This is a genomic window from Nocardioides imazamoxiresistens (assembly GCF_032378595.1).
Taxonomy (GTDB): Bacteria; Actinomycetota; Actinomycetes; order Propionibacteriales; family Nocardioidaceae; genus Nocardioides; species Nocardioides imazamoxiresistens.
Window position 1 is genome coordinate 371,255 of the sequence record NZ_JAVYII010000004.1, and the last position, 54,342, is coordinate 425,596.

The following is a 54,342-nucleotide window of genomic DNA, read 5'->3' on the forward strand; positions in this document are numbered from 1 at the left end:
CCGAGAGCCGCGCGTGCGCCCAGGGCGGCGTGACGACGGCGCTGAACTACATGCGCACCGGTCAGTACTACCTGAACCGCGGCGGGTCCTACCGCGACTTCTTCCCGCGGGTGCTCGAGGCCTCGCAGGGCCGCTCGTTCGTCGACTACGGCTTCCACCTGGCCCCGATGAGCAAGGAGCACCTCGGCGAGCTGTCCGACCTCGTCACCGACCACGGGGTGACGTCCTTCAAGATCTTCATGTTCTACGGCAGCCACGGCCTGCACGGCCGGTCGAGCAGCCAGAGCGACTTCCTGATGATCCCGGAGGACGAGCGCTACGACCTGGCGCACTTCGAGTTCGTCATGCGTGCGGTCCAGAAGGCGCGGGCGGACCACCCCGAGCTCGCGGACGAGATCTCCCTCTCGCTGCACTGCGAGACCGCCGAGATCATGACGGCGTACACGAAGCTCGTCGAGGAGCAGGGCGAGCTGACCGGGCTCGCGGCCTACAGCGCCTCCCGGCCGCAGCACTCGGAGGGCCTGGCCGTCACCATCGCGTCCTACCTGGCCCACGAGACGGACCTGCCGACGATCAACCTGCTGCACCTGTCGTCCGCGAAGGCCATGGACGCGGCGCTGCGCATGGCCGCGACGTTCCCGGAGGTCGACTTCCGGCGCGAGGTCACCGTGGGGCACCTGCTCGCCGACATCGACACGGCGTCGGGCCTCGGCGCGAAGGTCAACCCCCCGATCCGGCCGCGCGAGGACGTCGAGGCCCTGTGGCGCCACGTGCTGGCCGGCGAGGTCAGCTGGGTCGTCAGCGACCACGCGTGCTGCCGCGAGGAGCTGAAGTTCGGCGAGCCGGCCGACGACGTGTTCGTCGCCAAGTCCGGCTTCGGCGGCGCCGAGTACCTCCTGGCGGGCATGGTCAGCGAGGGCGGAGCACGCGGCCTGCCGATGGGCGAGGTCGCCCGGCTCACCGCCTGGAACCCGGCGGAGCGCTTCGGGCTGCGCACCAAGGGCGCCGTGGCCGTCGGTTTCGACGCGGACCTCGTGCTGGTCGACCCCGACCACACCTGGACGGTGAGGGCGAGCGAGAGCGAGTCGACCCAGGAGTACACGCCCTTCGAGGGGATGGAGCTCACGGCCCAGGTCACCGACACCTTCCTGCGCGGCGCTCGCGTGCTCGCGGACGGCAAGGTCGTCGGCGAGCCGACCGGTCGGTACCTGCGCCGGCCGACCGGCCGGTGACGGGCGCGACCAGGCCCGCCCGGTCGCTGCTCTACGTGCCCGGCGACCGGGAGGGCTGGGCCGAGAAGGCCGCACGGTCGGGGGCCGACGCGTTGATCCTCGACCTCGAGGACGCGGTGGCGCCTCCGCGCAAGGACGAGGCCCGGCGACTGGTCGGCGCGCTGACCGGCGCGCCCCCGGGGTCAGTGGCTCACCAGCTGTGGGTGCGGATCGACGCGGCGGAGCCGGAGGACGACCTGGACGCCGTCGTGGGTCCGGGCCTGCACACGGTGGTCGTGCCCAAGGCCGAGCCCGACCTGGTCGACCGGGTGGCGCGGCGGCTCGACGAGCTCGAGGCGCGCCGCTCGCTGCGTCCGGGGAGCGTGGGGGTCGTGGCCCTGCTGGAGTCGGCCCGGGGGATCGCGACGGTGGACCAGGTCGCGGCGCACCCGCGCGTGCGCCGGCTCGCGATCGGCGAGGCCGACCTCGCTGCGGAGCTCGGCATGGTGCCCGGACCCGACCGGGAGGAGATGGCGCCCCTGCGCAACCGGGTCGTCCTCGCCTCCGCGCTCGCCGGCATCGAGCGCCCCATCGGTCCCGTGCACACGGTGCTGGACGATCCGGACGGTCTGCGCCGCTCCTGCCAGGTGCAGTTCCGGCAGGGCTTCCGGGGCCGGACGGCGGTGCATCCGCGCCAGGTCGCGGTCATCGCCGCGGAGTTCGCGCCCACGGCGGAGGAGGTCGAGCGCGCCCGCGCCCTGCTCGCGGAGTTCGAGGCATCGAGGGCCGACGGCAAGGCGGCGTACGCCGGTGCCTCCGGCTCGCTGGTCGACCCGGCGACGGTGCGCCGGGCCAGGGAGATCGTGGCCGAGGCGGCCGAGGGACAGGAGGAGTCGTGATCGTCAACCGCACCGGCGGGGACATCGAGCTGATCCACCAGGTCGAGCACGGCCGCATCGCCGGCGAGCTCGCGGAACGCTGGGGCGGCGGGGTCTTCGCCGCGCCGTCGCCGGTCCCGGCGGTGGCCCTGGCCGCCGCCAAGCACGACGAGGGGTGGCGGTCCTTCGACGGCGCGCTCCTGTTCGACGAGCTCGAGCGGCGCCCGCTGCACTTCCTCGACATCGACATCGACCGCCACATCCCGCTCTACGCAGCGGGGGTGGAGAAGGTGTCGATGCTCGACGCCTACGCGGGCCTGCTCGTCGGGATGCACTGGTCGGGGATCTACCGCGGCCGCTGGCAGCGTCCGCGAGCCGGCTCCCGACTGGAACGCACCCCGGAGGACCGAGCGCGTCAGGCCGCGGTCGTGCGCGCGGAGGAGGAGCGCTGGATCGGCGTGCGCGAGGAGGTGTGGACGGAGCAGGAGCCCCGGGCGCTGTTCGAGACGCGGCTGTGGCACCACTTCGAGCTGCTGCAGGTGTGGGACCTCCTGTCGTTGTTCCTCTGCGTCGTCCCGGACGAGCCGGCGCCGCGCGAGCCCGTCGTCCCGTGGGGACCCCAGCTGACCGGCGTGGACCACCGCTCGGAGTCGGTGCGGCTCCCCGCCGTGGGGCTGGGGCCGGGGGGCGAGCGTCGTCAGCTCGTCGCGCGGGTCGACGCTCCCGGCGTGGTCGTCGTCGACCCGTTCCCGTTCCTCGCGTCCTTCGACGTCCACGTCGAGGCCCAGGTACTCCCGGACCGCGGGTGGACCCGGGGCGAGGCGGTCGCCCACCTCGCTCGTCAGCCGATGCGCACCAAGACCTGGCGGGTGGCGCCGGTGCCGCGGTGAGCGGCGGCCGCCCACCCGGGCGTACCCGGAAGAAAACGCGGACGGAGCGCCAGAAAACGCGGACCCCGAGGCCGGTGGATCGCTCGTTCGTCCGCGTTTTCTCTCGGGCCCGGGTCGGGCGTGCTCGCCCCCGCAGACGCCGGCCGGACGCTGACGGCGCTCGCCCGGGGCCGGGGACGCGGCCACCCCCTCACGGACACGCCGTCTCCCGCTGCTGCACGTCGCTGCCACCGATCCGGCCGAGCGGGGTGCCGGGCGCGGCGGTCTCCGGGGCGATGAAGCAGCTGTAGTCGCTGCGGTTGAAGCCCTCGAGGTGCAGGTGCGGGCCGGTCCAGCAGCTGCTGTCGTAGGCGATGTCGCCGCCGACGACGCCGAGCACGGTGTCGGTGGAGACCGTGTCGCCCTCGGCAACGGTGACGTCCTCGAGGTGCAGGTACGCCACCCGGCCGATCTCGCCGGACGCGTCGCCGACCGAGACCTGGACGCCCTGCCCGCCTCCGCCGTTCGTGCAGGCCGGGGCGACCTTGGCGACGGTGAGGGTCAGGCCGTCGGGGCCGCTGAGGCGGGGGCGCACGGGCGTACCGGCCGCGAGGCCGTAGTCCGCCGACCAGTCGCCGGGGTAGCCGGTCTCCGCGTCGCGGAAGTTGTTCGCCGTATGGTGGCCCACGGGGTGGCTGGTGAGGGTCGCGTCGTAGTCGGCCTCGATGGTCACCGGCGGTCCGCCGGCGTGGGCCGCCGGGGCCAGCAGGGCGCTCGAGGCGGTGGTGGCGGCGGTCGTGGCGAGGGCCGCGACGGCCAGGGCTGCAGGTCGGATGCGCACGTTCCATCTCCCGAGAGTCGACGTTCGTTCCAGTCCTCCACGCTACGGAGACGACCCGCCCTGTCAAGGTTCTTGTTTGGAGTTGTTCCAGAAAACAGGTAATGTCCTGCCTCGTGAGCACCGACTTCCAGCAGCAGCTGCGGGGGGCCGGACTGCGTGTCACCCGGCCCCGGCTGGCGGTGCTGGACGCGGTCCGCGACCACCCCCACGCCGACACCGACACCATCCTCGGCGCCGTGCGGCGCCACCTGCCCGACGTCTCCGCGCAGGCGGTCTACGACTCGCTCAACGTGCTGACCACCTCGCGGCTGGTGCGCCGGATCAAGCCCAACGGCTCGGTCGCGCGCTACGAGACCCGCACGGGCGACAACCACCACCACGTCGTATGCCGCTCCTGCGGCGTCATCGCCGACGTCGACTGCGCCGTCGGCGAGGCGCCCTGCCTCACCGCCTCCGACGACCACGGCTTCGTCATCGACGAGGCGGAGGTCATCTACTGGGGCCGCTGCGCCGCCTGCGCGGTCGCCCCGGCGGTCTGAGACCGACGGGCGTACGCCCCCACGACAGCTTCCCGAATCTCCCCGATCCGCCCATCACCGGAAGGAACCTGATGTCCACCGAGCCCACTCCCGGCAACGAGCACGGACAGATCACGACCGACGAGCCGGTCCCGGCGCCGGGCGAGGCGTCCGGCTGCCCGGTCGCGCACGGCAGCGCGCTGCCGCACCCCACCCAGGGTGAGCCGAACCGCGTGTGGTGGCCCAACCGCCTCAACGTCGACATCCTCGCGAAGCACGCCCCGGCGAAGAACCCGCTGGGCGACGACTTCGACTACGCGGCCGCGTTCGCCTCGCTCGACCTGGCGGCCGTGAAGCAGGACATCGCGCACGTCCTCACCGACTCGCAGCCGTGGTGGCCCGCCGACTTCGGCAACTACGGCCCGTTCATGATCCGGATGGCGTGGCACAGCGCGGGCACCTACCGCGTCTTCGACGGCCGCGGCGGCGCCGGCGCCGGCATGCAGCGCTTCGCGCCGCTCAACAGCTGGCCCGACAACGTCAACCTCGACAAGGCCCGCCGCCTGCTGTGGCCGGTCAAGAAGAAGTACGGCCAGAAGATCTCCTGGGCCGACCTGATGATCCTCACCGGCAACGTCGCGCTCGAGGAGATGGGCTTCACGACCTTCGGCTTCGCCGGCGGCCGCGCCGACGTGTGGGAGCCGGACGACGACGTCTACTGGGGCTCGGAGACCGAGTGGCTCGGCACCGACCAGCGCTACTCGGGCGACCGCCAGCTCGAGAAGCCGCTCGGCGCCACCACGATGGGCCTCATCTACGTCAACCCCGAGGGTCCCGAGGGCCAGCCTGACCCGGTCGCCGCGGCCCGCGACATCCGCGAGACCTTCGGCCGGATGGCGATGAACGACGAGGAGACCGTCGCGCTGATCGCCGGCGGCCACACCTTCGGCAAGACGCACGGCGCCCACCAGGACGACAAGCTCGGCCCGGACCCGGAGGCCTCGCCCCTGGAGAACCAGGGCACGGGCTGGAAGAACGGCTACGGCACCGGCCACGGCGCCGACACCGTCACCAGCGGTCTCGAGGTCACCTGGACCTACCACCCCACCCGCTGGGACAACGAGTTCTTCCACATCCTGTTCGCCTACGAGTGGGAGCTCTTCCAGAGCCCGGCCGGCGCCAACCAGTGGCGGCCGAAGAACAACGGCGGCGCCGACATGGTGCAGGACGCGCACGGCGAGGGCCGTCGCGAGCCGCGCATGCTGACGACCGACCTGGCGCTGCGCTTCGACCCCGTCTACGAGCAGATCTCGCGCAAGTTCAAGGACGACCCGGTCGCGTTCGGCGACGCGTTCGCCCGCGCCTGGTTCAAGCTCACCCACCGCGACATGGGCCCGATCCAGCGCTACCTCGGCCCCGAGGTCCCGACCGAGGAGCTCATCTGGCAGGACCCGCTGCCGGCCGCCGAGGGCCAGCCCGTCGACGGCGAGGACATCGCGTTCCTCAAGAGCGAGGTGCTCAGCTCGGGCCTCTCGATCGGCGAGCTCGTCGCGACCGCGTGGGCGTCGGCGTCGACGTACCGCTCCAGCGACAAGCGCGGCGGTGCCAACGGTGCCCGCGTGCGCCTCGAGCCGCAGAACGGCTGGGAGGTCAACAACCCCGACCAGCTCGCCCGCGTGCTCGGCAAGCTCGAGGAGATCCGCTCCGCGTTCCACGAGAACTCGGGCGACAAGCGCGTCTCGATCGCCGACCTGATCGTCCTGGCGGGCTCCGCCGCGGTCGAGCAGGCCGCGAAGGACGGCGGCTTCGACATCGAGGTGCCGTTCACCCCGGGTCGCACCGACGCCACGCTCGAGCAGACCGACGTCGAGTCGTTCACGCACCTCGAGCCCGTCGCCGACGGCTTCCGGAACTGGACGGGCAAGGGCAACCGCCTCCCGGCCGAGTTCCTGTTCGTCGACCGCGCCAACCTGCTCGGCCTCACGGCGCCCGAGGCGACCGTGCTCGTCGGCGGCCTGCGCGTCCTCGGCACGAACCAGGACGGCTCCGCCACCGGCGTGTTCACCGAGAACGTCGGCACGCTGTCGAACGACTTCTTCGTCAACCTGCTCGAGCTCGGCACCGAGTGGACGGCGACGGACGACACCGAGCAGACCTACACGGGCACCACGGCGGCCGGCGAGACCATCGTCGGCAGCCGGGTCGACCTGGTCTTCGGCGCCAACTCCGAGCTGCGCGCCGTCGCGGAGGTCTACGCCAGCGACGACGCCCGCGAGAAGTTCGCCCGCGACTTCGTCGCCGCCTGGGTGAAGGTCATGAACGCGGACCGCTTCGACCTGGTCTGAACGTCACCCGCAGCACAGCGTCACAGCAGCACCGCCACGGCGGGTCCCGGTCACCGGGGCCCGCCGTTCGGCGTTCCGGGCGCGAGCGCTCAGCGCTGGTGGATCGCGCCGCCGAGCGAGTGGGCCGCCTTCAGCAGGAGCCGGCCGAGCTCGGGCTGCCGCTCGGGGCCGAAGCGGCCGACGACGCCGTTGAGGCTGAGCGCGCCGACGGGGCGCTCGGCCGCGTCGAACACCGCGGCCGCCATGCCCCAGCTGCCCTCGACGATGAGGCCCGGGTTGACGGCCCAGCCGGTACGCCGCACCTCGGCCAGGCGTCCGCGCACGGCGTCCGCAGAATGCGCGGCCCCGAAGGGCCCGGCGAGGTCGTGCTCGGCGAGGTGGCGCTCGACCTCGCGCTCGGGCAGGAACGCGAGCACCGCGATGCCCGCCGACACCACGCCGAGCGGGAACCGCGCGCCCTCGAACAGCACGTGGGAGCGCAGCGGGAACGCGCCGTCCTCGCGGATCAGGCAGACGGTCTCGTCGCCGCGCAGCACCGAGAAGAACGCGCTCTCCCCGGTCACCTCGGCCAGGCGGCGCACGACGGGGTGGGCGAGCGCGCGTACGTCGTAGCGTGGCGCCGCGGTGGCCCCCAGGAGGAACAGCTCCGCCCCCAGCAGCCAGGCGCCCGAGCGCGGGTCGCGGTCGACCAGCCCGTGCTCGGCCAGCGAGCTCAGCAGGCGGTGGACGGTCGCGCGCGGCAGCCCGGCGGCGTGCGCCGCCTCGGACGTGCCCAGCCCCTGCGGCTCGGCCTGCGACAGCACGCGGAGCACGGCGGCGGCGCGACCGACGACGTCCTTGGGGGTGTCCACCCAGTGAACGCTACCGGGAGGCGGTGTCCGGCTGGCAGGAGGTTGAGGCCCGTTCGGCGACGGCGCGTTGACGGCACCGGTGCGAGACGGTCGAATCGGCGCATGGACAAGGTGGTGACGTCGGCCACAGCGGCCGTGGAGGACATCGCGCCGGGCTCGAGCCTGGCCGTCGGCGGGTTCGGGGTCTGCGGGATCCCCTCGACCCTGATCGCCGCGCTGCACGCGCAGGGCGCGGACGACCTGGAGGTGTTCTCGAACAACGCCGGGATCGACGACTGGGGCCTCGGGATCCTGCTGGCCGCCGGGCGGCTGCGGCGCGTGGTCGCGTCGTACGTCGGCGAGAACAAGGAGTTCGCGCGGCAGTACCTGGGCGGCGAGCTCGAGGTCGAGCTGACGCCGCAGGGCACGCTCGCCGAGCGGCTGCGTGCCGGCGGCTCCGGCATCCCGGCGTTCTTCACGCCGACCGGGGTCGGCACCCAGATCGCCGACGGCGGCCTGCCGTGGCGCTACGACGCCGAGGGCAACGTGGTGCGTACCTCTCCGGCGAAGCAGACCCAGGTCTTCGAGACCGTCGACGGCGAGCGCGAGTTCGTGCTCGAGGAGGCGATCGTGGCCGACTTCGGCCTCGTGCGCGCCTGGAAGGGCGACCGCCACGGCAACCTCGTGTTCCGACGCGCCGCCCGCAACTTCAACCCGCTGGCCGCGATGGCCGGCCGGGTCACCATCGCCGAGGTCGAGCACCTCGTCGAGCCGGGCGAGATCGACCCCGACGACGTCCACACGCCGGGCATCTACGTGCACCGCGTCGTCGAGCTGAGCCCCGAGCAGGCCGACGACAAGCGGATCGAGAAGACGACGGTGCGTCCGCGCACCGAGCAGGCCACGGAGCAGGAGGGCGACCGATGAGCTGGGACCGCGACCAGATGGCGGCGCGGGCCGCCGCCGAGCTCGCCGACGGCGACTACGTGAACCTCGGGATCGGCCTGCCGACCCTGGTGCCCAACCACGTCGACGACGACAAGGAGATCGTGCTCCAGTCGGAGAACGGCATCCTCGGGCTGGGGGCGTACCCCGTCGAGGGCGACGAGGACCCCGACCTGATCAACGCCGGCAAGGAGACCGTCACGCTGCGCCGCGGCTCGTCGATCTTCGACTCCGCGACCAGCTTCGGGATGATCCGCGGCGGGAAGGTCGACGCCGCGATCCTCGGCGCCATGCAGGTCTCCGCGACCGGCGACCTCGCCAACTGGATGATCCCCGGCAAGATGGTCAAGGGCATGGGCGGTGCGATGGACCTCGTCCACGGCGCCCGCAAGGTCGTCGTGCTGATGGAGCACGTCGCCCGCGACGGCTCCCACAAGATCGTCGAGGAGTGCTCGCTGCCCTACACCGGCCGCGGCGTCGTGCAGCGGATCATCACCGACCTCGGCGTCATCGACGTGACCCCGGACGGCCTCGTGCTCGTCGAGCTCGCGCCCGACGTGACGGTCGAGGAGATCCAGGCCGCGACCGGGCCGACGCTGCGCGCGGCGGCCGACGCCTGAATCGCGCCCGGTCTCGCCTGGCAGGACGCTACTTAGGTACGCCTAACCCGGTGCCCTAGGTTCGCCTCGTGAGCAACGAGACGATGCGCGCGACCTGGGACGCCGACGCGGCCGGCTGGATCGAGACGGAGGCCGACCTCGACGCGGTGCTCGCGCCGGTCACGACCGCGGTCGTCCAGGCCGCCGACCTCGCCTCCGCCCGGCGGGTGCTCGACGTCGGTTGCGGCACGGGCGCGCTGCTCGAGGCCGCGGCCCGGCGTGGGGCGCACGAGGTCGTCGGGGTCGACATCGCCGAGCCGATGGTGGCGGCGGCGCAGGCGCGCGTACCGTCCGCCACCGTCCTCGCGGCCGACGCCCAGACGGCCGACCTCGGCCTCCTCGGAGCGCCGTTCGACCGGATCGTGTCGCGCTTCGGCGTGATGTTCTTCGCCGACCCGGTCGCCGCGTTCGCGAACCTGCGCTCCGCGGCCGCGCCGGGCGCCCGCCTCGCCTTCGCCTGCTGGCGCGAGGTCGAGGAGAACCCGATGTTCACCCTGGGCACCTCGGTGCTCACCCGCCGCTGGGACGCCGAGCTCGGCGACCGGCCGCGCAGCGTCCCGGGGGCGCCGGGTCCGGTGTCGATGGCCGAGTACGCCCGCGTGCGCGCCGTGCTCGTCGACGCGGGGTGGCGCGACGTCGCGGTGCGCCCGCTGGACTACGTCCACGACCACGGGTACGCCGGTGGCGACGGCGTCGAGAGCCGCCTCGCGGTGATCCTGGCGACGGCCACCGGTCGTGCGGCGCGCGCCCGGCTGCTGCCGCTGCTCGGCGAGGACGGGTGGGCCGCGCTGCTGGACGAGGTGCGCACGGAGCTGCGCCGGCACCGGGTCGACGGCGTGGTGCGCTACCCGGGCGCCTGCTGGCTGGTCACGGCGTCGAACCCCGCCTGATCGGGCCGGCTGCCGCAGGAATGCCGCGTCCCAGGTAGTTGTTCGGTCAACTATGAAGAACATCGGGTTCCTGTCCTTCGGTCACTGGACGCCCTCGCCGCACTCGCAGACGCGGTCGGCCTCGGACGTGCTGCTGCAGTCGATCGAGCTCGCGGTCGCCGCGGAGGAGCTGGGCGCCGACGGTGCGTACTTCCGCGTGCACCACTTCGCCCGCCAGCTGGCCTCGCCGTTCCCGCTGCTGGCCGCGGCCGGCGCGCGTACCAGCCGGATCGAGCTCGGCACCGGCGTGATCGACATGCGCTACGAGAACCCGCTCTACATGGCGGAGGACGCGGGCGCCGCCGACCTCATCTCCGGCGGCCGGCTGCAGCTCGGCATCAGCCGCGGATCACCGGAGCAGGTGATCGACGGCTACCGGTACTTCGGCTACGCGCCCGCCGACGGCGAGGACCACGCCGACCTGGCGCGCCGCCACACCGAGGTGTTCCTCGACGTGATCTCCGGGCGCGGGTTCGCGCAGCCGAACCCCCGGCCGATGTTCCCCAACCCGCCCGGCCTGCTGCGCATCGAGCCGTACTCCGAGGGCCTGCGCGACCGCATCTGGTGGGGCGCCGGCTCCCGCGCGACCGCCGAGTGGACCGGCCGCCAGGGCATGAACCTGATGAGCTCGACCCTGCTGACCGAGGACACCGGCGTCCCGTTCCACCAGCTGCAGGCCGAGCAGATCCAGATGTTCCGCGACGCCTGGAAGGAGGCCGGCCACGACCGCGAGCCGCGGGTCTCGGTCAGCCGGAGCATCTTCCCGATCGTCGACGACCGCGACCGGGCATACTTCGGCCACGACCGCGACAGCCGCGACCAGGTCGGAATCATCGACGGCGGCACGGCGCGCTTCGGGAAGTCGTACGCCGCGGAGCCCGACGAGCTCGTCGAGCAGCTGCGCGAGGACGAGGCGATCGCCGCGGCCGACACGCTGCTGCTCACCGTGCCGAACCAGCTGGGCGTGGACTACAACGCCCACGTGATCGAGTCGCTGCTGACGCACGTCGCGCCGGCGCTGGGCTGGCGCTGACAGACTGGTCGGCATGACCGTACGCCGCGGCGTGGCCGCTGCAGGGCTGCTCCTCGTCACCGCGTGCACGGGCACGGACGAGGGGGCGGGCCCCGACGCGTCGTCGGGGCCGAGCTCGTCGGCCACGTCCTCGGCGGCCGCGTCCTCCGGGACGCCGCCGAGCACGGCCACCCCCACGCCCGAGCCGACGCCCCCGCCGGCCGAGGGGCCGGCGGACCTCTCGCGCTGGTTCGACGCCGCGTTCACCGGTGGCGACCTGCAGCTCGGCGAGGTGCGCGAGCAGACCTCCGCGTACACCTCCTACGACGCCAGCTACCGCAGCGAGGGACTGCTGATCACCGGCGTGCTCAACGTCCCGGCGGGGGAGGGTCCGTTCCCCGCGGTCGTGCTCGCCCACGGCTACATCGACCCCGCCGCGTACGAGCAGGGCCAGGGCATGACGCGCGAGCGCGGCGTCCTCGCGACCGACGGGTTCGTCGCGTTCCACGTCGACTACCGCGGTCACGCGGGCTCCGACGACGACCCGGCGCTGGTGGAGACGCAGCGGTTCGGGTACGCCGTCGACGTCCTCAACGCGGCCACCGCGCTGCGCGAGACCGACCTCGTGGCCGTCGACGACGAGCGCGTCGCGGCCTTCGGGCGCTCGATGGGGGGCGGCGCGGTGCTCGAGGCGCTGGAGATGGCGCCCGGTCACCTCGACGCCGGCGTCCTGTACGCCTCCGTGTCCAGCAACGCCGCCGACAACTTCGTGCAGTTCAACGACGGCGGCGGGTTCTGGGAGCAGCTGGTCGACCTCGCGGGCACGCCCGAGGAGAACCCCGGCTACTACGCGGCCGCCTCGACCCGCACCTACGTCGACCGGGTGACCGAGCCGGTGCTCGTCGTCCACGGCAGCGCCGACGACACGTGCCCGCTGCCCTGGGCGGAGGCGACCCACGCGGCCCTGCAGGGCGCGGGCGTCGACGCGACGCTCGACGTGTACGACGGCGAGGGCCACGCCTTCGGGCCGCAGTTCCCCGCGTCGATGGAGGCGATCTCGGCGTTCCTCGGGGAGAAGCTGGGCTGAGCGTTCCCGTCCGCGCGGCGCCGTCTCAGGCGCCGGTGACCTCGACGAGCCGCCCGATCTTGTCGATGCGGTGCTCGGGGTTGCCGAACTCGTCGGACCACCAGTTGCCCTCGGCCCGGTCCTCGGGGGTCCGGCAGGTCGAGAGCGTGATCATGGCCTCGGTCGGCGTGACCCCGGGCTGCCCGGGCACGGCGGCCCGCTGCGCCGCGAGCGACGCCGGGTCGCGGAACGAGACCTGGTGGGTCTCGACGACCTCGTAGCTGTAGGTCAGGGCGTCGACCCGGACCTGCACGACGTCGCCGTCCACGAGATCGGGCAGGAACTCGAACGCGCGCGTCGACGACAGCCGGTGGGCGGTGACCTGGTAGTTCCCCACGCCTCCGGGCCCGGTGCCGCCCTCGGCCCCGTAGGGGCTGGCCGCGATGCCGCCGTCCTGGATCTCGGTGCCGGGGGCGTCGTCGGTGCGCCCCTCGTACGCCTGCACCACGAGGTCGACGATGCCGAGCGCGGGGATGCTGAGCAGCGCGTCGCGCGGGGTGCCGTCGCTCGGGACGGGGCCAGGCGGCTCGGGCGGCTCGGTGGGCTCCGTGGGCTCGGGCGGTTCGCTGGGAGTGGTCGGCGTGGGTTCGGCCGGCGTCTGGCCCGCACCGGCGGTGGCCGAGCCCGTCGGCGGCGCGGCGCTGTCGCGCAGCCCGGGCGTACAGGCCGTCGCGGCCAGCAGCAGGGCGGCGAGCGCGACCACGAGGGCGACCGGCGTGGTCCGCGAGGTGGCCCGCAGGGTGGGGGAGGAGCGGCGCATCGTGGCCTCCGGGAGGGCGGCCCGACGACGGGCCGCGACCTCTCCATGGTGCCACGGGCTGTCACCGCGGGGGACTGTGTGACGAACTCCTGCACTTGGACCCCGTCGAAACGGGGTCCAAGTGCCGGAGTACCCGGTTAACCGGGTACTCCTGAGGCGGGAGGGAGAGCGGGAGGGAGAGCGGCAGGCCCGCTCAGCCGGCGGCCTGCTCCTGGGTGGGCTCGTCGCCGGGCTCGTCGGCCGGCTGGCCCGTCGGGGTGCCGAAGACGATCACGTTGCGCTCGTAGTACTCGCCGTTCCAGTCCGCGCACGTGATGAGCACGAGGTCGCCCTCGCCACGGTCCTGGCCGAACAGCTCCTCGGCGTTCTCGGTGATCTCCTCGCGGGAGTAGTAGCGCACCTTGTCGACCGAGTAGCGCATCCGGCCGTTGTTGTTGACGACGTCGACCGCGTCGCCCGGCTCGAGGGTGCCGATGCGGTTCATCGAGCCGCCGCCGGTGTGGACGGTGTGGCCGGTGATGACGGTCTGGCCGTCGCGGGCGCCGGGCGGGGCGCTCTCGCGCCACCACCCGACGGTGCTCGCGTCGCGGGGCGGGTCGAGCACGCCCTGCGGGTCCACGTCGATCTCCCACACGGCGGCGACGACGTCGAGCTTGGGGATCTCCAACCGGATCGGCGCGGCCGGGTCGAGAGGGACGTAGTCCGACGAGGTTCCGTCGTCCGCCTCTCCACCCGGCCACGCGATGCCGGTGCCGACCATCCCGACGCAGAGGACCAGGAGCATCGTGGTCAGGGCGGTGAGGATCGCGTCGAAGCGACCCACCCGCACCGTCTTGCTCTCGGTCATGATCGGGAGGTTACGTCGTCAGGCGTCTGCGCGGAGGCGGAAGAACCGGTACGCACCGGCTCCCACCGCGAGCAGCGTCATCGTGACCAGCGCGACCGGACCCCACGGGGCCGGCGTCTCGCCGGACAGGCCGGCCGGGACGGAGACCGGGACGGCCGGCGTCGGGCGGTCGGTGTCGGTCGGCGGGGTGGTCGGGTCGGGCTCGTCGGTCGGCGGCTCCTGGACGTCGTAGACGCCGCCCTGGCAGAACGCCTTGCCCAGCTCGAGCGCGGCAAAGCTGGTGCCGATGAACTGCGAGGCCGCGGGGAGCACCTGCAGGTCGAGCGCGGTGACCTCGATCGAGTTCGGCGTCGGCTGCGACTGCTTGTTGAGCGTGAGGCTCAGCAGGTTGTCGCGCACCGGCGCGAGCTGGTCGGAGATCTGCGCGATCACCAGGTCGTTGATCTCGCTCAGGTAGGGCAGCAGGGCCGTCAGCGGGGCGAGCGCACCGCCGAGGGCGTTGGTCAGCTGCGAGTCGAGACCGGCGATGACCGAGTCGACGAGCACGTTCAGGTCGGTGACGACCTCCGTGTTCGGCGGGATGTCGCCGACCGGGAGGCTGAGGATCTCGATCTCCTGGCCCGCGACGGTGACGTAGCCGCGCAGGTCGGCGACGTTCGAGGTCGCGGTCGCCGAGGTCGAGGTCGCCTGGCAGGTGCTCTGGATCGCGCCGGCGGACTCGATCACGATGCCGAGCTCGCCCAGGCCGCCGAGGACCTGGTTGAGGACGTCGCTCAGGGGCGTCAGGACCTGGCCGACCAGGGGGCCGAGCGCGTCGTTGAGCGGACCGGTCAGCGGGTCGAGGATGTTGGAGGCGATCAGGTCGGCGTCGCCCAGGTCGACCGTGCCGGGGAGCAGGGTGACCGCGTCGCCGCCGGTGAGGCAGGAGCCGTCACCGACCTCGACGATCACGGCGCCCGTGCCGGCCACGCCGGAGCAGGCGTACGCCGTGCCGCGGCCGTCGGCCGCGGTGGTGGTCGCGTCCTGGTAGAGGGCGCCGATGGAGACGTTGCCCTGGTTGGACAGCACGTCGGCGACCTGGGGGTCTACGACGCCGGTCGAGGTCTCGTTCTCACCGTCGTTGACGACGGTGTACTGACCCGAGTCGACCGGGCTGCCCGCGATCGTGAGGACGGCGGCGGTCGCGCTCGCCGTGGCGGCGGGCTCGGCAGCCATCGCCGGAGCGGTGGTCACGCCGATGACGGCGACGGTGGAGAGTGCTGCCAACAGGCGCACGGCGGAGCGTTGCAAAGGAATCCCTCCCGGCTCGATCAAGCTGAAGATCAGCGTGTGAGCCGGTCGACCCTTCCAACGGGCTCGACGTGCTCAACGCCACACATGCCGGGAGGTTACCTCAAGAAATTCTCAAGGCGAGTGCAACGTCTCAACTTTGTTTGTGATGCGTACCCCAACCGTCGCCGTCCGGCGTCACCAGCTGGACTTGCGGATCCCCGGCAGCTCGCCGCGGTGGGCCAGCTCGCGGAACCGGATCCGCGAGAGACCCGCCTTGCGCAGGTAGCCGCGGGGTCGGCCGTCCGTCTGGTCCCGGTTGCGCAGGCGCACCGGTGAGGCGTCGCGCGGCAGCCGGTTCAGCTCGCGCACCGCCTCGAGGAGCTGGGGCGACCCGGGTTCGGCGACGCGCACCGCCTCCTTGAGGGCCGCGCGCCGCTCGGCGTACCGCGCCACGGTCCGCTCGCGCCGGGCCTGGGCCGCGATCTTCGCCTTCTTCGCCATCTCAGCGCTCCTCCCGGAAGTCCACGTGCCGACGCACGCGGGGGTCGAACTTGCGCAGCACCAGGCGGTCGGGGTCGTTGCGCCGGTTCTTCCTGGTCACGTAGGTGTAGCCGGTCCCCGCCGTCGAGCGGAGCTTGACGATGGGGCGCACGTCGTTGCCTCGCTTCGCCACTACAGCTGCACCCCCCGCCGACGCAGGTCGGCCACGACGGACTCGATGCCGCGGGCGTCGACGACCTTGATGCCCCGGGCGCTGAGGCGCAGCTTCACGGTGCGCCCCAGCGAGGGCACGAAGTAGCGCTTGGTCTGGACGTTCACGTCGAACCTCCGCTTGGTGCGGCGGTGGGAGTGCGAGACGTGGTGGCCGAAGCCGGGCTCACGTCCCGTCACCTGGCAGGTGCGGGCCACGGGATTCCTCTCCGTCGGGGGATGTGTCATAGTAATGAGAACGGTTCTCATTCTAAACACACGACCCGAGCTCGAAGGGAACGCACCGATGCAGCAGGGGATCCACCCCACCTACGGACCCGTCGTCTTCCGCGACCGATCGACCGGCTGGACGCTCCTGACGCGCTCCACGCTCTCGGCCGCCGTGGGCGGCGAGACCGTCGAGGTCGACGGCACCACCTACCCCGTCGTCGACGTCGACGTCTCCGCCACCAGCCACCCCTTCTGGACCGGCCGCGGCCGCGTGCTCGACGCCGAGGGCCGCGTCGAGGCGTTCCGCCGGCGGTACGGCGCCGCCGCAGCGCCGCGGGGGCGCTCGTGAGGGCCTCCGTCGTCCTCGTCACCGGCGCCGCGCCGGCGGCGATGGCGGCCACCCAGCTGAGCCTGTTGTGGGACCTGCCGCACGCGGTCGCCGTGCGCCACCACATCGACCTCGACCGGGGCGTCCTCGAGCGCGTCGTCAGCGACCTCGGCGGCGTCGTCGAGCGCGAGGAGGTGACCCTCGAGCACGCCTGCGTCAGCTGCGCCCTGCGCGAGGACGTGCTCCCGACGCTCGACCGGCTCGCCCGCGACGGACGGTGGCGCACGATCGTCGCCCAGCTGCCCGTCGGGGCGGAGGGGGAGCAGGTCTGCTCCGTCCTGGCCTGGGACCCGGCGCTCGCCCGCCGGCTCAAGGTCGCGGCGGTCGTCGCCGCCGTCGACGGCGCAAGCGTGGTCGAGGACCTGCTCGGCGACGACACACTCGCGGACCGGGGGCTGGCCAGCAGCCACGACGACGAGCGCGGCCTGGGCGAGGTCGCCTGCTCGATGGTCGAGTACGCCGACGTGGTCGTCGCGCACGGCGTCGACGAGGCCGCGGTCTCGAGCACGTCGGGCACCGCCCGTGCGCTGCTGCAGGTGCTCGCGCGTCCGGACGTACCCGTCGTGCAGGGCGCCGACCTCCTCGCCGGCGCCGACCTGCTGCAGCGCCCGCCGCACCAGCACGCCCGCACCCGGGCCTGGTCCAGCCACCTGCGCGACGCCCCGGTGCCGCCGGCGCCCCGCGACGACGTGTGGACCCTCGACCTGCACGCCGACGCGCCGTTCCACCCCGAGCGGCTGCTGGAGCACCTCGAGGAGCTCGCCTCCGGCCCGTTCCGCACCCGCGGCTGCTTCTGGCTGCCCACCCGCCCCGACCAGGCGCTGCTGTGGGAGGGCGCCGGCGGGCACCTCGCGATCGGCGCCGGCGAGGCGTGGGGGCGGCGGCCGCGACGGACGCGGCTGACGTACGTCGGCGTCGGCAGCCCCCCGGCCCACCTGGCCGCGGCGTTCGAGTCGCTGCTGCTCGCGCCGGCGGCGTACGGCCCCGGCATCGCCTGGCACCTGGCCGAGGACGGCTTCGAGCCCTGGCTCGGCCCCCTGCGCGACGTGGCCTGACCGCGGCCGCCGACCCACCCACCCAGCAGCCCACCCAGCAACGAAGGAGCACCCCTGTGGCCGTCCCCAAGCGCCGCACGTCCCGCAGCAACACCCGACACCGCCGCTCGGCCTGGAAGGCCAGCCGGCCCGACCTCGTCCCGGTCGTCGTCGACGGCCACGAGCACGTCGTGCCGCGCCGCCTCGTCGCCGCCGTGCAGCGGGGCCTCGTCGACCCGGCCACCGGTCGGCTGCGCTGACCGCGCGTACCCCCGTCCCCCCCACCACCAGGAGCTCCCCCGTGAAGGTCCGCAACTCGCTGAAGTCCCTCAAGAAGCAGCCCGGCGCGCAGGTCGTGCGCCGTCGCGGCCGCACGTTCGTCATCAACAAGCAGAACCCGCGGATGAAGGCCCGCCAGGGCTGACCCGCGCCTCCGACCTGCGGGGCGTACCGCTGCTCTCATGCCGGCAGCGGTGCGTCCCGCAGCCCACACCCCGGGCGCCCCGGACGGGTCGGGCGCCCCGCGGTGATGATGGGCTCCATGACCTCCATCACGTCGACCTACGACCCCGCCGCCCGCGTCGCCCGGATCACGCTGGCCGACCCCGAGCGCGGCAACGCCATCCACCCCGCGATGGTGGCCGAGCTCGGCGAGGCGGTGCGCACCGCCGACCGGGCCGGTGCGCGCGTGATCGTGCTGGCCTCGACCGGACGCTTCTTCAGCGTCGGCGGCGACCTGCGGGGGATGGCGGCGGCCGACGACATGGCCGCCCACCTCGATGACCTGGCCGACGACCTGCACCGCGTCGTCAGCGACCTGCAGCGCAGCCGCGCGGTCGTCGTCGCGGCCGTGCAGGGCGTCGCGGCGGGTGCGGGTTTCCCGCTCGCCGCTGCGGCCGACGTCGTCCTCGCGGGCCGCTCGGCCTCGTTCACCCTCGGCTACACCAAGGTCGGGCTCAGCCCGGACGGCGGCACGTCCCTGCTGGTGCACACCCTCGGGCTGCACCGCACCCTGCGGCTCGCGCTGCTGGGCGACCGGCTCGACGCGGAGGAGGCGTACGCCGCGGGGCTGGTCGCGCGGGTCGTCGACGACGCCGACCTCGAGACCCAGACCGACGCCGTCGTGGCGCTGCTGGCCGCCGGTGCGCCGGACGCGCAGGCCACCGCCAAGCGGGTCGTGCGCGACGCCGCCGAGCCGGCGCCCGAGGCGCGACTGCGTGCCGAGGCCCGCGGGATCACGGCGCAGGCGGGCGGCCCCGAGGGTGCCGAGGGCGTCGCGGCCTTCCTCGCCAAGCGGGCGCCGGTGTTCGGCGACGGCGACTGAGCGCGTCCACTACGCTCGTGCGCGTGCTCGTCCCGGGACCGGGACGGGAGACGACGAGTCGTGGAGGTCTCGGATCATGGGTGCGCGCATGGGCGTACGGACGGTGGCGGTGTCGGCGGTGCTCGGCCTCGCGCTGGTCGGGTGCAGCGGCGACGGCGAGGACGAGTCCACGCCGGAGCGGGAGTGGCCGGCCGACCTGGCCGGCGCCTGCGACGAGATCGGGCCGCTCCTGCAGCCGGAGTTCGACCAGGAGAACGGCGACATCGACTACGAGACGCTGACGTCCGAGCTGGAGGCGTACGCGGAGAACGGCGACCAGGCGACCGCGGACGCGCTCGCGCCGCTGGCCGAGGCCTCGGAGGCCATGATCGCGGTCGCCGCGGCCGACGCGGAGTACGCGCAGGCTCAGGAGGACCTGCTCTCCGACCCCGACTCCATCCCCTCCGAGTTCCTCGAGCTGGAGCCGGGCGAGGAGGCGACCATCGAGCTGCCGGGCGGCGATCCCGCCGTCGCCGAGCAGGCCGCCGCCGCGGACGAGGCGTTCCAGGCCGCGCGCGAGGACCTCAGCGCCCAGTGCGACGCCGAGGGCACCCCGCTCATCGACCCCGACGAGGTCGAGGCCGAGAACCAGGAGATCGAGGACTCGCTGCGCGAGTCCGGCGCTCCTGGCGAGGCCGACATCACCGACCCGGCCGAGGAGACCACGGCCCCCTGAGCGGGCCGTCGCTCCACCCCCTGGGCAACGAGAAGGGCGTCCGACCAGATGGTCGGACGCCCTTCGTCGTGTCGGTGGGCCGAGATCAGCCGGCGACCTGCTTCTTCAGCGCAGCGGCGGCCTTGAAGGCCGGCGTCGTGCTCGCGGAGATCTGGATCTCCTCGCCGGTCTGCGGGTTGCGGCCCGTGCGGGCGGCGCGCTCACGCGTCTCGAAGGTGCCGAAGCCGGCGATGGCGACCTTGTCGCCCGCGGCCAGGGCGTTGCCGATCGCGGAGAACACCGCGTTGGCGGCGGTCTCGGCGTCGGCCTTGCTCAGACCGGCAGCCTCGGCGACCTGGTCGACGAGCTCCTTCTTGTTCACCATGCTTGCTCACTCCTCATCAGGGACGTTCGGTCGATACCGACCGTAAAGGCTGTTCCGCCTCCGGTCACGCTACCGGGCATCCGCACCGGTGCACGCTTCGGGTTCGGCGCGTCGCCGCGTGGTTGCTGGGATTTCGTCGCCCGCGGCACCCTCGAGGGCCCGTCGCAGGGTCCGGGCGCCCGCGAGCGCGACCAGCAGCGAGGCGAACGCGGCGGCCACCGTGACGGAGAACGCGGCCGTGTGCCCGGGCAGCGACCCGAGCGAGCCGGCCTCCCCGGCGTCGGCGAGGCGACCCGCCACCGCGGAGCCGGCGGCGTACCCCAGACCCGTCACGCCGGCCAGCAGCGTCATCGCCGTGCCGACGCGGGCGGCGGGCACGACGCGCTCGGCGAGCGTGAAGGAGGTGATCATCGACGGGGCGACCGCGAGACCGAGGAACAGGATCACCACCGCCACGCCGGGCAGGCTCGAGACCGTCAGCAGCGGCAGCGCGAGCAGGGCCAGTCCCGCGCCCGCGGCGAGCAGGCGGGTGGGCAGGCCGATGCGGTCCGGCAGGGAGGCGTACCCCACCGCCGCGATCACGCTGCCGATCCCGAGCAGCGCGTGCACCAGGCCGGCGGCGCCCGGCTGCCCGGCCGCGGTGGCCAGCACGGTGGTGCCGGTCTGCACGGACCCGAACAGGGCGCCGAGGCTCAGCTGCGCGCCCATCACCACGACGACCGCGGCGGTCAGGACGGGACCGGAGGCGGTACGCCGGTCGCGCCCGACGCCGCGCGGGGCCGTGCGGTGCAGCGCGAACGCGGTGCCGAAGACCGCGAGCATGCCGGCGGCGGCGAGCAGCGCGGCAGCCGGGTCGAGCAGCGCCGCGAGCAGGCCCACCACCGTGGGGCCGAGGACGAAGGAGGCCTCGTCGGCGGCACCCTCGTAGGAGAACGCGGTCGCCACGAGGCGGTGCTGCTGCGGGTCGTCGGCCGTGGCGGGACGCCAGCGCACGCGCGCCAGCGGCCCGACCTGCGGCAGGGCGAGGCCGGCGAACGCGGCGACGCCGAGCAGGGCGGGGGTCGAGGCGCCGCCGGTGGCGCCGGCGACGATGCCGACCAGGCCGAACGCGCCGAGCAGGGCCTGGACGAGCACGACGGGGCGCTGGCCCCACCGGTCGGCGAGACCGCCGGCGACGGGGGAGCCGACCGCGTTGGCGACCGCGAGGGTGCCGGCCGCGGCGCCGCCGGCGCCGTAGCTGCCGGTCTCGGCGGCGACGAGGAGCAGGGTCCCGATCTGGGACATCGCGAGGGGCACGCGGGCGACGAACGCGACCGCGACGTAGGGGGCACCGACGAGCTCGAGGAGTCGACGGTAGGAGCGCAGGGGTGACACGGGGGTCCTTCCGGGTACGGCGAGCCTGCGCGCCGTACCCACCTCCAAGACGCGCCGTAACCCTCAGCATCGCCGAGAGTACGCCCGGAGCTCGTCGTGGCGGTAGATCCGGCGGCTCGAAGGGGAGCCTCACCTTCCTGGAATGGTTCCAGAAAAGGTGTCAGAGTGGCGCTCGTCGCCGGGCGGGAGCCCGGCCTTCGGACCCCGAGGAGAGGAGACCGCCATGAGCGAGACCATCCAGACCACCGCCGGCGCGACGACCCACAAGGCCGACCCGCGCTACCGCGCCTCGCAGCAGGTCGCCGACCACCTGCAGCAGCTCAGCGTCGACCTCATCGACCTGCACCTCGTCGGCAAGCAGGCGCACTGGAACGTCGTCGGCAAGAACTTCCGCGACCTGCACCTCGCCCTCGACGAGGTCGTCGACGCGGCCCGCGAGTTCTCCGACACGGTCGCCGAGCGCATGCGCGCCATCTACGTGACCGTCGACGGCCGCGCCGCCCGCGTCGCGACCGGCTCGAGCCTGCCGGACTTCCCGGCCACCGAGATCGACACCGCCGACACCGTCGACCTCATCGTCAAGGCCCTCTACGCCGTCGCCGGCACCGCCCGTCGCATCCACGACGACGTCGACGCCGAGGACCCGACCACGGCCGACATCCTGCACTCGATCCTCGAGCGCCTCGAGCAGCTCGCGTGGATGATCGACGCGGAGAACCGGACCGCCAACCAGAGCGAGCCGGCCAACATCAACGAGTGACCCTCCGCCCCGGCGCGCGCCGGGGCAGCGGACGCCGACGCCGGCGTCTCCCGATCTCTGTGGCGGAGCGGGAGGCGCCGGCGTCGTGCTGTCGCTCAGGCCGGGTCGAGCAGGCTCCGTGACGCCAGGATCCGGTCGACCTCGATCCGGATCGCCACCCGGTCCTCACGCTCCTTCGGCTGCTTGTAGCGCAGGGCGTACCGCTCGACGGCGCGCGCCACGGCGGCCGGCTCGGTGGTCGCGGTCGCGGTGCCCTCGATCGTCGCCCACACCGCGCGCTCCACGTCGCACACGCTGACCGGGCCGCCGGGGTTGGCCAGCACGTTGCGGGCCTTCCTCGAGGAGGCGAACGTGATCACCCACGCGCAGCGCTCCTCGACGTCGAGGGTCACGCCGACGGGCACGGAGTGCGGGCGGCCGTCGGCGCGCAGGGTGGTCAGCGTCGCCGGGCGGCGCACGGAGAGGTGGGCGAGCAGGGGCTCGGGCACGCTGTCCCAGCCGGGGGTCCACGAGGTCACGGGGTCATCCTCTCCTGGTGGTGGCGGGAGCGCCGGCGCGCGACGGCGACCGCCACGAGCGGGGTCAGCGCCGCGAGCACGGCGACGACGCCGACGCTCCAGGCGTCGGGCTCGCCGAAGAAGCGGCCGTAGGCCACCCAGCCCAGGCCCCAGGCCTGCGCCAGGGCCACGGCCACGCGACCCCAGGCCAGGGCCGCCAGCGCCGTCACGACGGCGATCGCGACCAGCACCACGAGGGCGATCCGGGCGGCGGTGACGCCGGTGGCGGTGGCGCCGTCGGCCGCCGCGGTCGCGGCCACGTTGGCGACGCTCGCCAGGCTGACCCACCCCGCGTACAGGCCGAAGGTGCCGTCGGTGACGACGGCCTCGACGCGGTCGGGCGGCGGGTGCTCGCCGAGGCGGCGCAGGATCTCGCACAGCACCGCGAGCAGCACCACGATGACCACGACGCTGGTCCACAGCAGGCCGTCGAAGGTGACCCACAGCCAGGTCGCGTTGAGCACCGACGCGGCGACCACGAGCCAGCCGATCGCGCGGTGGCGGGGGTCGGTGCGGGCCGTGCGGCGCCACTGCAGCAGGACGTACGCGGCCTGGCCGAGGTAGACCAGCGACCAGATCGAGAAGGCCGGGCCCGCGGGCGTCAGGAGGGTCGAGTCGTCGGCGAACGCCGCGTTGTTGGCGGTGTCGACCTCGCGGCCGCCGATCGCGCCGGACCCGACGAGGTTCGCGACCACGCAGGCGACGAACGCGACGGTGACGGCGACCTGGCGGGACAGGTCGGCCGGTGCGGAGGCGGTCGCGGCAGAGGGGGGTGCCACGGTCATCCGGTCATCGTGGCAGAGGTGTGGTCGCTACCGTCGGGGCATGACCTCGGCCCGCCCCGCCTCGCTCCCGGCCGCCCGCCTGCTCGACACCGTGCTGGACCGCACGGTCGCTCCGGGCTACACGCGCCTCGGCCTTGCCGTGCGGCGCCGGCTGCCGACCTGGCCCGCCGACCCCGCCGCCGGCGCGCTCGCCGGCCGCGTCGCCGCCGTCACCGGGGCCTCCTCCGGCCTGGGGATCGCGACCGCGGAGCAGCTGGCCCGCCTCGGCGCCGAGGTGCGGCTGGTCGTGCGCGACACCGAGAAGGGCGAGGGGGTGCGCCGCGAGCTCGCCGAGCGGGTGCCCGGGGCGACGTTCGTCGTCGACCGCTGCGACGTCGGCGACCTCGACGACGTGCGCCGGGCCGCGACCGACCTGGCCGCGGCACTGGGCGACCGGCCGCTCGACGTGCTCGTCCACAACGCCGGCGCGATGCCGCCCGAGCGCACGACCTCGGCGCAGGGCCACGAGCTGTCGATGGCCGTGCACGTGCTCGGACCCGTGCTGCTGACCGACCTGCTGCGCGAGCGGCTCGCGGCCTCCGAGCGCGGGGCGCGGGTGGTGCTGGTGACGTCGGGCGGGATGTACGCGCAGAAGCTGCGGGCCGACGACCCCGAGTTCGAGCAGGGCGACTACTCCCCGACGACCGCGTACGCCCGGTCCAAGCGCGCGCAGGTCGAGCTCGCGCCGGTGCTGGCCGAGCGGTGGCGCCCCGCCAGCGTCGCGGTCATGCACCCGGGGTGGGCGGACACGCCGGGCGTGGCGGAGTCGCTGCCGGGCTTCCACAAGCTGACCGGGCGGGTGCTGCGCGACAGCGACGAGGGCGCCGACACGACGACGTGGCTCGCGGCGACCGAGCCGGCGCCGCCGACCGGCCTGCTCTGGCACGACCGGCGCCCGCGTCCCACCTCGCTGCTCCCGACCACCCGCACCACCGATCCCGACCGCGCCCGCCTCTGGGCGTGGGTGCGCGGCGCGACGGGCCTCTGACGCCCCTGCGCGAGTTGCGGGTTGCGCCGCGGTTGGATGCGTCGAGTTGCGGGTTGCGCCGCGGTTCGGTGCGCCGATCCGGCACGAACGGCATGCAGGGCGGCGAGAGGTACGCGCGTACCGCGGCGTGCTCGGTAGCCCGCCGCGCTCGGCGGCGGCGTAAGCCGTAACTCGGTGCCTCGGCCGCGGCGTCAGCCGTAACTCGGTGCCTGGGCCGCGGCGCAACCCGCAACTCGGCGCGGGGCTAGATCCAGCGGTCGAACCAGATCCGGTCGAGCCACTCGCTGCGGGTCAGCATCTCGCCGGTGAAGATCGGGTAGAACCACGCGAAGTTCAAGATCACCAGCACCACCAGCGTCCCGGCCAGCACGACGCCGACGGTGCGCCGCGCCGTCGGGGTCCGGTCGCGCCCGATCAGCTGCCCCAGCGCCAGGCTCAGCGCGATGATCGTGAACGGCAGGATCGCCATCGCGTAGAACAGGAAGATCGGGCGTTCGTCGTTGAACCACCACGGCAGCCACGTCGACAGGGCGCCGGCGACCGCGACGCCGTAGCGCCAGTCGCGCGCCCCGACCCACATCAGGGCCGCGACGAGCAGGGCGGCCGCGCCCGCCCACCACAGCACCGGCGTGCCGAGGATCAGCACCTGCGTCAGGCACGTGCTGTCGGCGGCCGCCCGGCAGCCGCGGTCGCCGGGCTCGATGCCGTTCTCCGCGTGCACGCCGACGGGCCGGTTGAGCACCAGCCAGCCGCGCGGGTCGGACTGGTAGGGGTGGTCGGCGCAGTTGAGGTACTGCGTGTGGAAGACGTAGACGTCCTGGTGGTAGTACCAGAGCGAACGCAGCGACTGCACCACCTCGCCGAGTCCGGAGGCGTCCGGCTCGGTCGCCGTGGGCCAGCGCGCGTCGGGGTCGCGGCCGGGCTGGTCGTCGCAGCTGGTCGCCGGCGTCGTGAACTGGGTGTACTGCGTCGAGGAGAACGCCTCCTCCTCGACGTCGGCGTTGACCAGCCAGCCGGTCCAGCTGATCACGTAGGTCACGGCCGCGACGAGCACGAGGTAGCCGAAGGCGGGCACGCCGTCCACCACGGCCGCGCGCAGCAGCGAGCGCCGCACGCCGAACATCCGCCGGGCCCCCGCGCTCCAGACCCACACGAGGATCCCGAAGACCGCCAGCGGGTAGAGCGCCGTCCACTTGGTGCCCACCGCGAGGCCCCACATCACGCCGCCGGCGAGCAGCCAGGGGCGCCACAGCAGCGCGCGTACCGGCCCCGCGGGCCCGAACCGCCCCGAGCCGTCCAGCGGGTCCAGCGGCGCGTCGGGATCATCGGGGCGCTCCGGCACCAGCCGCGCCAGCCGGGCGCGCAGCCAGAAGCGGTCGTTGACCACGCAGGCCACGCCGCACATCAGGAACAGCGCGAGGAAGATGTCGAGCAGGGCCAGGCGGGAGAGCACGAAGTGCATCCCGTCGAAGGTCAGCAGGACGCCCGCGACGCAGCCGAGCAGCGTCGAGCCCGTCATCCGCCGCACCAGCCGGCACATCACGAGCACGAGCAGGGCGCCCGCGAGCGCCGCCGAGAAGCGCCAGCCGAAGGGGTCCATCCCGAACAGCCGGATGCCGATCGCGATCATCCACTTGCCGACCTCGGGGTGCACGACCAGCTCGGGGTCCTCCGACCACGCCTCGAGGTCGCCGTCGAGGATCCGCTGGTCGGCGTCGTCGGGGAAGTCGCGCACGTAGCCGTGGTTGAGCAGCGACCAGGCGTGCTTGGCGTAGTAGGTCTCGTCGAAGGAGAACTCCCGCGGCGTGCCGAGGTGCCACAGCCGCAGGCCGAGGGCCAGCGCGAAGACGGCGAGGGCCGGCAGCCAGCCGCCCGCCCGCGTGGACCAGCCCGACAGCGCCCTGGCCACGGCCGGCGGCGGCACCCCGCGGGCGCGCTCGCGCACGCGTTCGAGGGTCGCGCTGGGCCAGGTCACGGGGGTGAACTCTACGGACGCGCGCCTGGGATGATCGGCCTCATGGTCCTCGTTCTCGCCGGCACCCCGATCGGTCGTCCGGACGACGCCTCGCCGCGCCTCGTCGCCGAGCTCGGCCGCGCCGACGTCGTCGCCGCCGAGGACACCCGGCGCCTGCGCCGGCTGGCGGCCGACCTGGGGGTCGAGGTCGGCGGCCGGGTGGTGTCGTACTTCGAGGGCAACGAGGCGGCGCGCACCCCGCAGCTGCTGGAGGCCGCGCAGGCCGGCGAGCGGGTCCTGCTCGTCACCGACGCGGGCATGCCAAGCGTGTCCGACCCCGGCTACCGCCTCGTCGCCGCCTGCGTGGAGGCCGACGTCCCGGTCACCGCGGTGCCCGGCCCCAGCGCGGTGCTCACCGCCCTCGCCGTGTCCGGCCTGCCCGTCGACCGGTTCTGCTTCGAGGGCTTCCTGCCGCGCAAGGACGGCCCGCGCTCGCGCCGGCTCGCCGAGCTGGCCCGCGAGCAGCGCACCATGGTGTTCTTCGAGGCGCCGCACCGCACCGCCGCCGCGCTCACGGCGCTCGCCGCCGCGTTCGGCGACGACCGACCCGCCGCGGTGTGCCGCGAGCTGACGAAGACGCACGAGGAGGTGCGCCGCGGCGGCCTGCGCGAGCTGGTGGAGTGGGCGGCCGAGGGCGTACGCGGGGAGGTCACCCTGGTCGTGCAGGGCGTCGTGCCCGGCACCGAGGTCGACGGCGACCCCGACAGCCTGCGGGCCGCGGTCGCGGAGCAGGAGGCGGACGGCGTCCCCCGCAAGGACGCGATCAAGGCGGTCGCCGAGCTCGCGGGCGTGCCGAAGCGCGTGGTCTACGACGCGGTGCACCGCGCCTGAGCGGGCGCGCGGTCGGTCACCCCGCCGCCCGCGGGGGCCGGTCTCCTAGGCTCGCCGCATGGCCTCCCGCCTCACCTCCTTCACCCACGACGGCCTGACGTTCGACGTCACCGACGACGGCCCCCTCGACGGCGAGGTCGTCGTGCTCCTGCACGGCTTCCCGCAGCGCGCCAGCTCGTGGCGCCGCGTGGCGCCGCTGCTGCACGCGCAGGGCTACCGCACCGTCGCGCCCGACCAGCGCGGCTACTCCCCGGGCGCGCGGCCGACGGGTCGCCGGGCATACGCCGCCGGCCGTCTGGTCGGCGACGTCGTGGCGCTGCTCGACGCCCTCGGCGAGCCGGGCCGGCGCGTGCACCTGGTCGGTCACGACTGGGGAGCCGCGGTGGGCTGGGGCGTCGCGGCCGCGCTGCCGGACCGGATCAAGACCTGGACGGCCGTCTCCGTGCCGCCCGTCGAGGCGTTCGTGGCGGCCGGGCTGCGGAGCAGGCAGCTGCTGCGCAGCTGGTACATGCTCTTCTTCCAGCTGCCCGCCGTGCCGGAGGCGGTCGCGACCCGGACCCCGCGCGCGTTCGAGCGGGTGCTGGCCGCGGCCGGTATGCGCGAGGAGGACCTGGCGCGCTTCCGCGAGGAGATCGTGGAGCACGGGGCGCTGCCCGGCGGCCTGGCCTGGTACCGCGCCCTGCCGCTGAACCTGACCCGCGGCCGGAAGGGCGGGAAGCGCGGGAAGGGCGCCGGGGGCGAGGGGAGCGAGAAGGGCCGCGGCGCCGTGCGCGTGCCGACCACGATGGTGTGGAGCGACGGCGACGCCGCGATCGACCGCGTCGGCGTGGACCTCGCGGCCGACCACGTGCGGGCCGACTACGAGCTCGTCGTGCTCACCGGCGTCAGCCACTGGGTGCCCGAGCACGCGCCGGAGGCGCTGGCCGAGGCGATCCTCGAGCGGGTCACGTCGGTGCCCGCGTGAGCGCGGCCGCCCCCGACCGCCGCTCCGAGGCGCCCCCGGCCCCCGAGCCGCTGCCGCACCCGGTCGTCGACAACCACTGCCACCTCGACATCACCCGCGACGGCGCGGAGGCGGTCGACGTGCCGCAGGCCCTCGCGGCCGCCGCGGCCGTCGGCGTGCCGCGGATCGTGCAGATCGGTTGCGACCTGCGGGGCGCGCGGTGGGCGGTCGAGGCGGCGCGGCAGCACGACGCGATCGTCGCGGGCGTCGCGCTGCACCCCAACGAGGCGCCACGGCTCGCCGAGCAGGGCCTCCTCGAGGACGCGCTGGTCGAGATCGAGGAGCTCGCCGCCGCGCACCCCGACGTGCGCGCGGTGGGGGAGACCGGTCTCGACTTCTTCCGCACCGGGCCCGAGGGCGTGGCCGCGCAGCGGGAGAGCTTCGCGCGCCACATCGACATCGCGCGGCGTCTCGACCGCACGCTCGTCATCCACGACCGCGACTCGCACGACGCCGTCCTGGAGGTGCTCGACGCCGAGGGCGTGCCCGAGCGCTGGGTGATGCACTGCTTCTCCGGCGACGCCGCGTTCGCGCGCGCGTGCCTGGACCGGGGGGCGTACCTCTCCTTCGCGGGCACGGTGACGTTCAAGAACGCGGAGCCCCTGCGCGAGGCCCTGCGCGTCGCGCCGCGCGACCGCGTCCTGGTCGAGACGGACGCGCCGTACCTGACCCCCGCGCCGCACCGCGGCCGCCCGAACGCCTCCTACCTGGTGCCGCTGACGGTACGCACGATGGCCCAGGTCAGGGGCGACGACCTGGGTGAGCTGTGCGCCGCGATCGAGGCGTCGACGTACGCCGCGTTCGGCGGCCGCTGGGACGCCTGAGGCCCTGCGCGCCGGACCAGGCGGCCGTGTCAGGCGTGTCACGCCTGGGGACGAGGGATTGGCGGCAGCCGCCCGCGCCGTTATCGTCGTGGCCTTGTAGCCGGGATCGGGCAGTTGTACCGACCGGCGCGAGGCACGGCTCCCGGGCCGGGTGGGCGGACAGACAGCCGCTGATCCCGGGCCGGCTACTTCCCCAGCCGAGCCCTCGCCGCACCGAAGGTCGAACGACCCGGGCGGCGTGTGCGCCGACGTCCGAGGACCGGGGAGCACGGCGTTCGGAGAAGTGTGCAGCTTTCAGGTGTCCTGGGCGGCCGAGGCGATCTCGCCCGGCTCGTCCGCAGTCGAGGTTTCCTCGTCGCCCTCGTCGCGGTCGTGGTGCTGGCGGTGGCCGGCACGACCGTCGGCTACCAGGCCCTCGGCAAGTCGGTGACGCTCAGCGTCGACGGCGAGGAGTCCACGGTCACGGTCTTCGGCGACACCGTCGCCGACGTGCTGGAGTCCGAGTCCCTCGAGGTGGGCGAGCGCGACCGCGTGGTGCCCAGCGTCGACGAGACGATCGAGGACGGCGCCGTGGTCGAGGTCAGCTACGGGCGCCCGCTCGAGCTGACGGTCGACGGCGCGACCGAGACGCGCTGGACCACCGCGTCCGACGTCGCGGGCGCGCTGAGCGAGCTGGGCCTCGACGGCGCCGGCTCCGAGCTCTCCGTGAGCCGCAGCGCCTCGATCGACCGCGAGGGCATGGCCCTCGAGATCGTCACCCCGCGCACCCTGACGCTCGTGATCGGCGCCGACGCCCCGGCGGAGGAGACCGTCACCGCGCTGACCGTCGGGGAGGTCCTGGAGCAGCTCGAGATCGAGCTGGGCCCGGAGGACCGCGTGCAGCCGGGTCTCGACACCCCGACCGGCGAGGGCGGCACCATCACGGTCGTCCGCTGGGCCGTCGAGGACCGCGAGGTCGCCGACCAGGCCGTGCCGCACGACACCGTCGAGGTGGAGTCTGACGACCTCTACGAGGGCACGACCCGCGTCGAGACCGAGGGCCAGGACGGCGTCGCCAACGTGACCTACCGCGTCACCCTGCGCAACGGCGCCGAGAACGCCCGCGAGGAGATCTCCCGCGAGGTCGTGCGCGAGCCGGTCACCGAGCGCGTGCTCGTGGGCACCAAGGAGCGCGCCCCCGCTGCGTCCTCCGGCTCGTCCGGCTCGTCGGCCCCGGCCGGCGGCAGCAACTACGCCTCGGGCAACACCGACTGGGACCGCCTGGCGCAGTGCGAGTCCGGCGGCAACTGGGCCATCAACACCGGCAACGGCTACTACGGCGGCCTGCAGTTCAACCTGCAGACCTGGCGCGGCTACGGCGGCTCGGGCTACCCGCACGAGGCCAGCCGCGAGGAGCAGATCCGGATCGCGACCAAGGTCCGCGACGACCGCGGCGGCTACGGCGCCTGGCCGGGCTGCGCGAGCAAGCTCGGTCTGCCCCGCTGACCCGAGGCTCGACGAGACACCCTCCACGGGCCGGGACCCGCGCCGCACGGCGCCGGTCCCGGCCCGTGGCGCGTCGGCGGGTCTCGTTAGGGTGACGCCCGTGACCGAGCCAGGCGACCCGCGACTGCTGAGCGCGGCCGACGTGCGTCGCCTCGCCGCCGAGCTCGACCTGCGCCCCACCAAGCAGCGCGGGCAGAACTTCGTCATCGACCCCAACACCGTGCGTCGGATCGTGCGCGACTCGGGGATCACCGGCGACGACGTCGTGGTCGAGGTGGGCCCGGGCCTCGGCTCGTTGACCCTGGCGCTGCTGGCCGTCGCGCGACGGGTCGTCGCGGTCGAGGTCGACCCCCTCCTGGCCGGCCGGCTGCCCGCCACCATCGAGGCGTACGCCCCGGGGATCGGCGAGGACGCCTTCGAGGTCGTGCTGGCCGACGCCCTGCGGATCGAGGAGGTCCCCGGCCCCGCGCCGACCGCGCTGGTCGCCAACCTGCCCTACAACGTCTCCGTCCCGGTGCTGCTGCACCTGATGTCGCTGCTGCCGGGCCTCGAGCGCGGGCTCGTGATGGTGCAGGCCGAGGTCGCGGACCGGCTGGCCGCCGGTCCCGGCTCGCGGACCTACGGGGTGCCGTCGGTCAAGGCGGCCTGGTACGCCGACGTGCGTCGCGCCGGGGCGGTGGGTCGCAACGTGTTCTGGCCCGCGCCCAACGTCGACTCCGGCCTCGTCGCGTGGACGCGGCGCGAGCCGCCGCGCACGACGGCCACGCGCGCGCAGGTGTTCGGCGTGGTCGACGCGGCCTTCGCGCAGCGGCGCAAGACGCTGCGCGCCGCGCTGCGGGGACTCGTGACGAGCCTGGCGTCGGCCGAGGGCGAGGCCGCCGGCCCGTCCGTCGCCGAGCGCCTCGAGGCCGCCCTGGCGTACGCGGGGGTCGCCCCCACGGCCCGTGGCGAGGAGCTGCGCGTGGAGCAGTTCGCCGCGATCGCGGAGTCGCTGCACGCCTCCGAGGGGGTCGCGTGAGCAGCAGACGCGCCGTCGGGCCGGCGCAGGCGGTCACGGTGCGCGCGCCCGCCAAGATCAACGTCTACCTCTCGGTCGGCACGCCGCGCGCCGACGGGTTCCACCCGCTGGCGACCGTCTACCAGGCCATCGGTCTCTACGACGACGTCACCGCCCGGCCGGGCGGCTCCGGCACGGTGCCGGTGCGCGTGAAGCTCGCCGCCGCCGACCACGTCGACGCCGACGCCGTGCCGCTCGCGCCGGGCACGAACCTGGTGCACCGGGCGGCCGAGCTGCTCGGCGCCCACCACGGGCGCCGCCTGCGCTCCGACATCTCGATCTCCAAGGCCATCCCGGTCGCCGGCGGCCTGGCGGGCGGGTCGGCCGACGCCGCCGCCGCGCTGGTCGCGCTCGACCGGCTGCACGACCTGCAGACCACCGACGAGGCCCTGCTCGCGATCGCGGCCGAGCTCGGCAGCGACGTGCCCTTCTCCCTCGTCGGCGGCACGGCCCAGGGGGTCGGCCGCGGCGAGCAGGTGACGGCGTACGTCGACCCCGCCATCGTCGAGGCCGCCTGGTGGTGGGTGGTGGTGCCGTCCGCGACCGGCCTGGCCACCCCGCAGGTCTACGCGCACTTCGACCGCATGCGGCCCGACGCGCACGAGGCGCCGGTCGTGCCCGACCGGGTGCTCGCCGCGCTCGCCTCGCAGGACCCGACCTCGCTGGCCGCCGTGCTGCACAACGACCTGCAGGCGGTCGCCCTCGACCTGCGCCCCGACCTGGTCGACGTGCTCGCCGACGGCGAGGAGGCGGGCGCGCTGCGCGGGATCGTCTCCGGCTCCGGACCGACCTGCGTGTTCCTGTGCGAGGACGCCGACCACGCCCGCGAGGTCGCCGGACGCCTGCAGGAGCAACACCCCGTGGTGCTCGTCGCGACCGGACCGGTCGCGGGCGCGCACCGGGTGGAGTACGTCTGATGGCCGCGCCGCGCCAGGGAGCCCCCCGCGCCAACCTCGTGAACCTGGAGAAGGTCTCGAAGTCGTACGGCGTGCGGCCGCTGCTCACCGACGTCTCGCTCGGCATCGGCGAGGGCGAGCGGATCGGCATCGTCGGACGCAACGGCGACGGCAAGACCACGCTGCTCGAGGTCCTGACCGGGATCGAGGAGCCGGACACCGGCCGGGTCTCGCGCTCGCGCGGGCTGCTGGTCGGCTACCTGCACCAGGGCGACGCGCTCGACGACACCCACACGGTGCGCGAGGCCGTGCTGCAGGGCCGCGCCGACCACGAGTGGGCGGCCGAGACCGCGACCCGCGAGGTCGTCGAGGTGCTCCTCGCCGGCATCGAGCTCGACCGCTCCGTGCACGGCCTGTCCGGCGGCGAGCGGCGCCGCTGCTCGCTGGCCGCGCTGCTGCTCGACCGCCACGACCTGCTGGTCCTCGACGAGCCGACCAACCACCTCGACGTGGAGGCCGTCGCCTGGCTGGCGCGCCACGTCGCCGGGTTGTCCAGCGCACTGCTCGTCGTCACCCACGACCGTTGGTTCCTCGACGCGGTGTGCGAGTGGACGTGGGAGGTGCACGACGGCGTCGTCGACGTCTACGAGGGCGGGTACGCCGCGTTCACGCTCGCCAAGGCCGAGCGCTCGCGCCAGGCCGCCGCCAACGAGGCGCGCCGGGCGAACCTGGCCCGCAAGGAGCTGGCCTGGCTGCGCCGCGGCGCGCCGGCCCGCACCTCCAAGCCCAAGTTCCGCATCGACGCCGCCAACGCGCTGATCGAGGACGAGCCGCCGCCGCGCGACAGCCTCGCGCTGCAGCGATTCGCGACCCAGCGACTCGGCAAGGACGTCGTCGACCTCGAGCACGTCGACCTCTCCCGCGGCGACAAGCGCCTGCTGCGCGACGCCACGTGGCGCCTCGGCCCGGGGGACCGGGTCTCCATCGTCGGCGTCAACGGCGCCGGCAAGACCTCCGTGCTCAACCTCGTGGCCGGCGCGCTGGCGCCGGACGCGGGCCGTGTGAAGCAGGGCCGCACCGTGGCGCTGGCCCACCTGACCCAGCAGCTCGACGGTCTCGACCCGACCGCCCGGGTGCTCGCCGCCGTCGAGTCGATCCGCCGCGTGACCCGCACGGCCGACGGCGAGGTCACCGCGTCGAGCCTGCTCGAGCGCTTCGGCTTCACCGGCGACCGGCTCACGGCCCGCATCGGCGACCTCTCCGGCGGCGAGCGGCGCCGCTTCCAGCTGCTGTGCCTGCTGCTGGAGGAGCCGAACGTGCTCCTGCTCGACGAGCCGACCAACGACCTCGACATCGAGACCCTGCAGGTGCTCGAGGACTTCCTCGACGGCTGGCCCGGCACGCTCGTCGTGGTCAGCCACGACCGGTACTTCCTCGAGCGCACCACCGACTCGACCTGGGCGCTGCTCGGCGACGGCGGCATCTCGATGCTGCCCCGGGGCGTGGACGAGTACCTCGAGCGCCGCGCGGCGTCGGTCGCGGCGGCCGGCTCGGGCTCCTCGGGCTCGTCGGGCTCCGCCGCGGCCCCCGCTGCGACTGCGGCACCGGCCGGGGGCGCCCGCGCCGGGAGCGCGGAGGAGCGCGCCGCACGCAAGGCCCTGGCCCGCGTCGAGAAGCGCCTGCAGCGCATCGGCGAGGAGGAGGCGGCCCTCAACGCGCAGGCCGCCGAGGCCGCGCAGGACTACGAGCGGCTCGGCGCGATCGGCGCCCAGCTGCAGGCGCTCGCCGAGGAGCGCGACACGCTCGAGCTCGAGTGGCTCGAGGCCGCCGAGATCCTCGGCTGACGCGCGTACCCGCCGAGGTGCGCGAGAGGGGGGCGGGGCCGGTGACGGAGCAGGCGTCGGGCAGGCCCTTCCCATCCGGCGACTTCTCGCGGTTCTGGCGCGCCCGGGCGGCGGCGGGCCTGGGCACCTACGTGACGCTGCTGGCGCTGCAGACGCTCGTCGTCCTCACGCTGGACGGCACGGCCCAGGACGTCGGCTGGCTCAACTCCGCCCGCTGGCTGCCGTACCTCGTGCTCGGCCTCGTCGTCGGGGCGCTCGTCGACCGCTGCCGGCGGCGGCCGGTCATGGTCGCCACGGACCTGGCCCAGGCGGCACTGCTCGCCGCGATCCCCGCGGCCTGGCTGCTCGACGTCCTGACGATGCCGCTCCTGCTCGTCCTGGTGGCCGCCTACGGCACCGCGTCCCTGGTCAACGGGGCGGCCGCGACGTCGTTCGTCCCGCGGCTGGTGGCGCGCGACGAGCTGCAGCGCGCGCACGCCCGGCTCGACGGCGCCGACGCCGTCGCGCAGACGGCGGGCCCGGCGCTCGGCGGCCTGCTCGTGCGGTGGATCGGCCCCCCGCTGGCCGTCCTGCTGGACGCGGTGACGCATCTGTACGCGGCGCTCGCGGTCGCCCGCCTGCGCACGGTCGAGCCGGTGCCGGCGCCCGATCCCGACACCGCGCCCGACGCCGCGCGCAGCGTCACGCGCGAGATCCGCGAGGGGGTGCGCTGGGTCTACCGCACCTCCGGGCTGGCGGTGCTCGCGGGTGCGACCCACGTCTGGTTCGCCGCCAACGCGGTCGTCGGTGCGGTGCTGGCGCCGTACGCACTGCTCACGCTCGGCCTGGACGCGCTGCAGCTCGCGCTGGCCACCGCGCTCGCGGGGGTCGGCGCCGTGGTGGGCGCGGTGGTCACGACGGCGGGTGGTCGCCGCCTCGGGATCGGGCCCGCCGTCATCACCGCGCACGTCGTGACGACCGTCGGCGTCGCCGTCATGCTGCTCGCCGGCGTCGGCACCACGGGGTGGGCGGCCACGGCCGTGCTCGGGGTGGGACAGGCGTTCTACGGCTTCGGGATCGGGTTCGGCAACTCGCACGAGGAGAGCTACCGCCAGGCCCTGACCCCGGACGCGATGCAGGGCCGGACCATCACGACCATGCGCTCGGCCAACCGGGCGGTGATCGTCGTCGTCGCGCCGCTCGGCGGGCTCCTGGCCGACCGGGCCGGGGACCGGTTCGCGCTCGGCGTCGCCGCCGCGGTCTTCGCCGTCGCGGTCGCCGTGCTCGCGGCCTCGCCGTTCCGGCGCACGCGCACCGTCGAGCCGTAGCCCGAGCCTCCCCGCGCGGATCCGCCCGCAGCTCGACCCGGGGACCGTGCCGTTCGTGCCAGCTCGGCCCCCAGGCGTACTCCCACGCGCGCCGCGCTTGCTGCTCCGGCGGGCCCGATCAGGCCGGATTGTGTACAAGACGCCGGGCAGATGGCGCTCAGGGGCTTGACGTGTGCCGGATTACATACAATCGTACGTGACACCGCTCACACAGGAGGAACGATGCGCTGTCACGCCACCGCGATCGCCGGGAGTTTCCTGGTCGTCGCGTCGATGCTCACCGGATGCAGCTCCGGTTCGTCCGACGGGGACGGGATCGAGATCTCCGTGACCCACCCCGACGACCTCTACGGCCTGCCGTGGCACGTCGGCCGCGACCAGGGCTTCTTCGAGGACGCCGGCGTCACGATCTCCAAGATCGTCCCGGCCGAGGGCGGCGGCGCGACGCTGCAGAACGTCGTCGCGGGGCGCCTGCCGTTCGGCGAGGTCGCCACCGGCGCCGTGGTGAAGGGCGTCGAGGAGGGCGCGCCGATCCAGGTCGTCGGCGGCGGGGTCCAGTCGGTCTCCGACGTGCTGTGGGTCGCGGCCGGCGAGGGTGGCCCGGCGGACGCCGCGGCGTCGGCCGGCACGACCTGGGGCTACACGAACCCGGGCTCGGTCACCGAGGCGATGAGCCACCTGGTGCCGACCGCCGCGGGCATCGAGGGCGTCGAGCGGGAGTCGACCGGCGGCACCGGCGCCGGCATCGCGCTGCTCGAGGCGGGCGACGTGGACCTCGCGTACGCCTCGCCCCGCGTCGTCGCCGAGCAGGGCGACGGGCTGCGCGTGGTGCTCGACAGCTCCGAGCACGTGCCCGTCTACCAGCAGACGGTGATCGTCAGCAGCCGCGACTACGCCTCCGACAACCCGGAAGAGGCGGAGGCGCTGCTCGCCGGCTACCACGAGTCGGTCGAGTGGATCTACGCGAACCCCGAGGAGGCCGCCGAGCTGTGGGCCGAGCAGGCCGACATCGACGCGGACACCGCGCTCGAGCTCGTGCAGCGCGCGGTCGACGCCGAGCACTGGGGCGTGGCGTTCAACCCGGAGGCCCTCGAGGCCGCCGCCGAGGGCCTCGCGGTCACCGACGGCATCAAGTCCGTCGACTGGAGCGAGTTCGCCACCACCGACCACCTCCCCGAGGACGCGCGAGGTGAGCTCCCGTGACCACGACCGCTCCCCGCACCGAGGCCCGCGGCGTCGAGGTCCGCGTCGGCGGCGTCTCGCGCAGCTTCGGCCCCGTCGAGGCCCTCGCGCCCACCGACGTGGTGCTCGCCCCCGGCTCGTTCACCGCCCTGGTCGGACCCTCGGGCTGCGGCAAGTCGACGCTGCTCGACGTCATCGCCGGCCTGCAGACGCCGACCGGCGGCCAGGTCGCGCTCGACGGCGCCGCGCTCTCGGGCCCGCGCCGCGAGACCGGCATCATCTTCCAGGAGGCCGCGGTCCTGCCGTGGCGCACCGTGCTCGACAACGCCGCCTTCGCGCTCGAGGTGCAGGGCGTCGGCAAGGCGGAGCGCCGCGAGGTCGCCCGGGAGACGCTGCGCAAGGTCGGCCTGTCCGGCTTCGCCGACGCGTACCCCCACCAGCTCTCCGGCGGCATGCGCCAGCGCACCGCGATCGCCCGCGTGCTGTCCACGCAGCCCGACCTCATCCTGGCCGACGAGCCGTTCGGCGCGCTCGACGAGCAGACCCGCACCGTGCTCGGCCTCGAGCTGCTGCGCGTGGCCCGGGAGGCGGGCACGACGGTCCTGTTCGTCACCCACAGCATCTCGGAGGCCGTGCTGCTCTCCGACCGGGTGCTCGTGATGAGCGCGCGGCCGGGGCGGATCATCGACGACTTCGAGGTGGCCCTGCCCGCCGAGCGCACCCCGGACCTCCTCGGAGCACCCGAGGCCGCCGGCCTGGTCGAGCGGGTCTGGCAGCAGATCCGCGGCGAGGCGGAGCGCGCCATGGCGCAGCAGGCGACGTCGTGAGCACGGCCGTCGTCGAGCGCCGCCTCGGGCTGACGGCCCGCGCCTGGACCGTCCTGCTCGTCCTCGCCGCCGCGGGGCTGCTCGAGATCGCGCCGCGCGTCGAGCTGGTCGACCCGTTCTCGGTGGTGCCGCTCAGCGAGATGGTGACCGAGCTGGTCGCGCTGCTCGGCACCGGCGGGTTCTGGGGCGACGCCCTCGCCCCGTCGCTGACCGCGATCGCGATGGCCTTCGGGCTCGCGCTGGTGCTGGGGGTCGCGGCGGGCGTGCTGCTGTGGGAGGTACGCGCCGTGCGCGCGGCCGTCGAGCCCTGGCTGACGATCTACTACGCCATCCCGACCTTCGCGCTCTACCCGCTGGTGGTCGCCGTGATGGGCGTCGGGCTCGGCCCGATCGTGCTGCTCGGCACCATGTTCGCCGTCGTCGCCGTGGTCACCTCGACCCTCAGCGGCCTCGACGCCGCGCCCCGCACGGTCCTGCGCCTGGCGGACTCGCTGCAGATGAGCCGCTGGCAGCGCACGACCAAGATCCTCGTGCCCGCGGCACTGCCGCACATCGTCACCGGCGCCCGCCTGGGCCTGTCGTACGCCCTCATCGGCGTGCTCGCCAGCGAGTTCGTGCTGTCGACGTCGGGACTGGGCCACTTCATCTCCCGGGCCTACAACGACTTCGCGTTCGCCCAGATGTACGCCGGGGTGCTGCTGGTGCTGCTCCTCGCCACGATCGTCAACGTCGGTTTCGCGGCCCTCGGCCGCCGTCGTCCGGAGGCCAACCGATGAGCACCGTCGCTCCCGAACGCCCGTCCTCGACCAAGCCCGCCACGCTCGGGGCCGGTCGTCGCGCCGGCGCCGCCGGCAGGTCCTTCGCCGTGCTGCTGATCCTGCCCGTGGTGCTCGTGCTGCTGTGGGCCCTCGTGGCGACCCTGGTCGACAGCCTGGTCTTCCCCGGACCGCTCGAGGCGCTCGGCGGGACGGTCGACGACCTCGGCGACGAGGGCTACCGCGCGAGCATGCTGACCTCGCTGCGCCTGCTGCTGGTGGCCTGGCTGATGGCTGCCGTCGTCGGCGGGCTGATCGGCTTCCTGCTCGGCCAGTCGGCGTTCTGGACGCGGGTCTTCAGCACGCCCCTGTTCGCCTTCTACTCCATCCCCAAGGTGACGCTCTACCCCGTCTTCCTGCTGCTGCTGGGGCTGGGGGAGGCGAGCCGGGTGGCGTTCGCGTTCTTCCACGGCGTCTTCCCGATGGCGCTGCTGGTGATGGGCGCGACCGCCGCGCTCGACCCCAAGCTGGTGCGGCTCTCCGCCGCCCTCGAGCTCAGCTGGTGGCAGCGCCTCACCAAGGTGGTCCTGCCCGCCCTCATGCCCACGGTGCTGCTCGCGCTGCGGATCAGCTTCGGCCTCACCTTCCTCGGCCTCGTGCTGGCCGAGATGTTCAGCTCCGACACCGGCCTCGGGCACGAGCTCGTCGCCAACGTCGCCAACGTCCGGGTCGACCGGATCGCCGGCCAGGTCGTGCTCATCGCGCTGCTCGCGATCGGGCCCGTGCTCGCGCTGCTCGGGCTCGAGCGCCGTGTCAAGGCCCGCGCCGGCATCCGCTGACCCGCCCTTCCCTCCAGGAGAGATGACGACCATGAACGAGAAGTCCCACGGTCCCCTGCACGGCCTGCGCGTGCTCGAGATGGGCCAGCTCATCGCCGGCCCCTTCTGCGGCCAGCTGCTCGGCGACCTCGGCGCCGACGTGATCAAGCTCGAGGACCCCGCCAAGGGCGACCCCATGCGCGAGTGGGGCCGCGAGCGCCCCGAGGGCGAGTCGCTGTGGTGGTCGGTCGTCGGCCGCAACAAGCGCTCGGTGACCTGCAACCTGCGTACGCCCGAGGGCCAGGCCCTCGCCCGCCGCCTGGCCGCGAAGGCCGACATCGTGGTGGAGAACTTCCGTCCCGGCACGGTGGAGCGGTGGGGGATGTCCTACGAGGAGCTGGCCGCGGAGAACCCGCGGCTGGTGATGGTGCGGGTCTCCGGCTACGGCCAGGACGGTCCGTACTCCCAACGTCCCGGCTACGGCTCGATCGGCGAGGCGATGGGAGGGCTGCGCTACGTCGTGGGCGACCCCTCGACGCCGCCGAGCCGCACGGGCATCTCGATCGGCGACTCGCTGGCCGCGACCTTCGGCGCGCTCGGCGCCCTGGCCGCGCTGCAGGAGCGCGAGCGCACCGGTCGCGGCCAGGTCGTCGACTCGGCGATCTTCGAGGCGGTGCTCGCGCTGATGGAGTCGACCGTGCCGGAGTTCCAGCAGACGGGCTACGTGCGCGAGCGCACCGGCGCGATCCTGCCGAACGTCGCGCCCAGCAACGTCTACCCCACGGCCGACGGTGCGTGGGTGCTCATCGCGGCGAACCAGGACACGGTCTTCCGGCGGCTGGCGGCCGTCATGGGGCGTCCCGAGCTGGCCGACTCCCCGGCGTACTCCACCCACGGCGCCCGCGGCGAGCGCCAGGAGGAGCTCGACGCGCTCGTCGCCGAGTGGACCGCGGGCCTCGACGCGGCGGTGCTGGAGAAGATGCTCGAGGACGGCGCGGTGCCGTTCGGGCGGATGTTCCGCGCCCCCGACATGATGAACGACGAGCACTACCGCGCGCGGGGCTCGATCATCGAGGTCGCCCACGAGCGGCTGGGGACGGTCGCGATGCAGAACGTCTTCCCGCGGCTGAGCCGCTCGCCCGGGTCGGTGCGCTGGCCCGGCCCGCCGCTCGGCTCCCACACCGACGAGGTGCTGGCCCGCGACCTCGGCCTCGACGACGACGAGGTGGCGCAGCTGCGGGCAGCGGGGGCGGTGTGAGCGAGGCGGGGCTGCCGGGGCTGCCGGCGCTGCCGGCGTCCCTGCGGGTCGTCGAGGTCGTGCTGCGCGACGGGCTCCAGGCGGTGCCCGACCCGGTGCTGAGCACGGACGACAAGGTCGAGGTGGTGCGCCTGCTGCTGGAGGCGGGCGTACGCGAGGTCGAGGCCGTGTCGTTCGCCCACCCGAAGGTCCTGCCCCAGCTGGCGGACGCCGCGGACGTGATGGCGCGGGTGCCGCGCGAGCCCGGGGTGCGCTACCGCGGGCTGGTGCCCAACCTGGTGGGCGCCCGGCGGGCGGCCGACTGCGGGCTCGACGAGATCGTGCTCGTGGTGCCGGCCGACGAGGGGCTGGCGCGTGCCAACCAGAACCGCGGCGTCGACGAGCTGCTCGACGAGCTCGGCGCGGCGGGCCCCGTCGTCCGCGAGTCCGGCGCCGACCTCGTGGTGGCTGTGGCCTCGGCGTTCTTCGCGCCCGCCCGCGGCGACGTGCCGTGGGCGGAGGCGGAGCGGGTCGTCGACGCGGCCGTGGCGGCGGGGGCGTCCGGGGTCTACCTGGCCGCGACCACCGGCATGGAGCACCCCTACGAGATGGCGGCCGGCGTCGCGCGCGTCCGCGCCCGCCACCCCGGTCTCGCCGTCGGCGTGCACCTGCACAACCGCAACGGGGCGGCGCTGGCGAACGCGGTGGCCGCGATGCAGGTCGGCGTCGACTGGATCGAGACCGCCTGCGGCGGCCTCGGCGGCGACCTGTGGTTCCCCGGCCCGGCCGAGGTGCTCGGCAACGCCCCGACCGAGGACCTGCTGCACCTGTGCGACGTGCTCGGGGTCGCGACCGGTATCGACCTCGGCGCCTATCATCGCGTCGTGGACCTCGTAGCGCGCCTGACGGGCCGACCCCCGGTGTCCTTCACCGCGCGGGGCGGCACGCGCGCGCAGCTCGGCGCCGCGCCCTGGCCGGACTCGCCGCCGGGCCGCGTGTGAGCACGACGGGGGCACGCCGACCGGACGCCGTGCAGCTGACCTACCAGCGGCTCTCGGACCGGATCGCGTCCGGCGACGTCCAGCCCGGCTCGCGGCTCAAGGAGTCGGCGCTGGCCGAGGAGCTGGGGGTGAGCCGTACGCCGGTGCGCGAGGCCCTGCGCCGCCTCGCCGCCGACGGGCTCGTCGAGGTGCACCCCAACCGCGGCGCCCAGGTGGTCGCGTACACCCCGGCCGAGGTCGCGGACATGTTCACCGTGCGCGTGACCCTGGAGCCGCAGGCCACGGCGCTGGCCGTGCCGCGCTTCGACGCCGCCGGCCTCGACGAGATCGAGGACCTGGCCGAGCAGATGACCCGGCTCGTCGACGACGGTCGCGACCTGCAGCGGCTGGGGGAGCTCAACCGCCGCTTCCACGAGTGCTTCCTCGTGGCCTGCGGCAACAAGGCGCTCGCCGCGGCGGTGACCGCGGTCGTGCGCCCGGCGGTCGTGCACCGCACCTTCCACCGCTACTCCGGCGAGGCGCTCGAGCGCAGCATGTCCCACCACCGCGAGCTCGTCGTCGCGGCGCGGGCCGGCGACGCCGAGTGGGCCTCGTCCGTCATGCGCACCCACGTCCTCGCCGCCCGCCACACCGCCACCGTCCGCCCGTCCGCCCCCTGACCCCCCCGGAGCCTGCGTCGAGGTGCGGGTTGCGCCGCGTTCTCGGGTGCCGAGTCGCGGGTTGCGCCGCGCCGAGCCGGCGCTCACGCGCGCGGGTGAGCCCGCTCCGCGGCGCAACCCGCAACTCGACGTGCGTACTGCGGCGCAACCCGCAACTCGACGCAGGGAACCGGGCCGCTCGTGCCGCCCCGGCGCGTCAGTGGAAGGGGCGCATGAGCTCGCGGAGCAGCGCGCCGAGGCGCTCGCGCTCGTCGGCGGGGAGGTCGGCGACGAGGGCCGCCTCCGCGGTCAGCAGGGCCTCGAAGGCGCCGTCGACGGCGGCCTTGCCGGCCGGGGTGAGCCGCACGAGGACGCCGCGGCGGTCGTTCGGGTCGGGCTGGCGGTCGACGAGGCCGCGCCCGGCGAGCCGGTCGACGCGGTTCGTCATCGTCCCGCTGGTCACGAGCGTCTCGCGCAGCAGCCGGCCGGGGGAGAGCTCGTACGGCGCACCCGCCCGCCGCAGGGCGGCGAGCACGTCGAACTCCCACGGCTCGATCTCGTGGGCGGCGAACGCCTTGCGCCGCGCGAGGTCGAGGTGGCGCGAGAGGCGGCTGATCCGGCTGAACACCTCGACGGGGCCCAGGTCGAGGTCCGGCCGCTCGCGGGCCCAGGCCTCGACCAGCTCGTCCACCTCGTCACGCATGCGGGGAAGGGTAGCGCCGATCGAGAATGCCGACCACAAGAATCTTGACGTCGAGACAAATGCGGCGCACCCTGGGGAGGAAGTCGACTCGGAGGAGACGGACATGGCCTGGGACCCGACGCACTACCTGCGCTACGCCGACGAGCGCGGCCGACCGTTCGTGGAGCTGCTCGCCCGCGTCGACGCGGAGCCGCGCCGCATCGTCGACCTGGGCTGCGGACCGGGCAACGTCACCGCCCTGCTCGCCCGTCGCTGGCCCGAGGCCTCTGTCCTCGGCGTCGACTCCTCGCCCGAGATGATCGAGCGGGCACGCGCCGACCACGCGGAGCACCCGACGCTGCGCTTCGAGACCGGCGACCTGCGCACCTGGGCGCCGCAGGAGGCGTACGACCTCGTCGTCTCCAACGCCACCCTGCAGTGGGTGCCCGGCCACCTCGAACTGCTGCCGCGCCTGCTCGGCGCCGTCGCGCCGGGCGGGACCCTCGCGTTCTCGGTGCCCGGCAACTTCGACGAGCCGAGCCACACGCTGCGCCGCGACCTCGCGGCGCAGCAGCCGTACGCCGCCCACCTCGCCGACATCGCGACCCCGGGTTCGCACGACGCGGCGACCTACCTGGCCGCCCTCGCGGCGGAGGGAGCCGATGTCGACGCGTGGGAGACGACCTACCTCCACGTGCTGCGCGGCGAGGACCCGGTGCTGACGTGGGTGAGCGCCACCGGGGCCCGGCCGACGCTCGAGGCGCTGCCCGACGACCTGCGGCACCGGTTCACCGAGGAGTTCGCGGCGGCGCTGCGCTCGGCGTACCCCGTCACCGAGGTCGGCGGCGAGCCCGGCGTCGTGCTGCCGTTCCGCCGCGTCTTCGTGGTGGCCCGTCGGGGCTGACAGGGCGGTCTCGACGGAATGGTTACCGACCAGTAGGGTCGCGCCATGTCCGCCGTCCTGAACCTGTGGAAGCAGACCACGTCGCTTCCCGTCGTCGGTCCCGTCCTCGGCTCGCGCGTCTTCTCGGTCGCGTTCGCCCGGAAGGCGCCGTACTTCGCGACCATCCGCCCGCGCTTCACCGAGCTGCGCCCGAACTACGCCGAGCTCGTCATCGGCAAGCGCCGGGGGGTGCACAACCACATCGGGACCGTGCACGCGATCGCGCTGTGCAACGGGCTCGAGGCGGCGATGGGTGCGCTGGCCGAGGTGACGATCCCGGCCGACAAGCGCTGGATCCCGAAGGGCATGGACGTCAGCTACACGGCCAAGGCCGACTCCGACATCCGGTGCATCGCCGAGACCGACCCGGAGCAGTGGACGGACGACGTCCTCCCGGCGGCCGGAGGGGACCTCCCGGTGCGCGTCAAGGGCGTCCGGGCCGACGGCACCGTGGTGATCGAGGGGGTCATCCGCCTGTGGGTGACCCCCCGCAAGAAGGGCTGAGCCGAGCCCTCAGACGGCCGGCCCGGCGGTGTTCGTGCTGTCGGACAGGTCGTCGACGACGGTGGCCTTCCTCGCCCGCGACAGCCGCTTCTCGAGCCAGGTCGCGAAGCCGGTGAGGATCAGGTTGACGATGATGTAGAGGGCCGTGATGACGATCGCCGTCGGCACGTGGTTGCCGAACTCCTGGTAGATCGGCCGGGCGACGGCCGTCAGGCCGGGAGCCAGGATGTAGTAGCCGAGGCTCGTGTCCTTCAGCGCCACGACGCACTGGCTGATCAGGGCCGGCAGCATGGTGCGCACGGCCTGGGGCAGCTGGATGAGCCACACGACCTGGGAGCGGCGCAGGCCGATGGCGTACGCCGCCTCGGTCTGGCCGGTCGGGACGGCGTTGATGCCCGCACGCAGCACCTCGGCCAGCACCGAGCCGTTGTAGAGCGTCAGCGCGATGACGACGCACCAGAACGAGCTGAGCGGTCCGTCGCCGAGCGCGTAGGCCACGAACAGGAAGACCATCAGCAGCAGCACGGGGACCGCGCGGAAGAACTCGACGACGAGCCAGGAGACCCATCGCACGACGGTGATCTCGGAGAGCTTGCCGATCCCGAACACGGCGCCGAAGACGACGGCGAACAGGATCGACAGGGCCGCCATCTGCAGGGTGGAGACGAGGCCCTCGAGGATGAACTGCACGTAGGAGGTCGTGACGAACGGCTCCCACAGCGCGTACTCGAGCTGGCCGCGGTCGGCCATCCGCATGACGACCAGCGCCGCCACGCCCAGCAGGAGGAGGGCCGCGACACCGGTCAGGATGCGGTGACGCATCCGGGCCTTCGGGCCCGGGGCGTCGAACAGGACACTGGCGCTCATCGACGGGCCGCCTTCCAGCGCCGCTCCAGCGCGTAGGAGGAGAAGGAGATGACCTCGACGATCAGCACGTAGCCGAGCGCGACGAGGAAGAAGATCTCGAGGACCTGGTCACCGTTGCGGTTGGTGATGCCCCGCATCGTGGCCGTCGCCTCCATCATGCCGAAGGCGGCCGCGACCGAGGTGTTCTTCGCGAGGGCGATGATGACGCTGGCCAGCGGCGGGACCACGGCGCGCAGCGCCTGCGGCAGCACGACGAGGCGCATGTTCTGGCCGAACGTCATGCCGATCGCGCGGGCGGCCTCGGCCTGGCCCAGCGGGACGGCGTTGATGCCGGACCGGATGGCCTCGCAGACGAAGGCCGCGGTGTAGAGCGAGAGGGCCAGGCAGGCCCGGAAGAAGAAGGACGAGACGTTCCAGCCCGCGATCTCGACCTGCTCGATGCTCTTGAAGGTGATGCCGAGCCGCGGCATCGCGATCGCCACGAAGATGAAGATCATCAGCAGCGGGGTGTTGCGGAAGACGGACACGTAGATCGTGGCTGCCTTCGACAGCACCCAGATCGGTCCGACCCGGGCGGCCGCGAGCAGCGTGCCGAGCACGAGGGAGCCGACGGCGGACACGAGGAGCAGGCCGATGGTGAGGCCGAAGCCCTTCAGGTACACCATCGGGTCGGAGAAGATCGCCTCCACGCGGCTGGCTCCTTCGGTGACGGTCGAGAGGTGGACGGGGTGGTCGCGACGCCACCGGACGGGGGTGGTCGCGACCCGCGCGACGGGCTCCCGGAACGGTCCGGGAGCCCGCCGCGCGGCTCAGCTGGTGACGAGCGTCAGGCGCACTCGTCGAGCGTCGGGGGCTCCGGCGTCTCGTCGAGGCTCACGCCCAGCGTGTTGTCGAACGCCTCGCCCCACGTGCCGTCGTCGAACGCGGCGGTGAGGGTGTCGTTGATCCAGCCGCACATCTCGGGCGACTCGATCGAGTAGCCGATGCCGTAGCGCTCCTCGGAGAACGGCTCGCCGACGACCTGGAGCTCGTCCGGGTTCTCCGCCGCGTAGCCGAGCAGGATCGCGCCGTCGGTGGTCATCGCCGCGACCGTGCCGTCGAGGACCTGGTCCACGCACTCGGAGTACGTGTCGAAGCCGCGCGGCACCGCACCCTCGGCCTCGGCGTTGTCGAGCGAGGTCGAGCCCGTGACCGAGCAGACCTCCTGGCCCTGGACGTCGGCGACGTCGGTGATGTCGCTGTCGGTCGGCACGAGCAGCTGCTGGCCGGTCACGTAGTACGGGCCGGCCTGGCCGACGACCTCGCGGCGCTCGTCGGTGATGGAGTAGGAGGCGATGACGAGGTCGACCTCGCCCTCCTGGAGGAACGGCTCGCGGTTCGAGGAGATCGTCTCGACCCACTCGATGTCCTCGTTCTCGAGACCGAGGGAGGCGGCGAGGATGCGGCCGATCTGCGGGTCGAAGCCGGAGGGCTGGTCGTCCGTGGCGCCCTTGAAGCCGATGCCCGGCTGGTCGAACTTGACGCCGATGCGGATGGTGCCGTCCTCGGCGATGCGGCGCATCGCGGTGCCCTCGTCGAACTGCTCCGCGGCGTCCTCCGCCACGTCGACGTCCACGTCCTCGTCGGCGCCGTCGCTGCCCGCGTTGCCACAGGCGGCGAGGGTGGCCGTCAGCACGACGCCCGTGAGCGCCGCCCACGTCCTGGTGAGTCGCATGGGTCTGCCTTCCCGTTCCCCCGGAAGTGGGAACTGCTTCGGTGCGGTGGTGGTGTCGCCGGGCCGGTTCGGGCGGTCCGGTGACGATGCGGGGAGGGGTACGGCGGGTGGCCGGCCGTCCCAGCGGGTCAGTGGGTCCTCAGTGCTTGAGGATCTTGCCGAGGAAGTCCTTCGCGCGGTCGGTCTGCGGGTCGGTGAAGAACTCGTGGGGGGTGTTCTCCTCGACGATCTGGCCGTCGGCCATGAAGACCACGCGGTTGGCGGCCGTGCGGGCGAAGCCCATCTCGTGGGTCACGACGATCATCGTCATGCCGCCCTCGGCGAGCTCGACCATGACGTCGAGGACCTCCTTGATCATCTCGGGGTCGAGCGCCGAGGTGGGCTCGTCGAAGAGCATCACCTTGGGTTCCATCGCCAGGGCGCGGGCGATCGCCACGCGCTGCTGCTGGCCGCCGGAGAGCTGGGCCGGGTACTTGTCCGCCTGGTGGCCCACGCCGACCCGGTCGAGCAGCTCGCGGGCGCGCTTCTCGGCGTCCTCGCGCTTCTGCCCCCGCACCTTGATCGGACCCAGCGTGACGTTCTCCAGGATCGTCTTGTGGGCGAAGAGGTTGAAGCTCTGGAAGACCATGCCGACCTCGGCGCGCAGCTCGGCGAGCGCGCGGCCCTCCTCCGGCAGCGGCTGGCCGTCGAGGGTGATCGAGCCCTCGCCGATCGTCTCGAGCCGGTTGATCGCGCGGCACAGCGTCGACTTGCCGGACCCGGACGGGCCGATGACGACCACGACCTCGCCGCGGTGCACCGTGAGGTCGATGTCGCGCAGGACGTGGAGCTCGCCGAACCACTTCTGCACGCCGGAGAGCACGACCAGGGGTTCGCCCTGCGCCGGCGTCGAGGGCTCCTTGTCCAGCATCGTCATGGCGCGGGAACCTATCGGCATCTGGTCCTCCGCGACCAGTGGGGACGGCCCGCGGGTGTCAATCGGGATCGATTCGTGACCGGTGGGCGCCGTCACCGCGGCCCCGAGGGCACCGGTCCGTCGTGGGTCAGCACGGCCGCGCACGTGGTGAGCAGCAGGACCGCGACGAGCAGCAGGAGCCACCCCAGCGCCAGGCCGGCGAGCGCGCGGGGTGCGGACACCTCGAGCTGCGCCGCGCACTGGAACGTCGACGCGAGCACGAGCAGCACCAGCAGGACGACCCCGGCCGCGACGGCCACGGGCAGCGGCCCCAGCGCGGCGACCTCGCCCAGGAGCCGGGCCGCGCCGAGGAGCACGGCGAGCTGGCACGCCAGCGGTGCGACGGGGCGACCGAAGCGGTCGTGCCGGGGCACGGCGGTCGCCCGCACGACCGTCGCGACGAGCGCCGCCGCGGCGAGGGCCACCAGGGGCGCGACGAACGAGGCCACCACCCGGGGCGCCTCCACCGTCTCGGCCCGCAGGAGCGAGAGCAGGTCGGCGGCGAGCAGCAGGGCGTACGCCGTGGGGAACGGCACGAGGTCGCGCGCGGCCTCGAAGGCCGAGGGACGGGGGCGCAGCAGCAGCGCGGCCAGCTGCCAGCCGTGGCGGAAGCGCTCGGGGCGCTCGGGACGGGCGGTCCTGGAGGTCTCCGGGGAGGTCATGGCGCGGCGCGTACCCGACGCCCAAAGGGCGAACCCCGCGATCCGCAGGATGTGGATAGCGCCGTCGCGCGGTCGTACCCTGGGGTCCGCCATGCCTGAGACCGCCAGCCCCGACACGCACGCTCCGCGCACCTACGACGTCCGCACCTTCGGGTGCCAGATGAACGTCCACGACTCCGAGCGCCTCACCGGCCTGCTGGAGGACGCGGGGTACGCGCCGTTCGACCGCACCGTGGCCGGCGACGGCGACGAGGCCGACGTCGTCGTCTTCAACACCTGCGCGGTGCGGGAGAACGCGGACAACAAGCTCTACGGCAACCTCGGCCACCTCGCGCCCGTCAAGGCGCGCCGCCCGGGCATGCAGATCGCCGTCGGCGGCTGCCTGGCGCAGAAGGACCGCGGCGAGATCACGCGCCGGGCCCCCTGGGTCGACGTCGTCTTCGGCACGCACAACATCGGCTCCCTGCCCGCGCTGCTGGACCGCGCCCGCGTTCAGGAGGAGGCCCAGGTCGAGATCCTCGAGAGCCTCGAGGTCTTCCCCTCGACGCTGCCCACCAAGCGGGAGTCGGCGTACGCCGCGTGGGTGTCGATCTCGGTCGGCTGCAACAACACGTGCACCTTCTGCATCGTCCCGAGCCTGCGCGGCAAGGAGAAGGACCGCCGCCCGGGCGAGATCCTGGCCGAGGTGGAGGCCCTGGTCGCGGAGGGCGTCACCGAGGTGACGCTGCTCGGCCAGAACGTCAACGCGTACGGCGTCGAGTTCGGCGACCGCCAGGCGTTCTCGAAGCTGCTGCGCGCCTGCGGCCGGATCGAGGGCCTCGAGCGCGTGCGGTTCACCTCGCCGCACCCGGCCGAGTTCACCGACGACGTCATCGAGGCGATGGCCGAGACGCCGAACGTGATGCCGTCGCTGCACATGCCGTTGCAGTCGGGCTCCGACACCGTGCTGCGCGCGATGCGCCGCTCGTACCGCCAGAAGAAGTTCCTCGGCATCATCGAGCGCGTGCGCGCCGCGATCCCGGACGCCGCGATCACCACCGACATCATCGTCGGCTTCCCCGGCGAGACCGACGAGGACTTCGAGCAGACGCTGCACGCCGTGCGCGAGTCGCGCTTCTCGGGGGCGTTCACGTTCCAGTACTCCACGCGCCCGGGCACGCCGGCCGCGACCATGACCGACCAGGTGCCGAAGGCGGTCGTTCAGGAGCGCTACGAGCGCCTGGTCGAGCTCGTCAACGAGATCGCGTGGGAGGAGAACCGCGGGCTCGAGGGCCGGCGCCTCGAGCTCATGGTCGCCGAGGGCGAGGGACGCAAGGACGCCGAAACGTCGCGGATGTCCGGCCGGGCCCCCGACAACCGCCTCGTGCACTTCGCCGCGGACTTCACCCGTGTCGACGGTGCGGTCCCGCGGCCCGGCGACATGGTGGAGGTCGAGGTCACCTACGGCGCCCCGCACCACCTGGTCGCCGACGGCCCGGTCCTCGCCGTGCGCCGCACACGCGCGGGCGACGCGTGGGAGCGGCGCACCGCCGAGCCCGCCGCCCCGAAGGGCGTCGCGCTCGGCATGCCGACCGTGGGCCGCCCCGAGCCGCTGCCGCCCGTCGTCGACGCCTGCTCGGTGCGCTGAGGGCGGAGCACCGCCCGCTGCGTGTCGGATCGCGGTCACCCGTCTGCTCAGCGATCCGACACGGAAGGCGCCCCGGGCCGCTCCAGGGGCGTTCAGGCCGCCCGGTCCGCGAGGTCGCAGCCGACGCCGCACGCACGGGGGCGGCCGGACCAGCCGCGGTCGCGCAGCACCGCCGAGATCCGGCGAGCGGTGGCGCACGCCCGGTCGTACACCTGGCCGTAGGAGAGCCGGAGCGTGACCAGGCCGTCGACGGCGGCGTCCAGGTCGCGCTCCATGTCGCGGTCGCGTGAGCTGGCACTGTCGTGGTGCAGGCGGCCGTCCAGCTCGATGACGACGCCACCGAGCGCGGCGTCCCGGTAGACGACGCCCGACGGGGTCCGCTCCCGGACCTGCCGGTCGAAGACGGGTAGTCCGTGGGCCCGCTCGACCCGCTCGAGGTAGCCGCGCTCGAGGACCGAGCAGCTGCCGGCGGCCACGTCCTCCAGGATGCCCCGCCAGAACGCGCGGTCGGCGACCCTCGGGCGCGACGCCAGGTTCTCGGCGAGCCTGCGCGCGACGGTCCGCCGGTTCTGCACCCCCGCGGCGAGCACCGCGATCCCGTCGATGCGGCGCGGCTCGAGGAGAGCGACCGTCAGGCTGGCCTCCTCGTAGCACTGCCGCGGCGGCCCGAGGTTCCACTGCACGCCCTGGTCGAGCCGGGCGAGTCGGTGCACGCGGACGCCCGGCCTCGGAGCGAGCGCCCGGTCCCGGCCCACCGCGACGTGGATCGGGCCGGCGTCGTCGTGCCGCCGGCGCCCCGGGCCGTCGGCGGCCCGCAGGGCCGACACGCCGTGGAGCGCAGCCGGCCAGGTGACGAGGACGGCCGCCCACGCGCGCTGCTGCCACGTGGTCGGTCCGTTGTGGGCGACGTACACGCCGGGGTGCACCGGGACCAGCGCGCCCCGCTCGATCCACCGGCGCACCTGCCAGGCGGGCGCGGTCCTCAGCAGCTGCGCACGGGAGACGACGTCGTCCTGCGACGCCAGCAGCGCCCGGACGGGCTCGGGGATCGGGGAGGGCACGGTCCCTCGGCTACCCGCGGACCAAGGGCGCAACCGCGTACCCCGGCCGTTGTGGAGAAGGTGCCTGTGTGTCGGATCGTGGCCACCCGTCTGCTCAGCGATCCGACACGCAGCGGGTCACCGCCCGATCAGGCAGGCGGCTCGACGCCGCCGTTGACGTCCTCGGCCTTCTCGGCGTCGGCGTCGGGCTCCTCGTCCTCGTCCGTGCGCTGCTTCAGCACGTCGGGGATCTCCTCCTCGGCCGGGTTGGCCTCGGGGTCCGGGTCGGGGACGGTCGGGACGTCGGCGGTCGCGCCGTACTTCTCCTCGTCGTCCAGCGCGTCCGCGCCGCCCGGCAGGGGCTCGCGGGGCTCGATCGTGGGCTCGGGCTGGGGACCGGGGTCGCTGCTCATCGTTGCTCCTCGTCGTCGAAGCCGAACGTCAGGTACGCGCGGGGCGTGGCCACGAACGTACCCGTCGGGCCCACGACCCTCGCGAGCTCCGCGAGCGCCACGCGCTCGTGCGGCACGACCGGGTCGGGGAGGGCGTCGAGGGGGAACCAGCGCAGGTCCGCGCACTTCGCGCCCTCCTGGATCGTGGGCTCGCCCTGCCAGTGCGTCGCGGCGAAGAAGAAGTCGACCCGCTCGTCGATCGCCGGCGCCGGGTCGGGGCCGGGCGCGCGCCGCTGCATCGTCGTGAGGAAGAGCAGGTCGGGACGCACGCCGAGCTCCTCGTGGGCCTCGCGCCGCGCGGCCACGGGCACCGTCTCGCCCTTCTCGACGTGCCCGGCCGCTCCGGCGGCCCAGTGGTCGTCCATGTAGCCCGTGCCGGAGCGCAGCTGCAGCAGCACCTCGGGGGCCGCGCCGCCACCGCTCGCGGGTCGCAGCAGCAGCACGTAGGCGGCGGGCACCACGACGAAGCGCCCGATGCCGACGGGGTCGTCGAGCACCGGGCGCTGCGTCGCTGCGTCGGAGGCGTCGGTCACCGGACGGGGCCGGCGGGACCACCGGGCGTGCCGGGCGCGCCGGGGCCGCCGTGGCCGTCGTTCCTGTCGTCGATCTTGTCGAGCGTCTCCTTCGCCTTGGTGGTGCCCTTGGCGATCTTGTCGGAGTACTTGCCCTTGGTCTTCTCGTCGGCGAAGCGGGCGGCCTTGTCGATGCCGCCGTTGATCTTGTCGCCGTGCTTGTCGACGGCGTCGCTCGCCTTCGTCCTCGCCTGGCCGAGCGCGCCCTTGAGCTTGTCGCTGAAACCCATCTGGTGCCTCCTGGTCGTTGCGGTGCTGGAAGGATAGCCAGCGTGTCCGAGCCCGCCCCGCTGTCGATCGAGCCGCCGGTCGTGCCCCCGATCGTGGCTGTGGTGGGCGCCACGGCGGCCGGCAAGACGGACCTCTCGCTGGACCTCGCCGAGCGCCTCGGCGGCGAGGTCGTCAACACCGACGCGATGCAGCTCTACCGGGGGATGGACGTCGGGACGGCGAAGCTGCCGGTCGCCGAGCGGCGCGGGATCCCGCACCACCTGCTGGACCTGCTGGACGTCACCGAGCCCGCCAGCGTCGCGGACTTCCAGACCCGCGCCCGCGACGTGATCGCCGGGCTGCGCGACGCCGGCCGGACCCCCGTGCTCGTGGGCGGCTCGGCGCTCTACACCCGCGCGGTGCTCGACCGCTTCGACTTCCCGGGCACCGACCCGCAGGTGCGGGGGCGGTACGAGCAGCAGCTCGCCGAGGTGGGCGCCCCGGCGCTGCACCGCCTGCTGGCGCAGCGCGACCCCGAGGCGGCCGCGGGCATCGAGCCGGAGAACGGCCGACGCGTCGTGCGGGCGCTCGAGGTCGTCGAGCTGACCGGACGTCCCTTCAGCGCGTCGCTGCCGCGCATGGAGCACGTCGAGCCGCGCACCGTGCAGATCGGCGTGGCCATCGACCGCCCCACGCTGGACGACCGGATCGAGCGCCGGGTCGCCGCGATGTTCGCCGCGGGCCTGGTCGAGGAGGTCGAGGTGCTGCTCGCCCGCGGGCTCACGGAGGGGCTGACGGCCTCGCGCGCGATCGGCTACCGCGAGGTGGCGGCGTACTTGGCCGGGGAGATCGACCGCGACGAGGCGCAGCAGCGCACCGTCGTCGCGACGCGGCGCTTCGCGCGCCGCCAGGAGGCCTGGTTCACCAAGGACCCGCGGATCGTCTGGGTGCGCTGGGACGACCCCGACCGGGTGGCGACGGCGCTGGCGGCCGTGGCGGCGGTGCCCGCGCACGGGTAGGTGCGCAAGAACGGTCGGGCGCGCACGGCGCGCCGCGGCCCACACTGCTCCCATGAGCGAGCACGCACCCACCGGCCGCGACCGCCTGCGCGAGCTGCTCGACGCGGTGCTGGACGAGGAGAACCCCCGCCTCGGTGACATGGCGCGCGACGCCCACGCCTCGCCGCACCACTTCGCGCGCCAGGTCAGCCGCGACGCGGGCGAGCCGCCGGTCGCGCTGCGCCGCCGGGTGCTGCTGGAGCGGGCCGCCTGGCGCCTCGCGAGCGGCGGCAGCGTCACCGACGCGGCGCTGGAGGCCGGCTACGACTCGGTCGACGGGTTCGCCCGGGCGTTCGGCCGGGCCTACGGACATCCGCCGAGCGCGACCACCGCGGGCACGGCGCCCTGGCTGAGCGCCCCGAACGGCATCCACTTCCACCCGCCGAGCAACCTGTGGGTGCGCGACGACGACGCCCCGCGACCGCACCGGGCCCGTCTCGACCCGGTGCTCGCCGTGCAGCTGCACCACGGGGTGGCCGACACCACGCTGCTGCTCGAGACCGCCCGCCACCTCGACGCGGAGGCGTACCGGCGGGTGCTGCTGCCCGGCCACCGCGTGCACGCCTGGACCCCGCCCGAGGAGAGCGTCGCCGCCCTCCTGGCCGGGGCCGTCTTCGCCGAGGAGGTGTGGGTGGCCAGCATCGAGGGCGCCGACCACCCCGGCGCCGGCGGCGACGACCTCGCCGACCTCGAGCGCCGGCACCGCCGCGCGGGGCCGCGGTGGATCGCCGCGGTCACCGGGATCGCGGAGCGCGACGCCTGGGCCGACCGGCTCGTCGACGCGCTGTGCGAGCCGCCCGAGTCGTTCGTCCTGAGCGCCGTCGTGGCGCACGTGCTGCAGTACACGGCCCACCGCCGCCTGCTGGTGCGCGGGCTGCTCCGTGACCTCGGCGTCCTCGACGACGCCCCGCCCGCCCCCGACCTCGGCGACCCGCTCGAGTGGGCGCGCGAGCCGCACCGCCCCTGACCGCCCGCCCGACCGCCCCCGCAGGAGGAGCACCCGTGTCCACCGTCTACTGCACCGCGACCAGCCTCGACGGCTTCAT

The 54,342-nt window shown here is 74.1% G+C and carries 62 protein-coding genes (2 of these 62 only partly in view); 39 read left to right on the forward strand and 23 right to left on the reverse strand.

Translation table 11 applies throughout. The features are described from left to right. The 3 genes in view from RDV89_RS11035 to RDV89_RS11045 are tightly spaced (each overlapping or abutting the next) and all read left to right on the forward strand, a layout consistent with a single transcriptional unit that may run on beyond the window. Positions 1-1,232, forward strand: the 3' portion of a protein-coding gene (locus tag RDV89_RS11035) for a dihydroorotase (protein ID WP_315733097.1). Its footprint begins 232 nt before the window's first position; the window shows 1,232 of its 1,464 coding nt (coding positions 233-1,464); the start codon falls outside the window, past its left edge; it ends in the stop codon at positions 1,230-1,232. Then, positions 1,229-2,110: an HpcH/HpaI aldolase/citrate lyase family protein gene (locus RDV89_RS11040; protein ID WP_315733098.1), complete on the forward strand. Its 882-nt coding sequence runs from the start codon at positions 1,229-1,231 to the stop codon at positions 2,108-2,110. Before RDV89_RS11035 ends, RDV89_RS11040 begins: the two co-directional genes overlap by 4 nt. Continuing rightward, positions 2,107-2,979, forward strand: coding sequence for a DUF3891 family protein (locus RDV89_RS11045; protein ID WP_315733099.1), 873 nt, complete (start codon positions 2,107-2,109; stop codon positions 2,977-2,979). Before RDV89_RS11040 ends, RDV89_RS11045 begins: the two co-directional genes overlap by 4 nt. A gap of 190 nt (positions 2,980-3,169) precedes the next feature. Here RDV89_RS11045 and RDV89_RS11050 read toward each other — a convergent pair whose 3' ends face one another. Next, positions 3,170-3,799 carry a M23 family metallopeptidase gene (locus RDV89_RS11050; protein ID WP_315733100.1) on the reverse strand — a complete coding sequence of 210 codons (630 nt, stop codon included), beginning with the start codon at positions 3,797-3,799 and terminating at the stop codon, positions 3,170-3,172. A 113-nt stretch (positions 3,800-3,912) separates the two neighbouring features. Here RDV89_RS11050 and RDV89_RS11055 point away from each other — a divergent pair, with 113 nt between their 5' ends. Next, entirely contained in the window at positions 3,913-4,338 is a 426-nt protein-coding gene (locus RDV89_RS11055) for a Fur family transcriptional regulator (RefSeq protein WP_438823270.1), read from the forward strand. A 71-nt stretch (positions 4,339-4,409) separates the two neighbouring features. Next, positions 4,410-6,662: a catalase/peroxidase HPI gene (gene katG, locus RDV89_RS11060; RefSeq protein WP_315733102.1), complete on the forward strand. Its 2,253-nt coding sequence runs from the start codon at positions 4,410-4,412 to the stop codon at positions 6,660-6,662. A gap of 89 nt (positions 6,663-6,751) precedes the next feature. Here the strand turns inward: katG and RDV89_RS11065 are convergent, their stop codons facing one another. Beyond that, positions 6,752-7,513, reverse strand: coding sequence for an IclR family transcriptional regulator (locus RDV89_RS11065; RefSeq protein ID WP_315733103.1), 762 nt, complete (start codon positions 7,511-7,513; stop codon positions 6,752-6,754). A gap of 102 nt (positions 7,514-7,615) precedes the next feature. On the opposite strand from RDV89_RS11065, the gene RDV89_RS11070 reads away from it, so the two are divergent. The 5 genes from RDV89_RS11070 (at position 7,616) to RDV89_RS11090 (ending at position 12,124) form a co-directional block, all read left to right on the forward strand. After that, complete coding sequence (locus RDV89_RS11070) at positions 7,616-8,419, forward strand: CoA transferase subunit A (protein WP_315733104.1); 804 nt, start codon at positions 7,616-7,618, stop codon at positions 8,417-8,419. Beyond that, entirely contained in the window at positions 8,416-9,057 is a 642-nt protein-coding gene (locus RDV89_RS11075) for a 3-oxoacid CoA-transferase subunit B (protein WP_315733105.1), read from the forward strand. The genes RDV89_RS11070 and RDV89_RS11075 overlap by 4 nt, the downstream gene beginning before the upstream one ends. A 68-nt stretch (positions 9,058-9,125) precedes the next feature. Continuing rightward, positions 9,126-9,986: a class I SAM-dependent methyltransferase gene (locus tag RDV89_RS11080; RefSeq protein ID WP_315733106.1), complete on the forward strand. Its 861-nt coding sequence runs from the start codon at positions 9,126-9,128 to the stop codon at positions 9,984-9,986. A 52-nt stretch (positions 9,987-10,038) separates the two neighbouring features. Continuing rightward, positions 10,039-11,058, forward strand: a complete 1,020-nt coding sequence (locus RDV89_RS11085) for an LLM class flavin-dependent oxidoreductase (protein WP_315733107.1) — start codon at positions 10,039-10,041, stop codon at positions 11,056-11,058. Between the two features lie 13 nt (positions 11,059-11,071). Continuing rightward, a complete protein-coding gene (locus RDV89_RS11090) occupies positions 11,072-12,124 on the forward strand; it encodes an alpha/beta hydrolase family protein (RefSeq protein ID WP_315733108.1) in 1,053 nt (350 codons plus the stop codon). Positions 12,125-12,149: 25 nt separating this feature from the next. On the opposite strand, the gene RDV89_RS11095 is transcribed toward RDV89_RS11090, so the two are convergent. The 6 genes from RDV89_RS11095 to rpmB all read right to left on the reverse strand — a co-directional run bounded on the left by RDV89_RS11095 (position 12,150) and on the right by rpmB (position 15,951). After that, positions 12,150-12,923, reverse strand: coding sequence for a sortase domain-containing protein (locus RDV89_RS11095; RefSeq protein WP_315733109.1), 774 nt, complete (start codon positions 12,921-12,923; stop codon positions 12,150-12,152). A gap of 193 nt (positions 12,924-13,116) precedes the next feature. After that, positions 13,117-13,770, reverse strand: a complete 654-nt coding sequence (locus tag RDV89_RS11100) for a class F sortase (RefSeq protein ID WP_315733110.1) — start codon at positions 13,768-13,770, stop codon at positions 13,117-13,119. Positions 13,771-13,788: 18 nt separating this feature from the next. Continuing rightward, positions 13,789-15,036: a hypothetical protein gene (locus RDV89_RS11105; RefSeq protein ID WP_315733111.1), complete on the reverse strand. Its 1,248-nt coding sequence runs from the start codon at positions 15,034-15,036 to the stop codon at positions 13,789-13,791. 201 nt (positions 15,037-15,237) lie between these two features. Continuing rightward, a complete protein-coding gene (gene rpsN, locus RDV89_RS11110; protein WP_315733112.1) occupies positions 15,238-15,543 on the reverse strand; it encodes a 30S ribosomal protein S14 in 306 nt (101 codons plus the stop codon). 1 nt (position 15,544) lies between these two features. Next, the gene (rpmG, locus tag RDV89_RS11115; RefSeq protein WP_315733113.1) at positions 15,545-15,715 is read right to left on the reverse strand and encodes a 50S ribosomal protein L33; all 171 of its coding nucleotides are present in this window, start codon (positions 15,713-15,715) and stop codon (positions 15,545-15,547) included. Beyond that, positions 15,715-15,951 (reverse strand): 50S ribosomal protein L28, encoded by a 237-nt coding sequence (gene rpmB, locus RDV89_RS11120; RefSeq protein WP_315733114.1) that lies wholly within the window; start codon positions 15,949-15,951, stop codon positions 15,715-15,717. Before rpmB ends, rpmG begins: the two co-directional genes overlap by 1 nt. 88 nt (positions 15,952-16,039) lie before the next feature. On the opposite strand from rpmB, the gene RDV89_RS11125 reads away from it, so the two are divergent. From RDV89_RS11125 to RDV89_RS11150, 6 genes are all read left to right on the forward strand, one after another. Next, positions 16,040-16,312 carry a type B 50S ribosomal protein L31 gene (locus tag RDV89_RS11125; protein ID WP_315733115.1) on the forward strand — a complete coding sequence of 91 codons (273 nt, stop codon included), beginning with the start codon at positions 16,040-16,042 and terminating at the stop codon, positions 16,310-16,312. Beyond that, positions 16,309-17,406, forward strand: a complete 1,098-nt coding sequence (locus tag RDV89_RS11130; RefSeq protein ID WP_315733116.1) for a GTP-binding protein — start codon at positions 16,309-16,311, stop codon at positions 17,404-17,406. Before RDV89_RS11125 ends, RDV89_RS11130 begins: the two co-directional genes overlap by 4 nt. Before the next feature lie 56 nt (positions 17,407-17,462). Further along, positions 17,463-17,645 (forward strand): 50S ribosomal protein L32, encoded by a 183-nt coding sequence (rpmF, locus tag RDV89_RS11135; RefSeq protein ID WP_315733117.1) that lies wholly within the window; start codon positions 17,463-17,465, stop codon positions 17,643-17,645. Positions 17,646-17,686: 41 nt separating this feature from the next. After that, positions 17,687-17,809, forward strand: coding sequence for a type B 50S ribosomal protein L36 (gene ykgO / locus RDV89_RS11140; RefSeq protein WP_315733118.1), 123 nt, complete (start codon positions 17,687-17,689; stop codon positions 17,807-17,809). Positions 17,810-17,926: 117 nt separating this feature from the next. Further along, on the forward strand, positions 17,927-18,709 hold the full coding sequence (locus RDV89_RS11145) for an enoyl-CoA hydratase/isomerase family protein (protein WP_315733119.1): 783 nt from the start codon (positions 17,927-17,929) through the stop codon (positions 18,707-18,709). Positions 18,710-18,785: 76 nt separating this feature from the next. Further along, positions 18,786-19,424: a hypothetical protein gene (locus RDV89_RS11150; protein WP_315733120.1), complete on the forward strand. Its 639-nt coding sequence runs from the start codon at positions 18,786-18,788 to the stop codon at positions 19,422-19,424. Positions 19,425-19,509: 85 nt separating this feature from the next. On the opposite strand, the gene RDV89_RS11155 is transcribed toward RDV89_RS11150, so the two are convergent. Together RDV89_RS11155 and RDV89_RS11160 are read right to left on the reverse strand one after the other, a co-directional pair. Next, positions 19,510-19,788, reverse strand: coding sequence for an HU family DNA-binding protein (locus RDV89_RS11155; protein WP_438823271.1), 279 nt, complete (start codon positions 19,786-19,788; stop codon positions 19,510-19,512). 69 nt (positions 19,789-19,857) lie between these two features. Further along, positions 19,858-21,162 (reverse strand): MFS transporter, encoded by a 1,305-nt coding sequence (locus RDV89_RS11160; protein ID WP_315733121.1) that lies wholly within the window; start codon positions 21,160-21,162, stop codon positions 19,858-19,860. Between the two features lie 223 nt (positions 21,163-21,385). Here RDV89_RS11160 and RDV89_RS11165 point away from each other — a divergent pair, with 223 nt between their 5' ends. After that, positions 21,386-21,922 (forward strand): Dps family protein, encoded by a 537-nt coding sequence (locus RDV89_RS11165; protein ID WP_315733122.1) that lies wholly within the window; start codon positions 21,386-21,388, stop codon positions 21,920-21,922. 95 nt (positions 21,923-22,017) lie between these two features. Here the strand turns inward: RDV89_RS11165 and RDV89_RS11170 are convergent, their stop codons facing one another. Together RDV89_RS11170 and RDV89_RS11175 are read right to left on the reverse strand one after the other, a co-directional pair. Next, complete coding sequence (locus tag RDV89_RS11170; RefSeq protein WP_315733123.1) at positions 22,018-22,440, reverse strand: pyridoxamine 5'-phosphate oxidase family protein; 423 nt, start codon at positions 22,438-22,440, stop codon at positions 22,018-22,020. Then, entirely contained in the window at positions 22,437-23,264 is an 828-nt protein-coding gene (locus RDV89_RS11175; protein ID WP_315733124.1) for a TspO-related membrane protein, read from the reverse strand. The genes RDV89_RS11170 and RDV89_RS11175 overlap by 4 nt, the downstream gene beginning before the upstream one ends. 40 nt (positions 23,265-23,304) lie before the next feature. Between RDV89_RS11175 and RDV89_RS11180 the strand changes: the two genes are divergently transcribed. Continuing rightward, a complete protein-coding gene (locus RDV89_RS11180) occupies positions 23,305-24,291 on the forward strand; it encodes an SDR family NAD(P)-dependent oxidoreductase (protein ID WP_315733125.1) in 987 nt (328 codons plus the stop codon). A gap of 244 nt (positions 24,292-24,535) precedes the next feature. On the opposite strand, the gene RDV89_RS11185 is transcribed toward RDV89_RS11180, so the two are convergent. Next, positions 24,536-26,266 (reverse strand): dolichyl-phosphate-mannose--protein mannosyltransferase, encoded by a 1,731-nt coding sequence (locus RDV89_RS11185; protein ID WP_315733126.1) that lies wholly within the window; start codon positions 26,264-26,266, stop codon positions 24,536-24,538. Positions 26,267-26,308: 42 nt separating this feature from the next. Between RDV89_RS11185 and rsmI the strand changes: the two genes are divergently transcribed. From rsmI to RDV89_RS11260, 15 genes are all read left to right on the forward strand, one after another. After that, positions 26,309-27,136, forward strand: a complete 828-nt coding sequence (gene rsmI, locus RDV89_RS11190; protein WP_315733127.1) for a 16S rRNA (cytidine(1402)-2'-O)-methyltransferase — start codon at positions 26,309-26,311, stop codon at positions 27,134-27,136. A gap of 58 nt (positions 27,137-27,194) precedes the next feature. Then, a complete protein-coding gene (locus RDV89_RS11195) occupies positions 27,195-28,100 on the forward strand; it encodes an alpha/beta fold hydrolase (RefSeq protein ID WP_315733128.1) in 906 nt (301 codons plus the stop codon). Further along, the gene (locus tag RDV89_RS11200) at positions 28,097-28,963 is read left to right on the forward strand and encodes a TatD family hydrolase (RefSeq protein ID WP_315733129.1); all 867 of its coding nucleotides are present in this window, start codon (positions 28,097-28,099) and stop codon (positions 28,961-28,963) included. The genes RDV89_RS11195 and RDV89_RS11200 overlap by 4 nt, the downstream gene beginning before the upstream one ends. 285 nt (positions 28,964-29,248) lie before the next feature. Beyond that, positions 29,249-30,448 (forward strand): resuscitation-promoting factor, encoded by a 1,200-nt coding sequence (locus RDV89_RS11205; RefSeq protein WP_315733130.1) that lies wholly within the window; start codon positions 29,249-29,251, stop codon positions 30,446-30,448. A gap of 100 nt (positions 30,449-30,548) precedes the next feature. After that, a complete protein-coding gene (gene rsmA / locus RDV89_RS11210) occupies positions 30,549-31,466 on the forward strand; it encodes a 16S rRNA (adenine(1518)-N(6)/adenine(1519)-N(6))-dimethyltransferase RsmA (protein ID WP_315733131.1) in 918 nt (305 codons plus the stop codon). Next, positions 31,463-32,422: a 4-(cytidine 5'-diphospho)-2-C-methyl-D-erythritol kinase gene (locus RDV89_RS11215; protein WP_315733132.1), complete on the forward strand. Its 960-nt coding sequence runs from the start codon at positions 31,463-31,465 to the stop codon at positions 32,420-32,422. The genes rsmA and RDV89_RS11215 overlap by 4 nt, the downstream gene beginning before the upstream one ends. Beyond that, positions 32,422-34,245 (forward strand): ABC-F family ATP-binding cassette domain-containing protein, encoded by a 1,824-nt coding sequence (locus tag RDV89_RS11220; RefSeq protein ID WP_315733133.1) that lies wholly within the window; start codon positions 32,422-32,424, stop codon positions 34,243-34,245. Before RDV89_RS11215 ends, RDV89_RS11220 begins: the two co-directional genes overlap by 1 nt. A 41-nt stretch (positions 34,246-34,286) precedes the next feature. Continuing rightward, entirely contained in the window at positions 34,287-35,552 is a 1,266-nt protein-coding gene (locus RDV89_RS11225; RefSeq protein WP_315733134.1) for an MFS transporter, read from the forward strand. Positions 35,553-35,774: 222 nt separating this feature from the next. After that, a complete protein-coding gene (locus tag RDV89_RS11230; protein WP_315733135.1) occupies positions 35,775-36,755 on the forward strand; it encodes an ABC transporter substrate-binding protein in 981 nt (326 codons plus the stop codon). Continuing rightward, entirely contained in the window at positions 36,752-37,561 is an 810-nt protein-coding gene (locus tag RDV89_RS11235; protein ID WP_315733136.1) for an ABC transporter ATP-binding protein, read from the forward strand. Before RDV89_RS11230 ends, RDV89_RS11235 begins: the two co-directional genes overlap by 4 nt. After that, entirely contained in the window at positions 37,558-38,337 is a 780-nt protein-coding gene (locus RDV89_RS11240; protein ID WP_315733137.1) for an ABC transporter permease, read from the forward strand. The genes RDV89_RS11235 and RDV89_RS11240 overlap by 4 nt, the downstream gene beginning before the upstream one ends. Further along, on the forward strand, positions 38,334-39,155 hold the full coding sequence (locus RDV89_RS11245) for an ABC transporter permease (protein ID WP_315733138.1): 822 nt from the start codon (positions 38,334-38,336) through the stop codon (positions 39,153-39,155). The genes RDV89_RS11240 and RDV89_RS11245 overlap by 4 nt, the downstream gene beginning before the upstream one ends. Positions 39,156-39,186: 31 nt before the next feature. Further along, positions 39,187-40,392 (forward strand): CaiB/BaiF CoA transferase family protein, encoded by a 1,206-nt coding sequence (locus RDV89_RS11250; protein ID WP_315733139.1) that lies wholly within the window; start codon positions 39,187-39,189, stop codon positions 40,390-40,392. Next, the gene (locus RDV89_RS11255) at positions 40,389-41,372 is read left to right on the forward strand and encodes a hydroxymethylglutaryl-CoA lyase-like TIM-barrel protein (protein ID WP_315733140.1); all 984 of its coding nucleotides are present in this window, start codon (positions 40,389-40,391) and stop codon (positions 41,370-41,372) included. The genes RDV89_RS11250 and RDV89_RS11255 overlap by 4 nt, the downstream gene beginning before the upstream one ends. Beyond that, positions 41,369-42,031: a GntR family transcriptional regulator gene (locus RDV89_RS11260; protein WP_315733141.1), complete on the forward strand. Its 663-nt coding sequence runs from the start codon at positions 41,369-41,371 to the stop codon at positions 42,029-42,031. The genes RDV89_RS11255 and RDV89_RS11260 overlap by 4 nt, the downstream gene beginning before the upstream one ends. Before the next feature lie 196 nt (positions 42,032-42,227). Here RDV89_RS11260 and RDV89_RS11265 read toward each other — a convergent pair whose 3' ends face one another. Next, entirely contained in the window at positions 42,228-42,713 is a 486-nt protein-coding gene (locus RDV89_RS11265) for a MarR family winged helix-turn-helix transcriptional regulator (RefSeq protein WP_315733142.1), read from the reverse strand. 103 nt (positions 42,714-42,816) lie between these two features. Between RDV89_RS11265 and RDV89_RS11270 the strand changes: the two genes are divergently transcribed. Together RDV89_RS11270 and RDV89_RS11275 are read left to right on the forward strand one after the other, a co-directional pair. Further along, positions 42,817-43,596 (forward strand): trans-aconitate 2-methyltransferase, encoded by a 780-nt coding sequence (locus RDV89_RS11270; protein WP_315733143.1) that lies wholly within the window; start codon positions 42,817-42,819, stop codon positions 43,594-43,596. Between the two features lie 45 nt (positions 43,597-43,641). Continuing rightward, on the forward strand, positions 43,642-44,139 hold the full coding sequence (locus RDV89_RS11275; RefSeq protein ID WP_315733144.1) for a hotdog fold domain-containing protein: 498 nt from the start codon (positions 43,642-43,644) through the stop codon (positions 44,137-44,139). Between the two features lie 9 nt (positions 44,140-44,148). On the opposite strand, the gene RDV89_RS11280 is transcribed toward RDV89_RS11275, so the two are convergent. The 5 genes from RDV89_RS11280 to RDV89_RS11300 all read right to left on the reverse strand — a co-directional run bounded on the left by RDV89_RS11280 (position 44,149) and on the right by RDV89_RS11300 (position 48,337). Then, a complete protein-coding gene (locus tag RDV89_RS11280) occupies positions 44,149-45,006 on the reverse strand; it encodes an amino acid ABC transporter permease (RefSeq protein ID WP_315733145.1) in 858 nt (285 codons plus the stop codon). Next, positions 45,003-45,695 (reverse strand): amino acid ABC transporter permease, encoded by a 693-nt coding sequence (locus RDV89_RS11285; protein WP_315733146.1) that lies wholly within the window; start codon positions 45,693-45,695, stop codon positions 45,003-45,005. The genes RDV89_RS11280 and RDV89_RS11285 overlap by 4 nt, the downstream gene beginning before the upstream one ends. A gap of 137 nt (positions 45,696-45,832) precedes the next feature. After that, positions 45,833-46,720, reverse strand: a complete 888-nt coding sequence (locus tag RDV89_RS11290) for a glutamate ABC transporter substrate-binding protein (RefSeq protein ID WP_315733147.1) — start codon at positions 46,718-46,720, stop codon at positions 45,833-45,835. A gap of 139 nt (positions 46,721-46,859) precedes the next feature. Then, positions 46,860-47,636, reverse strand: a complete 777-nt coding sequence (locus tag RDV89_RS11295; RefSeq protein WP_438823272.1) for an amino acid ABC transporter ATP-binding protein — start codon at positions 47,634-47,636, stop codon at positions 46,860-46,862. 92 nt (positions 47,637-47,728) lie between these two features. Continuing rightward, positions 47,729-48,337: a hypothetical protein gene (locus tag RDV89_RS11300; protein WP_315733148.1), complete on the reverse strand. Its 609-nt coding sequence runs from the start codon at positions 48,335-48,337 to the stop codon at positions 47,729-47,731. 91 nt (positions 48,338-48,428) lie between these two features. On the opposite strand from RDV89_RS11300, the gene miaB reads away from it, so the two are divergent. After that, a complete protein-coding gene (miaB, locus tag RDV89_RS11305) occupies positions 48,429-49,964 on the forward strand; it encodes a tRNA (N6-isopentenyl adenosine(37)-C2)-methylthiotransferase MiaB (RefSeq protein WP_315733149.1) in 1,536 nt (511 codons plus the stop codon). Between the two features lie 92 nt (positions 49,965-50,056). Here miaB and RDV89_RS11310 read toward each other — a convergent pair whose 3' ends face one another. From RDV89_RS11310 to RDV89_RS11325, 4 genes are all read right to left on the reverse strand, one after another. Continuing rightward, positions 50,057-51,025 carry a putative endonuclease domain-containing protein gene (locus tag RDV89_RS11310; RefSeq protein WP_315733150.1) on the reverse strand — a complete coding sequence of 323 codons (969 nt, stop codon included), beginning with the start codon at positions 51,023-51,025 and terminating at the stop codon, positions 50,057-50,059. Positions 51,026-51,153: 128 nt separating this feature from the next. After that, positions 51,154-51,417 (reverse strand): hypothetical protein, encoded by a 264-nt coding sequence (locus RDV89_RS11315; RefSeq protein ID WP_315733151.1) that lies wholly within the window; start codon positions 51,415-51,417, stop codon positions 51,154-51,156. Next, positions 51,414-51,989 (reverse strand): NUDIX domain-containing protein, encoded by a 576-nt coding sequence (locus RDV89_RS11320; protein ID WP_315733152.1) that lies wholly within the window; start codon positions 51,987-51,989, stop codon positions 51,414-51,416. Before RDV89_RS11320 ends, RDV89_RS11315 begins: the two co-directional genes overlap by 4 nt. Next, entirely contained in the window at positions 51,986-52,258 is a 273-nt protein-coding gene (locus RDV89_RS11325) for an antitoxin (RefSeq protein WP_315733153.1), read from the reverse strand. The genes RDV89_RS11320 and RDV89_RS11325 overlap by 4 nt, the downstream gene beginning before the upstream one ends. Before the next feature lie 42 nt (positions 52,259-52,300). Here RDV89_RS11325 and miaA point away from each other — a divergent pair, with 42 nt between their 5' ends. The 3 genes in view from miaA to RDV89_RS11340 are tightly spaced (at most 52 nt apart) and all read left to right on the forward strand, a layout consistent with a single transcriptional unit that may run on beyond the window. Next, complete coding sequence (gene miaA, locus RDV89_RS11330) at positions 52,301-53,257, forward strand: tRNA (adenosine(37)-N6)-dimethylallyltransferase MiaA (protein WP_315733154.1); 957 nt, start codon at positions 52,301-52,303, stop codon at positions 53,255-53,257. Between the two features lie 52 nt (positions 53,258-53,309). Beyond that, positions 53,310-54,263: a helix-turn-helix domain-containing protein gene (locus RDV89_RS11335; RefSeq protein ID WP_315733155.1), complete on the forward strand. Its 954-nt coding sequence runs from the start codon at positions 53,310-53,312 to the stop codon at positions 54,261-54,263. Between the two features lie 35 nt (positions 54,264-54,298). Continuing rightward, a protein-coding gene (locus RDV89_RS11340; protein WP_315733156.1) for a dihydrofolate reductase family protein crosses the window boundary here: on the forward strand, positions 54,299-54,342 show its 5' end (the start). The gene runs 517 nt beyond the window's last position; only the first 44 of its 561 coding nucleotides appear in the window; its start codon is at positions 54,299-54,301; its stop codon lies off the right edge, out of view.

Excerpts from the sequence above, each read along its gene's own strand:
- miaB (WP_315733149.1), top strand. The coding sequence starts at position 48,429 with ATGCCTGAGACCGCCAGCCCCGACACGCACGCTCCGCGCACCTACGAC.
- RDV89_RS11075 (WP_315733105.1), top strand. The coding sequence starts at position 8,416 with ATGAGCTGGGACCGCGACCAGATGGCGGCGCGGGCCGCCGCCGAGCTC.
- RDV89_RS11195 (WP_315733128.1), top strand. The coding sequence starts at position 27,195 with ATGGCCTCCCGCCTCACCTCCTTCACCCACGACGGCCTGACGTTCGAC.
- RDV89_RS11280 (WP_315733145.1), bottom strand. The coding sequence starts at position 45,006 with ATGAGCGCCAGTGTCCTGTTCGACGCCCCGGGCCCGAAGGCCCGGATG.
- RDV89_RS11175 (WP_315733124.1), bottom strand. The coding sequence starts at position 23,264 with ATGACCGTGGCACCCCCCTCTGCCGCGACCGCCTCCGCACCGGCCGAC.
- katG (WP_315733102.1), top strand. The coding sequence starts at position 4,410 with ATGTCCACCGAGCCCACTCCCGGCAACGAGCACGGACAGATCACGACC.
- rsmI (WP_315733127.1), top strand. The coding sequence starts at position 26,309 with ATGGTCCTCGTTCTCGCCGGCACCCCGATCGGTCGTCCGGACGACGCC.
- RDV89_RS11295 (WP_438823272.1), bottom strand. The coding sequence starts at position 47,636 with ATGACGATGCTGGACAAGGAGCCCTCGACGCCGGCGCAGGGCGAACCC.
- RDV89_RS11230 (WP_315733135.1), top strand. The coding sequence starts at position 35,775 with ATGCGCTGTCACGCCACCGCGATCGCCGGGAGTTTCCTGGTCGTCGCG.
- RDV89_RS11085 (WP_315733107.1), top strand. The coding sequence starts at position 10,039 with ATGAAGAACATCGGGTTCCTGTCCTTCGGTCACTGGACGCCCTCGCCG.
- RDV89_RS11100 (WP_315733110.1), bottom strand. The coding sequence starts at position 13,770 with ATGACCGAGAGCAAGACGGTGCGGGTGGGTCGCTTCGACGCGATCCTC.
- RDV89_RS11290 (WP_315733147.1), bottom strand. The coding sequence starts at position 46,720 with ATGCGACTCACCAGGACGTGGGCGGCGCTCACGGGCGTCGTGCTGACG.
- RDV89_RS11265 (WP_315733142.1), bottom strand. The coding sequence starts at position 42,713 with ATGCGTGACGAGGTGGACGAGCTGGTCGAGGCCTGGGCCCGCGAGCGG.
- RDV89_RS11090 (WP_315733108.1), top strand. The coding sequence starts at position 11,072 with ATGACCGTACGCCGCGGCGTGGCCGCTGCAGGGCTGCTCCTCGTCACC.
- rpsN (WP_315733112.1), bottom strand. The coding sequence starts at position 15,543 with ATGGCGAAGAAGGCGAAGATCGCGGCCCAGGCCCGGCGCGAGCGGACC.
- RDV89_RS11325 (WP_315733153.1), bottom strand. The coding sequence starts at position 52,258 with ATGGGTTTCAGCGACAAGCTCAAGGGCGCGCTCGGCCAGGCGAGGACG.
- RDV89_RS11245 (WP_315733138.1), top strand. The coding sequence starts at position 38,334 with ATGAGCACCGTCGCTCCCGAACGCCCGTCCTCGACCAAGCCCGCCACG.
- RDV89_RS11155 (WP_438823271.1), bottom strand. The coding sequence starts at position 19,788 with ATGGTGAACAAGAAGGAGCTCGTCGACCAGGTCGCCGAGGCTGCCGGT.
- RDV89_RS11335 (WP_315733155.1), top strand. The coding sequence starts at position 53,310 with ATGAGCGAGCACGCACCCACCGGCCGCGACCGCCTGCGCGAGCTGCTC.
- RDV89_RS11300 (WP_315733148.1), bottom strand. The coding sequence starts at position 48,337 with ATGACCTCCCCGGAGACCTCCAGGACCGCCCGTCCCGAGCGCCCCGAG.
- RDV89_RS11150 (WP_315733120.1), top strand. The coding sequence starts at position 18,786 with ATGGGTGCGCGCATGGGCGTACGGACGGTGGCGGTGTCGGCGGTGCTC.
- RDV89_RS11220 (WP_315733133.1), top strand. The coding sequence starts at position 32,422 with ATGGCCGCGCCGCGCCAGGGAGCCCCCCGCGCCAACCTCGTGAACCTG.
- RDV89_RS11250 (WP_315733139.1), top strand. The coding sequence starts at position 39,187 with ATGAACGAGAAGTCCCACGGTCCCCTGCACGGCCTGCGCGTGCTCGAG.
- RDV89_RS11275 (WP_315733144.1), top strand. The coding sequence starts at position 43,642 with ATGTCCGCCGTCCTGAACCTGTGGAAGCAGACCACGTCGCTTCCCGTC.
- RDV89_RS11095 (WP_315733109.1), bottom strand. The coding sequence starts at position 12,923 with ATGCGCCGCTCCTCCCCCACCCTGCGGGCCACCTCGCGGACCACGCCG.
- RDV89_RS11270 (WP_315733143.1), top strand. The coding sequence starts at position 42,817 with ATGGCCTGGGACCCGACGCACTACCTGCGCTACGCCGACGAGCGCGGC.
- RDV89_RS11125 (WP_315733115.1), top strand. The coding sequence starts at position 16,040 with ATGCAGCAGGGGATCCACCCCACCTACGGACCCGTCGTCTTCCGCGAC.
- RDV89_RS11315 (WP_315733151.1), bottom strand. The coding sequence starts at position 51,417 with ATGAGCAGCGACCCCGGTCCCCAGCCCGAGCCCACGATCGAGCCCCGC.
- RDV89_RS11145 (WP_315733119.1), top strand. The coding sequence starts at position 17,927 with ATGACCTCCATCACGTCGACCTACGACCCCGCCGCCCGCGTCGCCCGG.
- RDV89_RS11070 (WP_315733104.1), top strand. The coding sequence starts at position 7,616 with ATGGACAAGGTGGTGACGTCGGCCACAGCGGCCGTGGAGGACATCGCG.
- RDV89_RS11165 (WP_315733122.1), top strand. The coding sequence starts at position 21,386 with ATGAGCGAGACCATCCAGACCACCGCCGGCGCGACGACCCACAAGGCC.
- RDV89_RS11180 (WP_315733125.1), top strand. The coding sequence starts at position 23,305 with ATGACCTCGGCCCGCCCCGCCTCGCTCCCGGCCGCCCGCCTGCTCGAC.